This is a genomic window from Pseudomonas fluorescens (assembly GCF_902497785.1).
GTDB lineage: Bacteria > Pseudomonadota > Gammaproteobacteria > Pseudomonadales > Pseudomonadaceae > Aquipseudomonas > Aquipseudomonas fluorescens_BO.
Window position 1 is genome coordinate 115,344 of record NZ_CABVHK010000012.1, and the last position, 57,671, is coordinate 173,014.

General features: G+C 59.3%; 56 protein-coding genes (2 of these 56 cut by a window edge). 18 read left to right on the plus strand and 38 right to left on the minus strand.

The genetic code is table 11. The features are described 5' to 3' along the window. The 5 genes from F8N62_RS18890 to sdhC form a co-directional block, all read right to left on the minus strand. A protein-coding gene (locus F8N62_RS18890; protein WP_150712096.1) for a 2-oxoglutarate dehydrogenase E1 component crosses the window boundary here: on the minus strand, positions 1-1,922 show its 5' portion. It extends 910 nt beyond the left edge of the window; 1,922 of the gene's 2,832 nt are visible here — the first part of the coding sequence; its start codon is at positions 1,920-1,922; its stop codon lies off the left edge, out of view. 259 nt (positions 1,923-2,181) lie between these two features. Then, on the minus strand, positions 2,182-2,886 hold the full coding sequence (locus tag F8N62_RS18895) for a succinate dehydrogenase iron-sulfur subunit (RefSeq protein WP_150712097.1): 705 nt from the start codon (positions 2,884-2,886) through the stop codon (positions 2,182-2,184). An 11-nt stretch (positions 2,887-2,897) separates the two neighbouring features. After that, positions 2,898-4,673 (minus strand): succinate dehydrogenase flavoprotein subunit, encoded by a 1,776-nt coding sequence (gene sdhA / locus F8N62_RS18900; protein WP_008032662.1) that lies wholly within the window; start codon positions 4,671-4,673, stop codon positions 2,898-2,900. Between the two features lie 3 nt (positions 4,674-4,676). Continuing rightward, positions 4,677-5,045, minus strand: coding sequence for a succinate dehydrogenase, hydrophobic membrane anchor protein (gene sdhD / locus F8N62_RS18905; protein WP_150712098.1), 369 nt, complete (start codon positions 5,043-5,045; stop codon positions 4,677-4,679). Beyond that, positions 5,039-5,413, minus strand: a complete 375-nt coding sequence (gene sdhC / locus F8N62_RS18910) for a succinate dehydrogenase, cytochrome b556 subunit (protein ID WP_150712099.1) — start codon at positions 5,411-5,413, stop codon at positions 5,039-5,041. The genes sdhD and sdhC overlap by 7 nt, the downstream gene beginning before the upstream one ends. 363 nt (positions 5,414-5,776) lie before the next feature. Here sdhC and gltA point away from each other — a divergent pair, with 363 nt between their 5' ends. Beyond that, positions 5,777-7,066 (plus strand): citrate synthase, encoded by a 1,290-nt coding sequence (gene gltA, locus F8N62_RS18915; protein WP_150712100.1) that lies wholly within the window; start codon positions 5,777-5,779, stop codon positions 7,064-7,066. 372 nt (positions 7,067-7,438) lie between these two features. On the opposite strand, the gene F8N62_RS18925 is transcribed toward gltA, so the two are convergent. The 3 genes from F8N62_RS18925 to F8N62_RS18935 form a co-directional block, all read right to left on the minus strand. After that, entirely contained in the window at positions 7,439-9,097 is a 1,659-nt protein-coding gene (locus F8N62_RS18925; protein WP_150712102.1) for a cation acetate symporter, read from the minus strand. Further along, positions 9,094-9,405 (minus strand): DUF485 domain-containing protein, encoded by a 312-nt coding sequence (locus F8N62_RS18930; protein WP_150712103.1) that lies wholly within the window; start codon positions 9,403-9,405, stop codon positions 9,094-9,096. Before F8N62_RS18930 ends, F8N62_RS18925 begins: the two co-directional genes overlap by 4 nt. A 283-nt stretch (positions 9,406-9,688) precedes the next feature. Next, the gene (locus F8N62_RS18935) at positions 9,689-10,540 is read right to left on the minus strand and encodes a glycine betaine ABC transporter substrate-binding protein (RefSeq protein WP_150712104.1); all 852 of its coding nucleotides are present in this window, start codon (positions 10,538-10,540) and stop codon (positions 9,689-9,691) included. Between the two features lie 300 nt (positions 10,541-10,840). Between F8N62_RS18935 and F8N62_RS18945 the strand changes: the two genes are divergently transcribed. Beyond that, on the plus strand, positions 10,841-12,436 hold the full coding sequence (locus F8N62_RS18945) for a beta (1-6) glucans synthase (protein ID WP_150712106.1): 1,596 nt from the start codon (positions 10,841-10,843) through the stop codon (positions 12,434-12,436). A 95-nt stretch (positions 12,437-12,531) separates the two neighbouring features. Here the strand turns inward: F8N62_RS18945 and F8N62_RS18950 are convergent, their stop codons facing one another. Beyond that, positions 12,532-12,900 carry a hypothetical protein gene (locus F8N62_RS18950; RefSeq protein ID WP_150712107.1) on the minus strand — a complete coding sequence of 123 codons (369 nt, stop codon included), beginning with the start codon at positions 12,898-12,900 and terminating at the stop codon, positions 12,532-12,534. Between the two features lie 224 nt (positions 12,901-13,124). Between F8N62_RS18950 and F8N62_RS18955 the strand changes: the two genes are divergently transcribed. Together F8N62_RS18955 and F8N62_RS18960 are read left to right on the plus strand one after the other, a co-directional pair. Continuing rightward, positions 13,125-14,423: a serine/threonine protein kinase gene (locus F8N62_RS18955; protein ID WP_150712108.1), complete on the plus strand. Its 1,299-nt coding sequence runs from the start codon at positions 13,125-13,127 to the stop codon at positions 14,421-14,423. Continuing rightward, complete coding sequence (locus F8N62_RS18960) at positions 14,416-15,204, plus strand: VacJ family lipoprotein (RefSeq protein WP_150712109.1); 789 nt, start codon at positions 14,416-14,418, stop codon at positions 15,202-15,204. The genes F8N62_RS18955 and F8N62_RS18960 overlap by 8 nt, the downstream gene beginning before the upstream one ends. Positions 15,205-15,324: 120 nt before the next feature. On the opposite strand, the gene F8N62_RS18965 is transcribed toward F8N62_RS18960, so the two are convergent. Continuing rightward, complete coding sequence (locus F8N62_RS18965) at positions 15,325-16,239, minus strand: DUF808 domain-containing protein (protein ID WP_150712110.1); 915 nt, start codon at positions 16,237-16,239, stop codon at positions 15,325-15,327. Positions 16,240-16,373: 134 nt separating this feature from the next. On the opposite strand from F8N62_RS18965, the gene F8N62_RS18970 reads away from it, so the two are divergent. Beyond that, positions 16,374-16,982 (plus strand): TetR/AcrR family transcriptional regulator, encoded by a 609-nt coding sequence (locus tag F8N62_RS18970; protein ID WP_150712111.1) that lies wholly within the window; start codon positions 16,374-16,376, stop codon positions 16,980-16,982. 125 nt (positions 16,983-17,107) lie between these two features. On the opposite strand, the gene F8N62_RS18975 is transcribed toward F8N62_RS18970, so the two are convergent. Together F8N62_RS18975 and F8N62_RS18980 are read right to left on the minus strand one after the other, a co-directional pair. Beyond that, positions 17,108-17,566 (minus strand): REP-associated tyrosine transposase, encoded by a 459-nt coding sequence (locus tag F8N62_RS18975; protein ID WP_150712112.1) that lies wholly within the window; start codon positions 17,564-17,566, stop codon positions 17,108-17,110. A 210-nt stretch (positions 17,567-17,776) separates the two neighbouring features. Next, positions 17,777-18,217, minus strand: a complete 441-nt coding sequence (locus tag F8N62_RS18980; RefSeq protein ID WP_150712113.1) for a GlcG/HbpS family heme-binding protein — start codon at positions 18,215-18,217, stop codon at positions 17,777-17,779. Positions 18,218-18,484: 267 nt separating this feature from the next. On the opposite strand from F8N62_RS18980, the gene gcl reads away from it, so the two are divergent. From gcl to F8N62_RS19025, 9 genes are all read left to right on the plus strand, one after another. Further along, the gene (gene gcl, locus F8N62_RS18985) at positions 18,485-20,260 is read left to right on the plus strand and encodes a glyoxylate carboligase (RefSeq protein WP_150712114.1); all 1,776 of its coding nucleotides are present in this window, start codon (positions 18,485-18,487) and stop codon (positions 20,258-20,260) included. Between the two features lie 146 nt (positions 20,261-20,406). After that, complete coding sequence (gene hyi / locus F8N62_RS18990) at positions 20,407-21,189, plus strand: hydroxypyruvate isomerase (protein WP_150712115.1); 783 nt, start codon at positions 20,407-20,409, stop codon at positions 21,187-21,189. A 137-nt stretch (positions 21,190-21,326) separates the two neighbouring features. Next, positions 21,327-22,217: a 2-hydroxy-3-oxopropionate reductase gene (locus tag F8N62_RS18995; RefSeq protein WP_150712116.1), complete on the plus strand. Its 891-nt coding sequence runs from the start codon at positions 21,327-21,329 to the stop codon at positions 22,215-22,217. A 191-nt stretch (positions 22,218-22,408) separates the two neighbouring features. Then, positions 22,409-23,689, plus strand: a complete 1,281-nt coding sequence (locus F8N62_RS19000; protein WP_150712117.1) for a glycerate kinase — start codon at positions 22,409-22,411, stop codon at positions 23,687-23,689. Then, entirely contained in the window at positions 23,679-25,094 is a 1,416-nt protein-coding gene (gene pyk, locus F8N62_RS19005; protein ID WP_150712118.1) for a pyruvate kinase, read from the plus strand. Before F8N62_RS19000 ends, pyk begins: the two co-directional genes overlap by 11 nt. Positions 25,095-25,283: 189 nt before the next feature. Beyond that, positions 25,284-26,198: an urea transporter gene (locus F8N62_RS19010; protein WP_150712119.1), complete on the plus strand. Its 915-nt coding sequence runs from the start codon at positions 25,284-25,286 to the stop codon at positions 26,196-26,198. Between the two features lie 21 nt (positions 26,199-26,219). Continuing rightward, complete coding sequence (locus F8N62_RS19015) at positions 26,220-27,044, plus strand: ion transporter (RefSeq protein ID WP_150712120.1); 825 nt, start codon at positions 26,220-26,222, stop codon at positions 27,042-27,044. Positions 27,045-27,248: 204 nt separating this feature from the next. Further along, positions 27,249-28,247 (plus strand): sulfate ABC transporter substrate-binding protein, encoded by a 999-nt coding sequence (locus tag F8N62_RS19020; protein ID WP_150712121.1) that lies wholly within the window; start codon positions 27,249-27,251, stop codon positions 28,245-28,247. Positions 28,248-28,605: 358 nt separating this feature from the next. Beyond that, entirely contained in the window at positions 28,606-29,811 is a 1,206-nt protein-coding gene (locus tag F8N62_RS19025) for an MFS transporter (protein WP_150712122.1), read from the plus strand. 58 nt (positions 29,812-29,869) lie between these two features. On the opposite strand, the gene F8N62_RS19030 is transcribed toward F8N62_RS19025, so the two are convergent. From F8N62_RS19030 to ccmA, 12 genes are all read right to left on the minus strand, one after another. Further along, positions 29,870-30,274, minus strand: a complete 405-nt coding sequence (locus tag F8N62_RS19030) for a type II toxin-antitoxin system HicB family antitoxin (RefSeq protein ID WP_150712123.1) — start codon at positions 30,272-30,274, stop codon at positions 29,870-29,872. Continuing rightward, the gene (locus F8N62_RS19035) at positions 30,274-30,486 is read right to left on the minus strand and encodes a type II toxin-antitoxin system HicA family toxin (RefSeq protein WP_150712210.1); all 213 of its coding nucleotides are present in this window, start codon (positions 30,484-30,486) and stop codon (positions 30,274-30,276) included. Before F8N62_RS19035 ends, F8N62_RS19030 begins: the two co-directional genes overlap by 1 nt. Positions 30,487-30,670: 184 nt before the next feature. Next, positions 30,671-31,075 (minus strand): hypothetical protein, encoded by a 405-nt coding sequence (locus F8N62_RS19040; RefSeq protein WP_150712124.1) that lies wholly within the window; start codon positions 31,073-31,075, stop codon positions 30,671-30,673. A gap of 14 nt (positions 31,076-31,089) precedes the next feature. After that, a complete protein-coding gene (gene ccmI / locus F8N62_RS19045) occupies positions 31,090-32,292 on the minus strand; it encodes a c-type cytochrome biogenesis protein CcmI (protein WP_150712125.1) in 1,203 nt (400 codons plus the stop codon). After that, positions 32,285-32,758: a cytochrome c-type biogenesis protein gene (locus F8N62_RS19050; RefSeq protein WP_150712126.1), complete on the minus strand. Its 474-nt coding sequence runs from the start codon at positions 32,756-32,758 to the stop codon at positions 32,285-32,287. Before F8N62_RS19050 ends, ccmI begins: the two co-directional genes overlap by 8 nt. Beyond that, a complete protein-coding gene (locus F8N62_RS19055) occupies positions 32,755-33,291 on the minus strand; it encodes a DsbE family thiol:disulfide interchange protein (protein WP_150712127.1) in 537 nt (178 codons plus the stop codon). Before F8N62_RS19055 ends, F8N62_RS19050 begins: the two co-directional genes overlap by 4 nt. After that, positions 33,288-35,291 (minus strand): heme lyase CcmF/NrfE family subunit, encoded by a 2,004-nt coding sequence (locus F8N62_RS19060; protein WP_150712128.1) that lies wholly within the window; start codon positions 35,289-35,291, stop codon positions 33,288-33,290. The genes F8N62_RS19055 and F8N62_RS19060 overlap by 4 nt, the downstream gene beginning before the upstream one ends. Positions 35,292-35,294: 3 nt before the next feature. After that, positions 35,295-35,750, minus strand: a complete 456-nt coding sequence (gene ccmE / locus F8N62_RS19065; protein WP_150712129.1) for a cytochrome c maturation protein CcmE — start codon at positions 35,748-35,750, stop codon at positions 35,295-35,297. Then, entirely contained in the window at positions 35,747-35,923 is a 177-nt protein-coding gene (gene ccmD / locus F8N62_RS19070; RefSeq protein ID WP_008055370.1) for a heme exporter protein CcmD, read from the minus strand. Before ccmD ends, ccmE begins: the two co-directional genes overlap by 4 nt. Next, positions 35,920-36,675: a heme ABC transporter permease gene (locus tag F8N62_RS19075; protein ID WP_150712130.1), complete on the minus strand. Its 756-nt coding sequence runs from the start codon at positions 36,673-36,675 to the stop codon at positions 35,920-35,922. The genes ccmD and F8N62_RS19075 overlap by 4 nt, the downstream gene beginning before the upstream one ends. Positions 36,676-36,772: 97 nt before the next feature. Further along, a complete protein-coding gene (gene ccmB, locus F8N62_RS19080) occupies positions 36,773-37,441 on the minus strand; it encodes a heme exporter protein CcmB (protein WP_150712131.1) in 669 nt (222 codons plus the stop codon). Next, complete coding sequence (gene ccmA / locus F8N62_RS19085) at positions 37,438-38,073, minus strand: cytochrome c biogenesis heme-transporting ATPase CcmA (RefSeq protein ID WP_150712132.1); 636 nt, start codon at positions 38,071-38,073, stop codon at positions 37,438-37,440. The genes ccmB and ccmA overlap by 4 nt, the downstream gene beginning before the upstream one ends. A 196-nt stretch (positions 38,074-38,269) precedes the next feature. Here ccmA and F8N62_RS19090 point away from each other — a divergent pair, with 196 nt between their 5' ends. From F8N62_RS19090 to F8N62_RS19100, 3 genes are all read left to right on the plus strand, one after another. Beyond that, positions 38,270-39,844 (plus strand): flagellar hook-length control protein FliK, encoded by a 1,575-nt coding sequence (locus F8N62_RS19090; protein WP_150712133.1) that lies wholly within the window; start codon positions 38,270-38,272, stop codon positions 39,842-39,844. Continuing rightward, positions 39,841-40,170 carry an EscU/YscU/HrcU family type III secretion system export apparatus switch protein gene (locus F8N62_RS19095; RefSeq protein WP_150712134.1) on the plus strand — a complete coding sequence of 110 codons (330 nt, stop codon included), beginning with the start codon at positions 39,841-39,843 and terminating at the stop codon, positions 40,168-40,170. The genes F8N62_RS19090 and F8N62_RS19095 overlap by 4 nt, the downstream gene beginning before the upstream one ends. A 240-nt stretch (positions 40,171-40,410) precedes the next feature. Next, entirely contained in the window at positions 40,411-41,823 is a 1,413-nt protein-coding gene (locus F8N62_RS19100) for an RCC1 domain-containing protein (RefSeq protein ID WP_150712135.1), read from the plus strand. Between the two features lie 87 nt (positions 41,824-41,910). Here the strand turns inward: F8N62_RS19100 and F8N62_RS19105 are convergent, their stop codons facing one another. The 14 genes from F8N62_RS19105 to flhA all read right to left on the minus strand — a co-directional run bounded on the left by F8N62_RS19105 (position 41,911) and on the right by flhA (position 56,302). After that, positions 41,911-42,303 carry a DUF2802 domain-containing protein gene (locus tag F8N62_RS19105; protein WP_150712136.1) on the minus strand — a complete coding sequence of 131 codons (393 nt, stop codon included), beginning with the start codon at positions 42,301-42,303 and terminating at the stop codon, positions 41,911-41,913. Then, positions 42,304-42,789 (minus strand): chemotaxis protein CheW, encoded by a 486-nt coding sequence (locus tag F8N62_RS19110; protein ID WP_131061597.1) that lies wholly within the window; start codon positions 42,787-42,789, stop codon positions 42,304-42,306. Between the two features lie 75 nt (positions 42,790-42,864). Further along, on the minus strand, positions 42,865-43,731 hold the full coding sequence (locus F8N62_RS19115; protein ID WP_150712137.1) for a CheW domain-containing protein: 867 nt from the start codon (positions 43,729-43,731) through the stop codon (positions 42,865-42,867). Positions 43,732-43,848: 117 nt separating this feature from the next. Further along, a complete protein-coding gene (locus tag F8N62_RS19120; protein WP_150712138.1) occupies positions 43,849-44,637 on the minus strand; it encodes a ParA family protein in 789 nt (262 codons plus the stop codon). A 43-nt stretch (positions 44,638-44,680) separates the two neighbouring features. Next, positions 44,681-45,571 carry a flagellar motor protein MotD gene (gene motD / locus F8N62_RS19125; RefSeq protein WP_150712139.1) on the minus strand — a complete coding sequence of 297 codons (891 nt, stop codon included), beginning with the start codon at positions 45,569-45,571 and terminating at the stop codon, positions 44,681-44,683. Positions 45,572-45,586: 15 nt separating this feature from the next. Further along, positions 45,587-46,327, minus strand: a complete 741-nt coding sequence (locus tag F8N62_RS19130; protein WP_150712140.1) for a flagellar motor protein — start codon at positions 46,325-46,327, stop codon at positions 45,587-45,589. Next, on the minus strand, positions 46,327-47,454 hold the full coding sequence (locus tag F8N62_RS19135; protein ID WP_150712141.1) for a protein-glutamate methylesterase/protein-glutamine glutaminase: 1,128 nt from the start codon (positions 47,452-47,454) through the stop codon (positions 46,327-46,329). Before F8N62_RS19135 ends, F8N62_RS19130 begins: the two co-directional genes overlap by 1 nt. A 49-nt stretch (positions 47,455-47,503) precedes the next feature. Beyond that, positions 47,504-49,750: a chemotaxis protein CheA gene (locus F8N62_RS19140; RefSeq protein WP_150712142.1), complete on the minus strand. Its 2,247-nt coding sequence runs from the start codon at positions 49,748-49,750 to the stop codon at positions 47,504-47,506. A 47-nt stretch (positions 49,751-49,797) separates the two neighbouring features. After that, positions 49,798-50,586, minus strand: coding sequence for a protein phosphatase CheZ (locus F8N62_RS19145; RefSeq protein ID WP_150712143.1), 789 nt, complete (start codon positions 50,584-50,586; stop codon positions 49,798-49,800). Positions 50,587-50,608: 22 nt separating this feature from the next. Further along, the gene (locus F8N62_RS19150) at positions 50,609-50,980 is read right to left on the minus strand and encodes a chemotaxis response regulator CheY (protein ID WP_178113559.1); all 372 of its coding nucleotides are present in this window, start codon (positions 50,978-50,980) and stop codon (positions 50,609-50,611) included. A gap of 168 nt (positions 50,981-51,148) precedes the next feature. Beyond that, positions 51,149-51,889, minus strand: coding sequence for an RNA polymerase sigma factor FliA (fliA, locus tag F8N62_RS19155; protein WP_007894214.1), 741 nt, complete (start codon positions 51,887-51,889; stop codon positions 51,149-51,151). After that, entirely contained in the window at positions 51,886-52,716 is an 831-nt protein-coding gene (gene fleN / locus F8N62_RS19160) for a flagellar synthesis regulator FleN (protein WP_008001746.1), read from the minus strand. Before fleN ends, fliA begins: the two co-directional genes overlap by 4 nt. A gap of 116 nt (positions 52,717-52,832) precedes the next feature. After that, complete coding sequence (gene flhF / locus F8N62_RS19165; protein ID WP_150712144.1) at positions 52,833-54,161, minus strand: flagellar biosynthesis protein FlhF; 1,329 nt, start codon at positions 54,159-54,161, stop codon at positions 52,833-52,835. A gap of 11 nt (positions 54,162-54,172) precedes the next feature. Beyond that, positions 54,173-56,302 carry a flagellar biosynthesis protein FlhA gene (flhA, locus tag F8N62_RS19170; protein WP_150712145.1) on the minus strand — a complete coding sequence of 710 codons (2,130 nt, stop codon included), beginning with the start codon at positions 56,300-56,302 and terminating at the stop codon, positions 54,173-54,175. Between the two features lie 413 nt (positions 56,303-56,715). Here flhA and F8N62_RS19175 point away from each other — a divergent pair, with 413 nt between their 5' ends. Then, positions 56,716-57,671, plus strand: partial view of an RHS repeat-associated core domain-containing protein gene (locus F8N62_RS19175; protein WP_150712146.1) — the 5' portion only. It continues 115 nt past the right edge of the window; the window shows 956 of its 1,071 coding nt (coding positions 1-956); the start codon lies at positions 56,716-56,718; its stop codon lies off the right edge, out of view.

Genomic DNA, 57,671 nt, shown 5'->3' on the forward strand with positions numbered 1-57,671 from the left:
TGGTTGTGCAAGACAGCGTGACGGTGCGAGAACGTACCGCGGCCGATGTCCTGACCCGTCATGCGAATCGGGTGACCTTCGAACGCCAGGGTCGCGTACGCCATGGTTTCGGCGTAACCCCAGTTGATCGGCAGGCCGCCGGCTTGCATCTTCTGACGGTCTTCGTAGATTTTCGAAACCTGGCGCTGAACCACAAAGCCTTCCGGAATTTCCAGCAGCTTGGCGGACAGTTCCTGCAAGGTTTTCAGGTCGAAACGCGTGTCGTGACGCGCAGTCCAGGCGTGGCCCAGATACGGACGCCAGTCCACGAACAACTCTTTGTTCGGCTCTTTGACCAGGCTCTTTACAACATGCAGGCCGTTGTCGAGTGCGTTGCGGTATTCGTCGACTTTCGCCTGAACACGCTCTGCATCCAGCACACCGCCCTGGGTCAGACGATCGGCATACAGCTCACGGGTTGTGCGCTGCTTGGTGATCTGCTGATACATGATCGGCTGGGTGCCGCTTGGCTCGTCGGCTTCGTTGTGGCCGCGACGACGGTAGCAGACCAGGTCGATCACCACGTCACGCTTGAACTGCATGCGGTAATCGATGGCCAGCTGGGTCACGAACAATACGGCTTCCGGATCATCACCATTCACATGGAGGATTGGCGCCTGGATCATCTTCGCAACGTCGGTCGCGTACTCGGTGGAGCGCGAGTCCAGCGGGTTGCTGATGGTGAAACCAACCTGGTTGTTGATCACGATGTGCACGGTGCCGCCGGTTTTGAAACCGCGGGTCTGCGACATCTGGAAGGTTTCCATCACCACGCCCTGACCGGCAAATGCCGCGTCACCGTGGATGGAGATCGGCAGAACCTTCTCGCCGGTAGGGTCGTTACGACGATCCTGGCGGGCGCGAACCGAACCCTCGACCACTGGAGAAACGATTTCCAGGTGGGACGGGTTGAACGCCATCGCGAGGTGAACTTCACCGCCGGTAGTCATGACGTTGGACGAGAAGCCCTGGTGATATTTAACGTCACCGGAACCCAGCTCGACCTTCTTCTTGCCTTCGAACTCGTCGAACAGCTCGCGCGGGTTCTTGCCGAAGGTGTTGACCAGCACGTTGAGACGGCCACGGTGGGCCATGCCGATAACGATTTCCTTGGTGCCGTAGGAACCGGAACGCTGGATCAGCTCGTCGAGCATCGGAATCAAGCTCTCGCCGCCTTCCAGACCGAAACGCTTGGTACCCGGGTATTTGGTGCCCAGGTATTTTTCCAGGCCTTCGCCCGCAGTCACGCGCTCAAGCAGGTGGCTCTTGATGTCCGCAGAGTACGTCGGACGACCACGCACGCTTTCCAGACGCTGCTGGAACCACTGGCGCTGCTCGGAATCGGTGATATGCGTAAATTCAGCGCCGATGGTGCGGCAATATGTCTGCTGCAACGCTTCGTGAATTTCGCGTAGGCTCGCCTCCTCTTTGCCGATAAACAGGTCGCCGGCACGGAAGGTCGTATCAAGATCGGCATTGGTCAAGCCGTAATGATTGATCGACAGGTCTGCAGGTGCAGGACGCTGCCACAGCCCCAGCGGATCAAGCTGGGCTGCCTGGTGGCCACGCATACGGTAGGCCTGGATCAATCGCAGCACTTCAACTTGCTTCTTCTCGTGCTCACTGCTCACGCTGCCGGCGGAAACCGGTTGTGCGCGGCGCTGGTTCTTTGCCAGCAAGACGAAATGATCGCGAATTGTGGAGTGCGAAACATCGGTGGCAGTGTTGCCGTCAGCAGGCAACTTCTGAAAGTAGGTGCGCCACTCTTCTGGCACAGCGTTAGGGTCGTGCAGGTAGAGCTCGTAGAGCTCTTCCACATAGGCAGCGTTACTACCGGACAGGTAGGCGCTGTTCCACATGCGCTGCATCACGCTTTCTTGCATGCTTGGTCACCCTCGGTTAGGGGAACACCACCGGCGTCGACACCGAGCACACTTGCAGAAGTCCGAATGCAGCGACTAAAACAAGCCACTTAGGATCACGCTGATAGTCCGGGTACCAGCCCGGATGCCCCTGCTTGTCTCATTTCTTCAAAATAAGAGCGGCTGCTTTGTAAGCTGCTGCTCAGGTTAAAACTACGGCGCCGGTTGAAGCCTGCGCCGTAGCATCTACGGGTACAGCGGTCCTGCAGTTACAGCTGAATCACACGCCGCTTTGCAGCAGCATGTTACGTACGTGACCGATGGCCTTAGTCGGGTTCAGGCCTTTCGGGCAGACGTTGACGCAGTTCATGATCCCGCGGCAGCGGAATACGCTGAACGGGTCATCCAGCGAAGCCAGACGCTCGGAAGTCTTGGTGTCGCGGCTGTCTGCCAGGAAGCGGTACGCTTGCAGCAGGGCAGCTGGACCCAGGAATTTGTCCGGGTTCCACCAGAAGGACGGGCAAGAGGTCGAGCAGCAAGCGCACAGGATGCACTCGTACAGACCGTCGAGTTTTTCACGCTCTTCCGGAGTCTGCAGACGCTCGATGGCCGGAGCCGGCGTGTCGTTCTGCAGGAATGGCTTAACCTTCTCGTATTGCTTGTAGAAGATGCTCATATCGACGACCAGGTCACGGATAACCGGCAAGCCTGGCAGCGGACGAACGATCAACTTGTTACCTTTTACGACAGCGGACAGCGGCGTCACGCACGCCAGACCGTTTTTGCCGTTGATGTTCATGCCGTCGGAACCGCACACACCTTCACGGCAAGAGCGACGATAGGAGAAACCTTCGTCCTGCTCTTTGATCAGGGCCAGCACGTCCAGCACCATCAGGTCTTTACCACCGGTATCAACCTGGAATTCCTGCATGAACGGCGCAGCGTCCTGATCAGGGTTGTAGCGATAAACACTGACTTGCAACATGGCGGCCACCCTTAATAAGTCCGAATCTTAGGTTCAAAAGTCGGAACAGTCTTCGGCGAGAAGTTCACGGCACGCTTGGTCACGCGCTTGTCACCCGGGAAGTACAGGGTGTGGCACAGCCAGTTTTCATCGTCGCGATCTTCGTAGTCTTCACGGGCGTGCGCGCCGCGGGACTCTTTGCGGATCTCTGCAGCGATGGCGGTGGCTTCGGCCACTTCCAGCAGGTTTTGCAGTTCCAGGGCTTCGATTCGAGCGGTGTTGAACGCCTGGCTCTTGTCGTTGATCTTGACGTTGGCGATACGGCCACGCAGATCAGCCAGTTGAGCAATACCCTTCTGCATGTATTCGCCAGTACGGAATACACCGAAGTAGTTCTGCATGCAGCTTTGCAGCTCTTTACGCAGCGTGGCGACGTCTTCGCCTTCGGTACGCGAGTTCAAGCCATCGAGGCGCGCCAGGGCAGCGTCGATGTCGGACTGGCGAGGACGAGCGTAATCAACGCCTTCTTTCAGGGTCTGCTCGAGGAACAGACCGGCAGCACGACCGAATACCACCAGGTCGAGCAGCGAGTTGCCGCCCAGACGGTTGGCACCGTGAACCGATACGCAAGCCACTTCGCCTACAGCGAACAGGCCCGGGATGATCTGGTCAACGCCGTCAGCGTCCTGAGTGATTGCCTGGCCATGAATGTTGGTGGCTACGCCACCCATCATGTAGTGGCAGGTTGGAACGACCGGAATCGGCGCCACGGCTGGATCGACGTGAGCGAAGGTCTTGGACAGTTCCATGATGCCTGGCAGACGACTGTGCAGAACTTCTTCACCGAGGTGATCGAGTTTCAGCATTACGTGGTCGCCATCCGGACCGCAACCGTTGCCGGCGATGATTTCCTTAACCATCGAACGGGCAACTACGTCGCGACCAGCCAGGTCTTTGGCGTTCGGAGCATAACGCTCCATGAAACGCTCGCCGTGCTTGTTGATCAGGTAACCGCCTTCACCGCGGCAGCCTTCAGTAACCAGTACACCGGCGCCGGCGATGCCGGTCGGGTGGAACTGCCACATTTCAATGTCTTGTACCGGCACGCCAGCACGCAGAGCCATGCCGACGCCGTCACCGGTGTTGATCAGGGCGTTGGTGGTGGACGAGTAGATACGGCCTGCACCGCCAGTCGCCAGTACGGTGGCGTTAGCGCGGACGTAGGAGGTTTCGCCGGTTTCGATGCAGATGACGATCATGCCGACAAAGGCACCGTCTTCGTTCTTCACCAGGTCGACGCCGTAGTATTCGTTGAGGAATACGGTGCCGGCCTTGAGGTTGGCCTGGTACAGGGTGTGCAGCAGCGCGTGACCGGTACGGTCGGCAGCGGCGCACGTACGGGCAGCCTGGCCACCTTTACCGAAGTCTTTCGACTGGCCGCCGAACGGACGCTGATAAATGCGGCCTTGCTCGGTACGGGAGAACGGCAGACCCATGTGCTCGAGTTCGAAGACCGCTTCCGGGCCTACGGAACACATGTATTCGATAGCGTCCTGGTCACCGATGTAGTCGGAACCCTTGACGGTATCGTACATGTGCCAGCGCCAGTCATCGTTCGGATCGGCCGAAGCGATGGCGCAGGTGATACCACCCTGGGCGGATACAGTGTGCGAACGAGTCGGGAAAACCTTGGTGACAACGGCAGTCTTGTGACCGCCCTGCGCCAGTTGCAGCGCAGCGCGCATGCCGGCACCGCCGCCGCCAATAATGATGGCGTCGAACGAAAGCGTATTAACTGTAGTAGACATGAATCAGATACCCCAAAGAATCTGCACACCCCAGACGAAGTAGGCGAACATCGCGACGCCGCATACTGCCTGGAAGAGGAAACGTATCGCAGTCGCGGACTTGCCGAACGCCATTGGCGTCAGGTAGTCGGTCGCGATGGTCCACATGCCGACCCAGGCGTGAGCGCCGAGGGCAACGAGAGCCAGGAGACTGAAAATACGCATCCAGTTGTTTGCGAACAGTTCATGCCATTGGGCGTAGCCGATGCCAGGGTTGGCGACGACGTATCCGATCAGGAAAATGAAGTAAGCCGCGAGAACGACCGCAGACACACGTTGTGCCATCCAGTCATAGAGGCCCGAACGCGACAGGTTCGTGACGTTAGTTACCATATCCAGACTCCTGCCAGAACGATTACCACCACGGAAACGGCGATAACGATTTTCGAGCCCAGTTTGCCGCCTTCAAGCGACTCGCCGATGCCCATGTCCATCATCAAATGGCGCACACCGGCAACCAGGTGATAAAGCAAGGCGGACAGGATGCCCCATGTCACTAGCTTGGCTAGCGGACTGGTCAGACACGCTTTCACCTGGTCGAAACCTTCCTGCGAGTCGAGCGACTTGTCCAATGCGTAAAGCATGATGGCCAGGCTGACAAAGAGGATGATTCCGGAGATTCGGTGAAGAATGGACGTGTAAGCAGTGACTGGGAGTTTGATGGTCCTTAGGTCTAGGTTTACAGGTCGTTGGCTATTCACGGCTTTTTTTCACACTGAAGAGCCCCTAACAATCAGGGCAAAGTTGTTGGGGAGTGCACTGGTCAGGTACCCACCACCCAGGGAGTGCGACCCCCAGTAAAGCAGGCCCAAAAGCCCCTGGCGGTCGGAGGCCGAGTATAGACAGTTAGGCTACTAATGACAACGCGTTCACCTTCCCCTAATAGCGCATTGCACAAGTTGGATAAAAGGCGTAAATGGCAGTCAATTTCGAGGAAAAAGTCCGGTTAAAGCCTTGCGGAGCAAGACTTTAGGCAAATTGACATTCGAATTTATCTCACTATAGTGGTGCGGGCCCTGCGTGGGGGGTCTGTCTGATGATTTCAAGCATAAATAGGAGGCCACATGGCTGACAAAAAAGCGCAGTTGATCATCGAGGGCGCAGCCCCCGTCGAGCTGCCCATTTTAACCGGCACCGTTGGTCCCGATGTAATCGATGTTCGGGGCCTGACGGCCACGGGCCGTTTCACCTTTGACCCTGGTTTCATGTCGACAGCTTCCTGCGAGTCGAAGATCACCTATATCGACGGCGACAACGGCATTCTGCTGCACCGCGGCTACCCGATCGAACAGCTGGCTGAAAAGTCGGACTACCTGGAAACCTGCTATCTGCTGCTCAACGGCGAATTGCCGACTGCAGAACAGAAGGCCCAGTTCGTCAGCACCGTGAAGAACCACACCATGGTTCACGAGCAGCTGAAGACGTTCTTCAACGGCTTCCGTCGCGACGCCCACCCGATGGCCGTCATGTGCGGCGTAGTCGGCGCTCTCTCGGCCTTCTACCACGACTCCCTCGACATCAATAACCCGCAGCATCGCGAAATTTCCGCGATCCGCCTGGTTGCCAAGATGCCGACCCTGGCAGCGATGGTTTACAAGTACTCCATGGGTCAACCCATGATGTACCCGCGCAACGACCTGACGTACGCGGAAAACTTCCTGCACATGATGTTCAACACCCCGTGCGAGATCAAACCGATCAGCCCGGTGCTCGCCAAGGCCATGGACCGGATCTTCATCCTCCATGCCGACCACGAGCAGAACGCATCGACCTCCACTGTACGCCTGGCCGGCTCCTCGGGTGCCAACCCGTTCGCCTGCATCGCCGCCGGCATCGCTGCACTGTGGGGCCCTGCCCACGGCGGCGCGAACGAGGCTGTCCTGACCATGCTCGATGAAATTGGCGATGTGTCGAACATCGACAAGTACATCGCCAAGGCCAAGGACAAGAACGATCCGTTCAAACTGATGGGCTTCGGTCACCGGGTTTACAAAAACCGCGACCCACGCGCCACCGTGATGAAAAAGACGTGCGACGAAGTGCTCAAGGAACTGGGGATCAATAACGATCCGCAACTCGAACTGGCCATGCGCCTGGAAGAGATCGCCCTGACCGACCCGTACTTCATCGAGCGCTCGCTGTACCCGAACGTCGACTTCTACTCGGGGATCATCCTCAAGGCGATCGGCATTCCGACCAGCATGTTCACCGTGATCTTCGCCCTGGCGCGGACTGTCGGCTGGATCTCCCACTGGAAAGAAATGCTCTCCAGCCCGTACAAGATTGGCCGTCCACGCCAGCTGTACACCGGCTACGAGTCGCGTGACATCACCAAGCTGGAAGACCGCAAGTAAGACCTGTCTTGCGATAACGTCTTAGCGCTGTATCGAAAACGGCCTCTATTTATATAGAGGCCGTTTTTGTTTGTGCGCTTTGGGTGTGCGCTTTTCCGTTTCTTCGGTAATGGCTGATATTCGTTTCGCCCTTACGGCGAGCCACGCCCAACAAATTTCCCCCTGTGGGAGCGAGCCTGCTCGCGAAGAGGGAGTGCCAGTCACCATAAATGCTGGCTGACACGACGCTTTCGCGAGCAGGCTCGCTTCCACAGGGGTCATTACAAATCCAGAAGATGTAAAGAGTGCGATAACCGCCCCATAAAAAATGCCCCGATCTTTCGACCGGGGCATTTCTATTTCAACGCAACTTACACAAACAATCTGAAAGCCTTAGTGAGATACCGCCCCACTCGCACCCAAACCAGTCTGCGAACGAACAAACTGCGGGAAGAACAGCGCCCGCTCATTGTCAGCTGCCTTCGACTTGTCAGTGATCGAGAAGAACCAGATCCCCACAAACGCAATGATCATCGAGAACAGCGCCGGGTATTCATACGGGAAGATCGCCTTCTCGTGATGCAGGATCTGCACCCAGATGGTTGGCCCGAGGATCATCAAGCCAACGGCACTGATCAGACCCAACCAGCCCCCAATCATCGCACCGCGTGTAGTGAGCTTCTTCCAGTACATGGAAAGCAGCAGCACCGGGAAGTTACAGCTCGCCGCGATGGAGAACGCCAGGCCGACCATGAACGCGATGTTCTGGCTTTCGAACAGAATACCCAGACCGATCGCCAGCACCGCCAGAGCGATGGTGGTGATTTTCGAGACGCGAATCTCGTCTTTCTCGTTGGCCTTGCCCTTCTTGATCACACTGGCGTACAGGTCATGAGACACCGCCGAAGCACCGGCCAGGGTCAGACCGGCAACCACTGCCAGAATGGTCGCGAACGCTACCGCCGAGATGAAGCCCAGGAAGATACTGCCGCCGACCGCGTTGGCCAGGTGCACTGCCGCCATGTTGTTACCGCCCAACAACGCGCCAGCCGCGTCTTTGAAGGCCGGGTTGGTGCTGACCAGCAGGATCGCGCCGAAGCCGATGATGAAGGTCAGGATGTAGAAGTAACCAATGAAGCCAGTTGCATACAGCACGCTCTTGCGAGCTTCTTTTGCGTCACTCACGGTGAAGAAGCGCATCAGGATGTGCGGCAGGCCAGCGGTACCGAACATCAGCGCCAGGCCAAGGGAGAACGCCGAGATCGGATCTTTCACCAGACCGCCCGGGCTCATGATCGCCTCACCTTTAGGGTGAACCTTGATCGCCTCGGAGAACAGCGCGTTGAAGTCGAAGTTGACGTGCTTCATCACCATCAGGGCCATGAACGAGGCACCGGACAGCAGCAGCACCGCCTTGATGATCTGAACCCAGGTGGTCGCCAGCATGCCGCCGAACAGTACGTACATGCACATCAGGATACCGACCAGGATCACCGCAACGTGGTAATCGAGACCGAACAGCAGCTGGATCAGCTTGCCGGCACCGACCATTTGCGCGATCAGGTAAAACGCCACTACCACCAGTGAACCGCAAGCGGACAGCGAGCGGATCTGGGTTTGCCCGAGGCGGTAGGACGCCACGTCGGCAAAAGTGTATTTACCCAGGTTACGCAGGCGCTCGGCGATCAGGAACAGAATGATCGGCCAGCCCACCAGGAAGCCGATCGAGTAGATCAGGCCGTCGTAGCCGGAAGTGAACACCAGGGCGGAAATACCCAGGAAGGACGCCGCGGACATGTAGTCGCCGGCAATCGCCAGACCGTTCTGGAAGCCGGTGATCTTGCCACCCGCCGCGTAGTAGTCGGCGGCCGAGTTGTTTTTCTTCGACGCCCAGTAAGTGATGTACAAAGTTGCGCCGACGAACGCCACGAACATCAGGATCGCAGCAACGTTCAGCGGTTGTTTTTGCACGGCGCCAGTCAGGGCGTCAGCCGCCCAGACGGCCGGTGCGAAGGCTGCGATGCTCAATAGAGCGATTAGACGCCGGATCATTGCTGAGCCTCCTTGAGAATCGCATTGTTCAGGTCGTCGAATTCGCCATTGGCGCGTCGTACGTAGATGCCGGTCAGGATGAAGGCCGAAAGAATCAGCCCGACACCGATCGGTATGCCCCAGGTTATCGAAGACTCAGGGCTGAGTTTCGCGCCCAGAATATGCGGCCCGTAAGCGATCAGAAGGATGAATCCGGAGTAAAGCCCAAGCATGATCGCCGACAAAATCCAGGCGAACTTTTCTCGCTTACTAACCAGCTCCTTGAAGCGCGGGCTGTTTTGAATCGAGAGGTAAATGCTGTCGTTCATTGTTTTTATCCTCGCAGCACAGATTATTGTTGGAACGGTATCCACTCTATTCGGCTGCGGGCCAGGTTCCAGACGACCTTAGTATTAGAACGACATGACAGAATCGCCATTTTGTAGGAGCGAGCTTGCTCGCGATGGACGTAAACGATAACGCGTGATGTCTGACAGAATGCGGCGACTGCACGCTCATCGCGAGCAAGCTCGCTCCTACAGATAAGCAAAAGCCGCTTGGCATTAAATGCCGAGCGGCCTGGAAAAAGCTGAATACACGTCTCAGCTCAAATTACTTAACCCACTCGGCAACGCGCTCCGGGTGCTTGGCGACCCAATCCTTCGCGGCGGCGTCAGGTTTGGCACCGTCCTGGATTGCCAGCATGACTTCGCCGATTTCGTCTTTCGACGCCCACTGGAAGTTCTTCAGGAACTTCGCCACTTCCGGTGCCTTGGTAGCAAGCTCTTTGCTGCCGATGCTGTTCACGGTTTCAGCCGCGCCATAAACGCCTTTCGGGTCGTCGAGGAAGCGCAGTTTCCACTTGGCGAACATCCAGTGCGGCACCCAACCGGTGACGGCAATGGACTCGTTTTTCTTCTCGGCACGGGTCAGTTCGGCGATCATGCCGGCGCCGGAACTGGCCTTGAGTTGATAGCCGGTCAGGTCGTAATCCTTGATCGCCTGCTCGGACTTGAGCATCACACCCGAACCGGCGTCGATGCCGACAATGCGTTTTTTGAACGTGTCGTCGGTTTTCAGATCGTCGATGGTTTTAGCCTTGACGTATTCCGGCACGATCAAGCCGATTTTCGCGTCCTTGAAGTTCGGGCCGTAGTCGACGACCTGATCCTTGTTCTTGGTCCAGTATTCGCCGTGAGTCACGGGTAGCCATGCCGACAGCATGGCGTCCAGTTTGCCAGTGGCCACCCCCTGCCACATGATTCCGGTGGCGACGGCTTGCAACTTCACGTCATAACCCAGCTTCTGCTTGATCACTTCGGCGGCCACGTGGGTGGTCGCGACGCTGTCGGACCAGCCGTCAACGTAACCGATGCTCAGGGTTTTGCTCTCGGCGCTGGCCATCGTGGAGCCAATCGCAAGCACCAGAGCGGCACCTGCGCCTAAAAGTCGTCGCATCTTCATCGTTACTTCCCCGAAAGTGCTGCGCTCGACGGGTGCCGAGTCGCGTCAACGTTTTGTTATGGTGCCCGGCGCCCCCATCACGCCTCACGGCAAACCTGTTCGATCATCAGCGCGATTTATCAACGGGGTACTGACGCCTCGATAATCAACCTGACGCCAACCGGAACCTGTGCTGTCAGCGACCTCAAGGCATCGAGAAACGACATCAGAACGCCATTAATTACGACCGCCTGAAATGTGCCCGCCAATCCGCCCGAACTTTGCATGTCAAAATCATGCAGGCCACCAAGCGCGGGACAAATGCAGGTAACATGCGCGGCTTTGCTCCCAGACGGCCTGACCATGCCCGCGACATCACGCTTTCCTTTTTTTGCTTATTTATTCGCCTGCCTGCTGGGGCTTTTTGCCCTCGGCGGTTTTTGGTACGGGCTTGGCAAACCGGTCATTCTGCCGGACGTGGCCAGCGCCACGCACAAGCTGCAATGCGCGTCCTACACGCCCTTTGACAAGGATCAATCGCCGTTCGACGTGCCTTTCAAGTTGCGCCCCGAGCGCATGGACGCCGACCTCGCCTTGCTGGCCACCCGCTTTGAATGCATCCGCACCTATTCCATGACCGGCCTCGAGGCCCTGCCCGAGCTGGCGCGCAAACATGGTCTGAAGTTGATGATCGGCGCCTGGGTCAATAGCAACCCGGTGGACACCGAGAAAGAAGTCGACTTGCTGATTGCCTCGGCCAACGCCAACCCGGACGTGGTCACCTCGGTGATCGTCGGCAACGAAACCCTGCTGCGCAAGGAAATCACCGGGGCGCAGTTGGCAAGGCTGATCAACAAGGTCCAGAGCCAGGTCAAACAGCCGGTCACTTATGCCGACGTCTGGGAGTTCTGGCTCAAACACCCGGAAATTGCCCCGGCGGTAGATTTCCTCACCATCCACTTGCTGCCGTACTGGGAAGACGATCCGTCGAACATTGACGCCGCGCTGCAGCACGTGAGCGAAGTGCGTCAGGTGTTCGGCAACAAATTCGCGCCCAAGGACGTGATGATTGGCGAAACCGGCTGGCCGAGCGAAGGCCGCCAGCGCGAAACCGCCCTGCCGAGCCGGGTCAACGAAGCCAAGTTCATTCGCGCCTTTGTCATCATGGCCGAGCAGCAAGGCTGGCATTACAACCTGATCGAAGCCTTCGACCAACCGTGGAAGCGCGCCAGTGAAGGTGCGGTCGGCGGTTACTGGGGCCTGTTTGACGCTGATCGCCAGGACAAGGGCGTATTGGCAGGTCCGGTGTCGAACGTGCCGTACTGGTCGCAATGGCTGGCAGTGGGCGGCTTGATCTTCCTTGGCACGCTGATCCTTGGCGGGCGTGTGCGCACGACCCGTGCTGCGCTGGTGCTGCCGCTGCTCGGAGCTTTGGCGGCCTGTTCGATTGGCGCCTGGGGTGATCTGGTGCGCGTCACCACCCGGTTTGCCAGCGAATGGCTGTGGGTCGCGTTGCTGACGGGTTTGAATCTGTTGGTGCTGGCCCATGCAGCGTTGACGCTGAGCAGCCGTACCGGTTGGCGTGAGCGAGCATTCAATGTGCTGGAACGACGGGCCGGCTGGTTGCTGGCAACGGCCGGGTTTGCCGCCGCGGTGATGATGCTGGAGCTGGTATTCGATCCGCGCTATCGCAGCTTCCCGAGTGTCGCCTTCATCCTGCCGGCACTGGTTTACCTGTGCCGCCCAGTGAATGTGCCGCGTCGCGAAATCGCGCTGCTGACCTTCATCATCGGCGCCGGCATTGCGCCGCAACTGTATCGCGAAGGTTTGCAGAACCAGCAGGCCTGGGGTTGGGCGTTGGTGAGTGTGCTGATGGTCGCGGCGTTGTGGCGGTGTTTGCGGGTTCCCAAGGGCTGATTCGCAAAACAAGAGCAAAAGATCGCAGCCTGCGGCAGCTCCTACACGGGATTCACGTTTCCCTGTAGGAGCTGCCGCAGGCTGCGATCTTTTAATCAGGCGCTACGGGAAGCCCGGACCAGGCGCAAGGCAGCTATCACCACCGCAAATACCGCCATGGTCGTGTTGTACAACGCCAATGCTGGAAATCCGAACACCAGCGCCAAAACCGCCAACCACCACCCTGCCCGGCCCGGCACGACAAAGCCGATCACTGCGGCTGCCAACGCTGCCCATCCCAACACCTGGAAATGAATCATCAGCCCCAGGTTCGACCGCACCTGGCATTCCCAGCGATTCGCTTCATCCACACAGATGCCGACCCACTGCGCGTCCTCCATAAAGCCATAACGCGCGCCATAACTGGCGGCCAGCCATAAGGGCAGCAAAACAAGCAGCAGAATTACGGACAGACGGCGGGACATGAAGCACTCCAATAGACGAAAACGGCGGCCAGCTTAATCCCATGGGCGCGGTAAGCAAACGCGAGTCGCAGATAAATGGTCACGAATTCGCTGCAAAGTGTATCGTCCAGCTACTATTACCCGAAATTAGGCCTGATTGGTGCCGATCCATGGCACTTTGGCGCAACCCCCGTGGTCATAGCCTGCGAACTTTAATTCGACACTTTCCTCTTAGGGATCTAGTCATGCTCCTGTCCTTGCGCTTCGCCGCCCTGTTTGGCGGCCTTATTTTGAGTGCGTCCGCACTGGCGGTCGATATCGATGCCGCCAGTTATGGCTACCCCTTGACCAATCCGTTCGAGGCGACCATTGCGACGACACCACCGGACTTGCGTCCGGAGTTGCCGCTGGACGATGACATCGATCAGGAAACCCGCAGCGTCACGTTGCGCCCGGAGCGTGAGTTCGAATTGCCGGACAACTTCTGGCCGGTGAAGAAACTCACCTACCGGATCGCCACTCAGGATAAAGCTGCACCGTTGATCTTTCTGATCGCCGGCACCGGTGCGCGCTATGACAGCAGCCTTAACGAATACCTGAAAAAGCTCTACTACAAGGCCGGTTACCACGTCGTGCAACTGTCGTCGCCCACCAGCTTCGACTTCATGAGCGCCGCCTCGCGCTTTGCCACGCCCGGTATCACCAAGGAAGACGCCGAAGACATGTATCGGGTGATGCAAGCCGTGCGGGCGCAAAACCCCAACGTCGCCGTCACCGAGTACTACCTGACGGGTTACAGCCTGGGTGCACTGGATGCCGCATTTGTCGCGCATCTGGATGAAACCCGCCGCAGCTTCAACTTCAAGAAAGTCTTGCTGCTCAATCCGCCGGTCAATCTTTACACCTCGATCACCAACCTCGACAAACTGGTCCAGACGGAAGTCAAAGGCATCAACAACAGCACCACCTTCTATGAACTGGTGCTCAACAAGCTGACCCGCTACTTCCAGCAGAAAGGCTACATCGACCTCAACGATGCCTTGCTCTACGACTTCCAGCAGTCCAAACAGCACCTGACCAACGAACAAATGGCCATGCTGATCGGCACGTCGTTTCGCTTCTCGGCCGCCGACATTGCCTTTACCTCGGACCTGATCAACCGTCGCGGCCTGATCACCCCACCGAAAACCCCGATCACCGAAGGCACCACCCTCACGCCGTACCTCAAGCGTGCGCTGCAGTGCGACTTCGACTGCTACATCACCGAACAAGTGATCCCGATGTGGCGCGCCCGTACCGACGGCGGCAGCCTGCTGCAACTGATCGACCAGGTCAGCTTGTATGCCTTGAAGGATTACCTGCAAGCGAGCAAGAAAATCGCGGTCATGCACAACGCCGACGACGTGATCCTCGGCCCCGGTGACCTCGGCTTCCTGCGCAAGACTTTCGGCGATCGCCTGACTGTTTATCCACTGGGCGGCCATTGCGGCAACCTTAATTACCGCGTCAACAGCGACGCCATGCTGGAGTTCTTCCGTGGCTAAATATCTCCTGCTTATCGCAGCGTTACTCTGTGCAGGCGTCGCCAATGCCGACAACAGTAAAGCCAACGCGCCGGTGATCATCGACAACGATGGTTTCAAAGAGCCGTTGAGCAAACTCAAATTCAACCCGGGCCTGGACCAGCGCGAATTTGAACGCTCCACGCTCAATGCGCTGAATGTGTACGACCCGCTGGAAGAGTGGAACCGCCGGGTCTATCACTTCAACTACCGCTTCGACCAATGGGTGTTTCTGCCGGTGGTCGACGGTTATCGCTACATCACGCCGAGTTTTCTGCGCACCGGCGTCAGCAACTTTTTCAACAACCTCGGCGACGTGCCGAACCTGATGAACAGCCTGCTGCAATTCAAAGGCAAGCGTTCGATGGAAACCACAGCGCGGCTGCTGCTCAACACCACTGTCGGCATCGCCGGCCTGTGGGACCCGGCCACCGCCATGGGTCTGCCGCGCCAAAGCGAAGACTTCGGTCAGACGCTGGGTTTCTACGGCGTCCCCGGCGGCGCCTACTTTGTGCTGCCGATCCTCGGCCCGTCGAACATCCGCGACACCGGCGGCCTGGCCGTGGACTTCACTGCCGAGTCGGCGATCAACTTCCTGAACGTCGCCGAAGTCAGCGCCAACCATCCCGAACTCTGGCTGTTGCGCAGCATCGACAAGCGCAACCAGACCAGCTTCCGTTATGGCCAGCTGAACTCGCCGTTCGAGTACGAGAAAGTCCGCTACGTCTACACCGAGTCGCGCAAGTTGCAGATCGCCGAGTAATTCTGTCGGCAACAAAAAAGGCCATTCGATGCGAATCGAATGGCCTTTTTCATGCGTTTTTTTCAAACACCAAAGAACAATTGTGGGAGCGAGCCGGCTCCCACATTGAAGTGCCAGGTTTCAGCCTTTAATCGCCTTGAAGATCTTGCTGACCACCATCACCACCGCCAACACCACCGCCCCCGCAACAATCCCCGCCACCGCATTCAGCAACGTCGGTACGATAAAACCGGCACCGCCCGCCGCCGCGCTGACGCCTTCGATCCAGTGGTGAACCACCGGCACGCCATGGGTGAGAATCCCGCCACCGACCAGAAACATCGCCGCGGTACCGATCACCGACAGGCTTTTCATCATGTAGGGCGCCGCGCGCAGAATCCCGCCGCCGATGCTTTTGGCCATCTGACCCGGTTTCTGCGTCAGCCACAGGCCCAGGTCATCGAGTTTGACGATCCCGGCCACCAGGCCATAGACGCCGATGGTCATGACGATGGCAATGCCCGATAGCACAATGATTTGCTGGGTCAGCGGGGCGTCCGCCACGGTGCCGAGGGTAATGGCGATGATTTCCGCCGACAGAATGAAGTCAGTGCGCACCGCGCCCTTGATTTTGTCCTTCTCGAACGCCACCAGATCAACCGCCGGGTCGGCCACCGCCTCGACCCGTTGTGCATGCTCAGCCTGATCTTCAGCCTTGCTGTGGAGGAACTTGTGCGCGAGTTTCTCGAACCCCTCGAAGCACAGGTAAGCGCCACCGACCATCAGCAACGGCGTGACCAGCCACGGGATGAACACACTGATCGCCAGCGCTGACGGCACCAGGATCAGTTTGTTGAGGAACGAGCCCTTGGCGACGGCCCACACGACCGGGATTTCCCGTTCGGCACGCACGCCACTGACCTGCTGGGCATTCAGAGCAAGATCGTCGCCGAGTACGCCAGCGGTCTTCTTGGCGGCCATTTTGGTCATCAACGCCACATCGTCTAGCACGGCCGCGATGTCGTCGATCAGCAACAGTAAACTGCTTCCTGCCATGAATCACGTTTCCTTCTGGAATGAATGCTGCGCAGCATAGCGCGGCCGAGTACCCCACGGGGCATTCTTGAGCGGCGCGCGAGGCCGGTGCTACCATGCGCAACCGCCAGAACAGGCAAGGAACCCCCTGGTTTATGAGCACTATCCGCGAGCGCAACAAACAACTGATCCTGCGTGCCGCCAGTGAAGAATTTGCCGACAAGGGCTTCGCTGCGACCAAAACCAGTGACATCGCAGCCAAGGCGGGATTGCCCAAGCCCAACGTCTACTACTACTTCAAATCCAAGGAAAACCTCTACCGCGAGGTCCTGGAAAGTATCATCGAGCCGATTCTGCAGGCCTCGACACCGTTCAATGCCGACGGCGTACCCAGTGAAGTGCTCAGTGGCTATATCCGCTCGAAAATCCGCATCTCCCGCGACTTGCCCTTCGCCTCCAAGGTGTTCGCCAGCGAAATCATGCACGGCGCGCCGCACCTGAGTGCCGACCTGGTCGAACAGTTGAACGGCCAGGCCAGGCACAACATCGACTGCATCCAGACCTGGATCGACCGCGGCCAGATCGCCGCCATCGACCCCAACCACCTGATGTTCAGCATCTGGGCCGCTACCCAGACCTACGCCGACTTCGACTGGCAGATCACTGCCATCACCGGCAAGGCCAAGCTGGATGAAGAAGATTACGAAGCGGCGGCGCAGACGATTATCCGGTTGGTGTTGAAGGGGTGTGAGCCCGATCGGTAGACCGCGCGGCCCTCTTCGCTGGCAAGCCAGCTCCCACAGGGATTTGTGTCGTCCACAGAATTTGAATTCAACACAGAAAACTGTGGGAGCTGGCTTGCCAGCGATGAAGGCGACTCGGTGCCGGCTCAAACCCAGATGGCATCCCACAGCGGGTAGTCCCCAAGCTTTTCAACCAGCCCGGCCCGCAGTGGGTTTGCCACGACATACCGGGCCAATTTCACCAAATCCTCCTCCCGCCTCAATGCCCGGTCGTGATAACCCTGCTGCCAAAGCGGCCCCTCTCGACTGCTCGACAGATTCACCTCCCTCGTAATCAGCGATTTAGTCTGGCGCATCAGCTTTCTGAGCGAACAGTTTTCCAATTCGACCAGCCAATGAAAATGGTCGGGCATGACGACCCAAGCCAGTGATCTGGCCAATCCGAGATCTTGTGCCCGGCGAAACTGTTGAACCACCACTCGGCCCAAAGCGAGATCGGTAAAGACCGGCTTGCGATCAAGTGTGTTGGTGGTGAGCAGGTAAACTCGATTGGATTCGCCATAGCGTCCAAGGCGCAGGCGATGTGAGGCAGGCAAGTCAGGCATTCCTTTGCGTTCTCATGATGAATTCATCAGAAGACTAGACCTGTGGTTGCTAGAGACTGAGGCAGTTTTTTAGCTTGATGTGTCTGGCAGTCAGTCATCGCGGGCAAGCCCGCTCCCACAGGGATCGAGGGTGTTCACACATTTTGTGTCACCCCGTAGATCCTGTGGGAGCGGGCTTGCCCGCGATAGCATTAGATCAGGCGCCGCAAATCAAGCAGTAACCCCAGCATCCGCCCTCAACCCCAATGCCTCGATCGCATTGATCGCGCACTGTTCATCAACATCCGACAGATCGCCGCTGATGCCTGCCGCCCCGACTACATTCCCGTCCTGATCCCGAATCAGCACACCGCCCGGTGCCGGCACCACACTGCCCTGCCCCAGGCTGTTCAACGCCGCGATAAACGCCGGCCGTTGCTGGGCGTCCAGCGCCAGCAGGCGGGAGCCTTTGCCCAAGGCGATGGCGCCCCAGGCTTTGCCGATGGCGATTTGCGGCCGAAGCAGGCTGGCGCCGTCTTCGCGTTGCAGGGAGACCAGATGCCCGCCGGCGTCCAGCACGGCGATGGTCAAGGGGGCCGCGTTGATTGCACGCGCGGCGGAGATGGCCTGGCTGGTCAGGTTGACTGCCACTTTCAAGGTTAAAGCGCTCATGGTGCCGTCCTCATTTTGTTTTAGGGAAAGCGGAGGGACTGCGCGCCTGCGTCGCAGTCCGATGCAACAAATAGAACACAATGATGTATTTTTTTGTATACAATAATTTTCGAAAAGCGCCACATGCGACGAAAAGCCACAGCAATGCAGGCTTCCGACGAATGAAACGACCGCTTGAGAAAATGGATTGACCTGCGCCGTCCGCCGTGAATACACTCTGCGCAAAGCCACTTGTATACAATTACAAAACGTAAGAGGCACAAAACCATGAGCAAAATGAGAGCAATCGAAGCCGCCGTTCTGGTGATGCGCCGTGAAGGGGTTGATACCGCTTTTGGCATCCCCGGCGCCGCGATCAACCCGCTGTACTCCGCCCTGCAAAAGGTCGGTGGCATCGATCACGTCCTCGCTCGCCACGTTGAAGGCGCCTCGCACATGGCCGAGGGTTACACCCGCACCAAGGCTGGCAACATCGGCGTGTGCATCGGCACCTCCGGCCCGGCGGGTACCGATATGGTCACCGGCCTCTACAGCGCCTCGGCCGACTCGATCCCGATTCTGTGCATTACCGGGCAAGCTCCCCGCGCCCGCATGCATAAAGAAGATTTCCAGGCCGTCGACATCACCACCATTGTCAAACCTGTGACCAAGTGGGCGACCACCGTCATGGAACCGGGCCAGGTGCCGTACGCGTTCCAGAAAGCGTTCTACGAAATGCGCTCCGGCCGCCCTGGCCCGGTGCTGATCGACCTGCCGTTTGACGTGCAGATGGCCGAAATCGAATTCGACATCGATGCCTACGAGCCACTGCCGCTGGCCAAGCCCACCGCGAACCGCGTGCAAATCGAGAAGGCCCTGGCCATGCTCGATCAGGCTGAGCGTCCACTGCTGGTTGCCGGTGGCGGCATCATTAATGCCGACGCCAGCGAATTGCTGGTGGAGTTTGCCGAGCTGACCGGTATTCCGGTGATCCCGACCCTGATGGGCTGGGGCACGATTCCGGACGATCACCCATTGATGGTCGGCATGGTCGGCTTGCAGACGTCGCACCGCTACGGCAACGCCACCCTGCTCAAGTCCGACGTGGTGCTGGGCGTCGGGAACCGTTGGGCCAACCGTCACACCGGTTCGATCGACGTGTACACCGAAGGCCGCAAGTTCATTCACGTCGACATCGAGCCAACCCAGATCGGCCGCGTGTTCAACCCGGACCTGGGGATCGTTTCCGATGCCGCCGCCGCGCTGACCGTGTTCATCGAAGTCGCTCGCGAGTGGCAAGCCGCCGGCAAACTGAAAAACCGCAGCGCCTGGCTGCAAGATTGCCAGCAGCGTAAAGCCAGCCTGCAGCGCAAGACTCACTTCGACAACGTGCCGGTCAAGCCGCAGCGCGTGTACGAAGAGATGAACCAGGTGTTCGGCAAAGACACCTGCTACGTCAGCACTATCGGTCTGTCGCAAATTGCCGGCGCGCAGTTCCTGCACGTCTACAAGCCGCGTCACTGGATCAACTGCGGCCAGGCCGGCCCGTTGGGCTGGACTATTCCGGCAGCACTGGGCGTGGTCAAGGCTGATCCGACCCGCAAGGTCGTGGCACTGTCAGGCGACTATGATTTCCAGTTCATGATCGAAGAACTGGCGGTGGGCGCGCAGTTCAAGCTGCCGTACATCCACGTTGTGGTAAACAATTCGTACCTGGGGCTGATTCGTCAGGCCCAGCGCGGTTTCGACATGGACTACTGCGTGCAGCTGTCCTTCGATAACCTGAACGCTCCGGAACTCAACGGTTACGGTGTCGATCACGTCGCGGTCGCCGAAGGCCTCGGTTGCAAGGCGCTGCGAGTGTTCGAACCGGGTCAGATCCAGCCTGCCCTGCGCAAGGCCCAGGAACTGATCGAAGAGTTCAAGGTGCCGGTGATCGTCGAGATTATTCTGGAGCGCGTGACCAATATTTCCATGGGCACCGAGATCAACGCCGTCAACGAATTCGAAGACCTGGCGCTGGTCGGCAACGATGCGCCGACGGCGATTTCGTTGCTGGATTGATTCGCTATCGTTGATGGCGCCGGTGTCATCCCGGTAGGAGCTGCCGCAGGCTGCGATCTTTTGACTTTAAAAGTTGCAGATCAAAAGATCGCAGCCTGCGGCAGCTCCTACCCGGTCATCATTTTTATCTCTATCAGGAGACCACCATGCCGCGTTTCGCAGCCAACCTGTCCATGCTGTTCACCGAACAGGATTTTCTCGCCCGTTTCGAAGCGGCCGCCAAGGCCGGCTTCAGTGGTGTCGAATACCTGTTCCCTTACGACTTCAGCTCCGCCGAGATCAAGGCCACGCTCGATGCCAATGGCCTGACTCAGGTGCTGTTCAACCTGCCGGCCGGTGACTGGGCCAAGGGCGAGCGCGGGATCGCCTGCCTGCCGGACCGGGTTGAGGAATTTCGCGCCGGGGTCGATCTGGCGATTGCCTACGCACAGGTGTTGGGCAACACCCAGGTCAACTGCCTGGCCGGTATTCGTCCACAAGGCGTTGACGATGCCACCGTGGAAAAAACCTTCGTCGCCAACCTCAAATACGCCGCCGACAAGCTGCAGGCGGCGGGCATCAAGCTGGTGATGGAAGCGATCAATACCCGCGACATCCCCGGTTTCTACCTGAACAACACGGCGCAAGCCCTGTCGATTCGCGAACAGGTCGGCAGCGCCAACCTGTTCCTGCAATACGACATCTACCACATGCAAATCATGGAGGGCGACCTGGCCCGCACGCTGCAGTCGCACCTGAGTGAAATCAATCACGTGCAATTGGCGGACAACCCCGGGCGCAACGAACCGGGCACCGGTGAAATCAACTACCGCTTCCTGTTCGAACACCTGGACCGCATTGGTTATCAGGGGTGGGTGGGCTGTGAATACAAACCGCTGACCACCACCGAAGCGGGCCTGGGCTGGCTGAAAACCCATAACGCGATCTGACGCAGATCCCGTGTAGGAGCTGCCGGAGGCTGCGATCTTTTGATCTTGACCTTCAAAAGCAAAATCAAAATCAAAATCAAAAGATCGCAGCCTTCGGCAGCTCCTACGGCTGTTCATAAAAACAAGAGGAATTTCTCATGGCTAAAATCGGATTTATCGGCACCGGCATCATGGGCCACCCAATGGCGTTGAACCTGCAGAAAGCCGGCCACAGCCTGTTCCTGTCGGCGCACCACGACGCCGCACCGGCTGACCTGATCGCCGCGGGCGCAATCGCGCTGGCGAACCCGAAAGAAGTCGCGCAGGAAGCTGAAGTCATCATCGTCATGGTCCCGGATACCCCGCAGGTCGAGGACGTGCTGTTCCGCGCTGACGGCATCGCGGCCGGTGTTGGCAAAGGCAAGATCGTCATCGACATGAGCTCGATCTCGCCGACTGCCACCAAAGCCTTCGCGGCCAAAATCAACGAAAAAGGTGCGCAGTACCTCGACGCGCCGGTGTCCGGCGGTGAAGTCGGTGCCAAGGCGGCGACCTTGAGCATTATGGTCGGCGGCGATGCCGATGCCTTCGAACGCGCTCTGCCGCTGTTCCAGGCGATGGGCAAGAACATCACGCTGGTCGGCGGCAACGGCGACGGGCAAACCGCGAAAGTGGCTAACCAGATCATCGTGGCGCTGAACATCCAGGCCGTGGCCGAAGCCCTGCTGTTCGCGTCGAAAAACGGTGCCGATCCGGCCAAGGTGCGTGAAGCGCTGATGGGCGGTTTCGCTTCGTCGAAAATCCTCGAAGTGCACGGCGAGCGCATGATCAAAGGCACCTTCGATCCGGGCTTCCGCATCAGCCTGCACCAGAAGGACCTCAACCTGGCGCTGCAAGGTGCAAAAGAGCTGAACATCAACCTGCCCAACACCGCCAACACCCAGCAAGTGTTCAGCACCTGCGCGGCCATCGGTGGCAGCAACTGGGATCACTCGGCGTTGATCAAAGGCCTGGAACACATGGCGAATTTCTCGATTCGCGATAATTAACACCCGCACAAAAACCTGTGGGAGCGGGCTTGTGTGGCGAGGGAGCTTGCTCCCGCTCGGCTGCGAAGCAGTCGTAAAGCTTTTGGGGCCGCTTCGCGACCCAGCGGGAGCAAGCTCCCTCGCCACATGCAGGCTCGCTCCCACAGGGAACCGAGTTGCCCTTCAAATAACAAGAATTCCGGGAGCCCGCCATGTCGGTCGATCCGCAACAATTCCTGCGCGAGCTGTTCGCCACAGCCATCGACGCCGCCCATCCGCAGCACGTCCTCGAAGCCCATTTGCCTGCCGACCGCAGCGGTCGCGTGATCGTCATCGGCGCCGGCAAGGCGGCCGCCGCCATGGCCCAGGTGGTCGAGCGCTGCTGGCTGGGTGAAGTGTCCGGCCTGGTGGTCACCCGCTACGGTCACGGCACTCCGTGTGAAAAAATAGAAGTGGTCGAAGCGGCACATCCGGTGCCGGATGCCGCCGGCCTGGCCGTTGCGAAACGCGTGCTGGAACTGGTCAGCAACCTGACTGAAGACGACCGCGTCATCTTCCTGCTGTCGGGCGGCGGCTCGGCATTGCTCGCGCTGCCGGCCGAAGGCATCACCCTCGCCGACAAGCAATCGATCAACAAAGCCCTGCTCAAATCCGGCGCGACCATCGGCGAGATGAACTGCGTGCGCAAGCACCTCTCGGCGATCAAGGGCGGCCGTCTCGGCAAAGCCTGTTGGCCGGCCACTGTGTACACCTACGCCATTTCCGATGTGCCGGGCGACCTCGCCACGGTCATTGCCTCCGGCCCGACCGTGGCCGACCCCAGCACCAGCGCCGAAGCCTTGGCGATCCTCAAGCGCTACGGCATTGAAATCCCGGTGTCGGTGCGCAACTGGTTGCAGAGCCCGGAATCGGAGACGGTCAAACCCGGCGACCCGAGCCTGGAACGCAGTCATTTCCAATTGATCGCCCGTCCGCAACAGTCGCTGGAAGCTGCTGCGGTGAAAGCGCGTCAGGCCGGTTTCAGCCCGCTGATTCTCGGCGACCTCGAAGGCGAGTCCCGCGAAGTCGCCAAAGTCCACGCCGGCATCGCGCGCCAAGTGGTCCTGCATGGCCAGCCATTGCCGGTGCCGTGCGTGATTCTGTCTGGCGGCGAAACCACGGTCACCGTGCGCGGCAATGGCCGTGGCGGGCGCAACGCCGAATTCCTCCTCAGCCTGACCGACAGCCTCAAGGGCCTGCCGGGCGTGTATGCGCTGGCCGGTGACACCGATGGCATCGACGGCTCCGAAGACAATGCCGGCGCGATCATGACCCCGGACAGCTACGCCCGCGCCGCCACCCTCGGCCTGAGCGCCAGCGATGAACTCGACAACAACAATGGCTACGGCTATTTCGAGGCGCTGGACGCACTGATCGTTACCGAGCCGACCCGCACCAACGTCAACGACTTCCGCGCCATTCTGATTCTCGAGAGCCCTAAACATGACGCCTGATAAAAAGGTCAAAATCCTCGCCACCCTCGGCCCGGCCACCGACGGCATCGACGACATCCGCGAGCTGGTGCAGGCCGGGGTCAACATATTCCGCCTGAACTTCAGCCACGGCGATCACGCCGACCACGCCCAGCGCTATCAGTGGATTCGCGAAGTCGAGCGCCAGCTGAATTACCCGCTGGGCATTCTCATGGACCTGCAAGGCCCGAAACTGCGGGTCGGCAAGTTCGCCGAGGGCAAGGTGCAGCTGCATCGCGGCCAGGCCTTGCGCCTGGACCTCGACCCGACGCCGGGCGACCAGCGCCGGGTCAACCTGCCCCACCCGGAAATCATCGCCGCGCTGCAACCGGGCATGGACCTGTTGCTGGACGACGGCAAACTGCGCCTGCGTGTGGTCACTAAATATGCCGATGCCATCGACACCACCGTGCTCAATGGCGGTGAGTTGTCGGACCGCAAAGGGGTCAACGTGCCGCAAGCGGTGCTGGAACTGAGCCCGCTGACCGCCAAGGATCGCCGTGACTTGAGTTTCGGTCTGGAGCTGGGTGTGGACTGGGTCGCGCTGTCGTTTGTGCAGCGCCCGGAAGACATTCGCGAGGCCCGTGAGCTGATCGGCGACAAAGCATTTTTGATGGCCAAGATCGAGAAACCATCGGCGGTGACTCAACTGCGTGAAATCGCCGAATTGAGCGACGCGATCATGGTGGCCCGGGGTGATCTCGGGGTCGAAGTACCGGCCGAAAGCGTGCCGCAGATTCAGAAAAACATCATCGGGATTTGCCGCGAACTCGGCAAACCGGTGGTGGTGGCGACGCAGATGCTGGAGTCGATGCGCTTCTCCCCGGCACCGACCCGCGCCGAAGTTACCGATGTCGCCAATGCGGTGGCCGAAGGCGCCGATGCGGTAATGCTGTCGGCGGAAACCGCGTCCGGTGAGTACCCGCTGGAAGCCGTGCAGATGATGAGCAAGATCATTCGTCAGGTGGAAAACGGTCCGGATTATCAGACTCAACTGGATGTCAGCCGGCCCAAGGCTGAGGCGACTGTTTCCGATGCAATCAGCTGTGCGATCCGTCGTATCAGCAACGTGTTGCCGGTGGCGGTGCTGGTCAACTACAGCGAGTCGGGCACGTCGAGTCTGCGGGCGGCGCGGGAACGGCCGACGGTGCCGATTCTGAACCTGACGCCGAACTTGCAGACGGCTCGCCGGTTGACGGTGGCGTGGGGGGTGCACTCGGTGGTGAATGACCGGCTGCGCCAAGTGGATGAAGTGTGCTCGACGGCGCTGGAAATTGCCCAGGCCCAAGGCATGGCGCAGCGCGGCGATACATTGTTGATCACTGCGGGGGTGCCGTTTGGGCAGCCTGGGTCGACTAACTCGTTGCGTATCGAAACATTGATCTGACAAATCACCCCTGTGGCGAGGGAGCTCGCTCCCGCTCGGCTGCGCAGCAGTCGTCGCTTTGGCATGACGGTTCCAACAGAAAGACCGCATTTGCCGAATTGGGGCTGCTCCGCAGCCCAGCGGGAGCAAGCTCCCTCGCCACAGAGTTGTGCAACACCTTTTGATTTTCCTCTGCCCACAGACTTCATCATGCCTGCCAACCACTTCAACACCCACTGCCCCGACTGGGCGACTGCCCTGCTCAACGGCTTCAGCCAGATCTTCCTCCAGCGCCATCCGCTGTTTGGGCTGCTGTGCCTGTTGGCAATCCTGTTTACCGCGCCGACACTGCTCGGCGGCGCATTGTTGGGCGGTGTTGCCGGCCTGCTCACTGCGCAACGTCGCAATTACGCCAAGGCCGATCGCCAGGCCGGGCTGTTCAGCTACAACGGCATTCTGCTCGGCGTATTGCTGAGCCTGTATTTCCCCTGGTCGGCGTTATTGCCGCCGCTGATTATCGCTGCGGGCGGGCTGAGTGCAATGATCACTCAACAGTGGCTCAAACGCGTCCGGGTCAGCCTCTACCTGCCGGCCTATACGGCGCCCTTCGTGGGGCTGGGCTGGGTGCTGCTGTGCTTCGCCACACCTTCGGCAACAGCGCATTTGATTGAAATCAATACGTTGAACCTGCTCGTTGCCCCCCTCCAAGGCTTCGGCCAGGTGATGTTCCTCGGTCATCCGCTGGCCGGTGCGATGATTGCGGCGGGTTTGCTGATCGCTGACCGCCGCGCATTCTGCTGGGCGTCGCTGGCGTCTGTCGCGGGCATGGGCTGGAGCCTGTTGCATCACGACTTTTACAGCGCATTGCTCGGGCTCGGCGGCTATAACGCGATACTCGCCGCCCTCGCCTTGAGCGCCCTGCGCCAGCAGCCGTGGTTGCCGCTGGTCGGCATCGCATCAGCGCTGTTGCTGACGCCATTATTTGCCGCCATCGGCCTGCCGACGCTGACGGCACCGTTCATCCTCGCCTGCTGGCTGATTCGCACGGCTGTTCTGATACTCGGCAAGGCCGCTGTCACCCATACGCCTTGCACTCTGGAGGACAATCAACCTAGGCTTCGCTGATCATTGGTTCAGGCGTTATCCATGGACAGCAGCAAAAACTGGCGTGAAGAGCTTTACGTCATGGTTTTCCAGAGTGACACCAAGGCGGGACGACGCTTCGACGGCATCCTGCTGTTGATCATCCTCGCCAGCATTGTCACCGTGATGCTCGACAGCATCGACACGGTCCACCAGAACTACGCCAACGTGCTGGCGTACATCGAGTGGGGCTTCACCGTCATTTTCGCCATCGAATATGGCCTGCGTCTGTATTGTTCGCCCAAGCCGTTGCGCTACGCGTTCAGCTTCTACGGGCTGGTGGATCTGCTGGCCATCGTGCCCGGCATCCTTGCGCTGTATTACGCCGACGCTCAGTACCTGCTGATTATCCGGATCATCCGGATGCTGCGGATTTTCCGCGTGCTCAAGCTCAGTCCGTACCTTAAGCAAGCCAATTACCTGATGTCGGCGCTGCGTGGCAGCAAGCAGAAAATCGTGGTGTTTCTGGTCAGCGTCTGCACGCTGGTCACCGTGTTCGGCACCTTGATGTATGTGATCGAAGGTCCGGAGCACGGCTTCACCAGCATTCCCAAAGGCATTTACTGGGCCATCGTGACGCTGACCACCGTGGGCTTTGGCGACATCGTGCCGAAAACGCCGCTGGGACAGGTGATTTCATCGTTGGTAATGATCACCGGTTACTCGATCATCGCCGTGCCGACCGGGATTTTCACCGCCGAACTGGCCAACGCCATGCGCGGTGAACAGTTGCAACACGACTGCCCGGTGTGCAGGAAAAACAGCCACGAGCATGGCGCAGCATTCTGTTCGCGGTGTGGCAATGCGCTGTTTAAGAAACTGGAATAAGCAAAGTGCTTTTTAATCTTTAAAGGACTATGCGAGCGCAGTTATAGTCGCTGGCAAAACGGTGGCAACACCTTTAACAACCGACAACAATCGTAGGAGCTGCCGCAGGCTGCGATCTTTTGATGTTTCTCTTAAAGATCAAAAGATCGTCCGAACGCGGCCCGAGCCTTCGGCAGCTCCTACAAATCGAACAAGGAATGCGCAGTGAAAAAACTTTTTGGCGCCTCACTACTGGCCGCTGGCTTGGCACTCACCAGCGTGGCTCAGGCCGCACCGACCCTGCTCAACGTTTCCTACGACGTGATGCGCGATTTCTACAAGGACTACAACACGGCTTTCCAGAAACACTGGCAAGCCGAGCACAATGAAAACATCACCTTGCAAATGTCCTTCGGCGGCTCCAGCAAACAGGCGCGCTCGGTGATCGATGGCCTGCCCGCTGATGTCATTACCATGAACATGGCCACTGACATCAACGCACTGGCCGACAACGGCAAACTGGTCCCGGACAACTGGGTTACCCGCCTGCCGAACAACAGCGCGCCATTCACCTCGGCCACCGTGTTTATCGTGCGCAAAGGTAACCCGAAAGCCCTGAAAGACTGGCCCGACCTGCTCAAGGACGGCGTGCAGGTGATCGTGCCAAACCCGAAAACCTCGGGCAACGGGCGCTACACCTATCTATCGGCCTGGGGTTATGTGCTGAAAAACGGCGGTGACGAGACCAAGGCCAAAGACTTCGTCGGCAAATTGTTCAAGCAGGCACCGGTGCTGGACACTGGCGGCCGTGCAGCCACCACCACCTTCATGACCAACCAGATCGGCGACGTGCTGGTGACCTTCGAAAACGAAGCGGAAATGATTGCCCGCGAGTTTGGTCGCGATCAGTTCGAAGTCGTCTACCCAAGCGTCTCCGCCGAAGCCGAGCCGCCGGTATCGGTGGTCGATAAAGTTGTCGAAAAGAAAGGCACTCGCGCTGCGGCCGAGGAATACCTGAAGTACCTGTGGTCGCCGGAAGGTCAGGAAATTGCCGCCGCCAACTACCTGCGTCCGCGTGACCCGGCGGTGCTGGCCAAGTACACCGACCGCTTCCCGAAAGTGGATTTCCTGTCGGTCGAGAAAACCTTTGGTGACTGGCGCACCGTGCAGAAAACTCACTTCAACGATGGCGGGGTTTTTGATCAGATTTACAGCGGTCAATAATTCCTGAGAGCAATGAAAAGGCGACCCCAGAGGTCGCCTTTTTTATGCGGATTTTTTGCCGCGCCACCGAACTACTGTGGGAGCGAGCCTGCTCGCGAATGCGATGTATCAGCCCCATTAACGTGAACGACTTGCAGCATTCGCGAGCAGGCTCGCTCCCACGGAGTCCGAGTAAGGAATCCAAGCTCGCTGTCGACCACGATGTAAGTGAATGTATCATCACGCCTGACGCTTCTGGCGCGGGTTTTCAGTGTCCCCCATTCCGCAAAGGAATAATTACTATCACTCCAAACTCACTTCCGCCCTCCCGGCCGGGCGCTTAGCCTGCGCGCATTCCATTTTGCTCAACGAGACCGTTATGAAACCAGCGACCCAGGTGCCCCACGGTGCCGCGACGATGACCAAAGGCATGGTGCTGCTGTTTGCCTTCTGCTGCGGCGCCATCGTTGCCAACATCTACTACGCCCAACCAATCATTGGCTTGATTGCGCCCGACATCGGCCTGACCAGCACCATGGCCAGCCTGATCGTTTCGCTCACCCAGATTGGCTATGCCCTGGGCCTGTTTTTCCTGGTGCCGCTGGGTGATCTGCTGGAAAACCGTCGGTTGATGATCATCACCACCGTGGTGGCAATTGCCAGTCTGCTGGGCGCCGCGTTTACCGATCAGCCCAACGTGTTTCTGTTGATCTCGTTGTTGGTGGGTTTCAGTTCGGTGTCAGTCCAGATCCTGATTCCACTGGCTGCGCACCTGGCGCCGGAGGAGTCTCGCGGACGCGTGGTCGGCGCAATCATGGGCGGTTTGCTGTTGGGGATTCTGTTGGCACGACCGGTGTCCAGCGTCGTGGCGGATCACTTCGGTTGGCGCGCGATGTTTGTGATTGCGGCGCTGTTGATGGCGGCGATCAGCATGGTGCTGGCATTGACGATACCCAAGCGCCAGCCTGATCACACGGCGTCCTACGGCCAGTTGCTGGGTTCGTTGTGGACGCTGTTGCGTCAGCAGCCGGTCTTGCGACAACGGGCGTTTTATCAGGGCTGCATGTTCGCCACGTTCAGCCTGTTCTGGACTGCCGTGCCGCTGGAACTGGCGCGCAATCACGGGTTGTCGCAAACCCAGATCGCGATCTTCGCCCTGGTCGGTGCAATCGGTGCGATTGCCGCGCCCATCGCCGGTCGCCTGGCAGATGCCGGACACACCCGCATCGCTTCGTTACTGGCATTGGTGTTCGCCAGCCTGAGTTTCCTGCCGGCGTTCATTCACCCTGTTTACAGCGTGATCGGTCTCGCGGTGACTGGCGTAGTACTCGACTTCTGCGTGCAGATGAACATGGTGCTCGGCCAGCGCGCGGTTTACGCCCTCGACGCCAAAAGCCGTAGCCGCTTGAATGCACTGTACATGACCAGCATTTTCATCGGTGGCGCGTTTGGCTCCTCAGTGGCAAGTGCCGTGTATGAACAGGGTGGATGGTTGTGGATCGTGATAGTGGGTAGTGCGTTTCCGCTGTTGGCCTTGTTGCGGTTTTTGAGGGTTTCGCAGAAAGCTTCGTTGGCGACCGCTTAAGCGTCAAACCTTCGCGGGCGATACAACTTGCCCGCGAAGGTGATGGCCTTGACAGCACTCAGAGCCGAACCAACTTCTCCATCGCCGCATCCGCGAGAAAGGAAGAGCGGCTTTTCACATTATGCTCACGCACATACCGGTCAATGCGCTGAATGACATAACCGGGCAACGTCACGTTGACCTTCTCGGTCTTACCCATGTACGGCGCAATGTCCAGCTCCAGCATTCCCCAGCCCATGTCGGCAAAGTCAGGGTTGCCACGATGGACAGCGGCCGATGTCGGCATCGGTATCGACTCCCCGTCAGCCGCTATTTCCTGAAGCATGATGTGGGCAATCTCGATGGCTGCGTTGTAAGCGTCTTCAAACGTGTCCCCGGCCGTGACGGCACCCGGAATATCGGGGATCTGAATACCGATGGCGGTGTTCTCGTCGCCCCACTCGATACAGATTGGATATTGCATTATGGATCTCCTGCGTAACTGGCTGGCGGGCAGTAAAGCCCGGCTCGCCTCCTGATGCTCTTAACCGTCCCGATGGGTAAATCCTTCTTCGGATGGGGAACGGGAATCGTGTAAGGGTTGTAACGGTGAGTGAAGAGGTGATGGCTCCCGGCAATCCGGTCCAGCGCCCAACCCGCCTCCTGCAGCTCCTTGATCAATAACCTGCTCTGCACCATTCGCCTCCTGGCTCCGGCCTAAACAAACGTAACTCTAGAGTTATATTTATTCAAGCACAAAATTGCCGTGCATGACGTTCGGTAGTTTTGCAGGGTGTGTTTTCCACTCTCCAGACCCGGCTCGCTATTTTGTCGCGGCAACAAAAAGGCGACCCGAAGGTCGCCTGGCGCTACTGCTGATTTACTCCCCGAATTGCCGTCCCAAACCGCCCGGCACGCCATGAATATCGGTGTCCTCCCAAGGCCCGTTGGGGCTGATCGACCGGCTCCAGCCGTTGTTCCAGCGGTAGTAGGTACGCTGGCGGTAGAAGGTGTTGGTCTGGTCATCCAGCACATACACGCCCATTTTCGCGTCCCAATGGCTGTTACCGCCCGGTGGCGGGGCGAAGCTGGCGGAGGTGCGTGGCAGTGGTTTGGCGGGCTTGGCCGGAATGCTCGGTTTGCTCGGCGCAGGTGTCGTTGACGGTGTCGGGCGGGGCTGCGAGGGCGGGATCGGCGGCAGCGGTGTCGGCTCCGGCCGCTGGACCGCACACGCGCTTAACCCCATAACCAGACTGAGCAGGGTGATACGAGCGATAGCGGTCATGGCGGTGCTTCCTGTTATTTGTCTGGGCTGTCGATGGTCAGTTTTTGCGCCGCGGTGGTGCTGCTCGCCAGTGGCTGGCTGCGACCGACCCACTCACCGGCGGTCGGTTGGCCGGCGCGGGAGATGCGCGCAACCAGTTGGACTTCAGGGAAGTTCGACAGTTTCAACTGCGGCATCATTGCATCGGCATCGCCCAGTTCAACGGTCGCCGGCAAGTCGGCGACGGTCAGGCGTTTCGCCGCGAGCGGTGCTGGCGGGCCATTGGTGGCGCGGGCGAAGATGAACACGCTGTCGCCTGGCTGAACCTTGGCTTTGAGTTCTGGCGCCAGATCGACGCTGACCTTGAGCAATGCCGCGACCTTGGCGACCGGTGCCTCAGCGACTTTGCCGCCGCTGGCGAGGAGCTTCTCGGTGGCTCGTTCAATTCCGCCTTGCAGCGCGGTGCGGGAGTTGTCTTCCGGTGGCAGTTGCGTCAGCAGGCGATTCCAGTAGTCGATGGCGTCCTGGTACCGCGCGCTTTCGAACGCGGCAATGCCCAGCAGGCCGAGGCTGGTGACTTCTTTAGGGTCGGCTTTCAACGCTTCGTCGGTCAGGGCCTGAACCTTGTCCGACCACTTCTTGCCGTCGGCAAAGTACTGGGCCTGCGCCCATTGCCCCAACAGTTCCGGCTGACGACCGGCGAGGTTCACCGTGCGTTCGAAGATCTTCGCCGCATCCGCAGGGCGATCCTGTGCCATGTACGTGCGACCGAGGAAGTACAGGCCTTCTGCCGAATCCGGCTGAGCCGCGACGGCGCGTTCCAGGCGAAGGGTCATTTCTTCCATCGATTGCGGCGCCTGGGCGAACTCGCGGGTCAGTTCGACCTTGTCGCTCGCGCCGAAATGCAGATAGAACCCAAGCCCCAGCACCGGCACCAGAATCGCTGCGAGCAACGGCAATGGCTTGCCAAGGCGCGACACACGCGGTGCCTCGACGCCTTCAGTGTCGGCGAGCAGTTCACGGGCCGCCTCGGCGCGACCGGTGTCCATTTGCGCGGTGTCGAGAACGCCCTCTTCCTGCTGAGTCTGCAACTCAGCCACGCGCTCCTGATACAGCGCGACGTTCAAGGCCGTACGGTCTTCTTCAAGTTGCGCACGACGACCGCGCAGAACGGGGATCAGCAGAAAACTCAGGGCAACCAGAAGTAGCAGACCTGCAGCGAGCCAGAAATCAATCATTCTTGGTTTTATCCAACAGGTGGTCGAGACGCTCACGCTCATCTAAGGAAAGCGTGCCCGGTATGTCTGCGCGTTGAACGCGACGACGGCGGACGATCACGGCGATCAGCACCACACCACCCAGCAACAGGCCGGCCGGGCCGAACCAGAGCAAGGCGGTCTTGGCGTTGAGCGCGGGTTTGTAGCGGACGAAATCACCATAGCGATCGACCATGAAATCGATGATCTGCTGGTTGTCCTTGCCCTCGCCGAGCATGCGGAAAATCTCTTTGCGCAGGTCGGCGGCAATCGGTGCATTGGAATCGGCGATGTCCTGATTCTGGCACTTGGGGCAACGCAGCTCTTTGGTCAGCTCGCGAAAACGCTCACGATCGCCTTCTTTGGCGAACTCGTACGTGTCGATGGCCGCGTGCGCCACGCCGGCCAGGCTCAAGCCTAAAACAGCAGCCGCTATCCAGCGCTTCATGGCTTGGCCTCATCCACCAGCGCCTGATACTTGGCCGCCAGTTTTTCACGCCAGACCTGTTCGTCGATCACCCCGACGAACTTGTCGCGAATGATGCCCTTGGCGTCGATGAAGAAGGTTTCCGGAGCGCCGTAGACGCCGAGGTTCAGGCCTAAAGTGCCTTCGTCGTCACGAATGTCGATCTGGTACGGGTTGTGGAATTCCGCCAGCCACTTCAAGGCATCGGCGTTGACGTCCTTGTAGTTGATGCCGTAAATCACCACGCCTTTTTCCGCCAGTTTGTTCAGCACCGGGTGCTCGACCCGGCAGGAAACGCACCAGGTACCCCAGACGTTGACCAGCGCCGGCTTGCCCAGAATGTCAGCCTTGGTCAGGGTCTTGTCGCCCTGCACCGCCGGCAGGGAAAACGCCGGGAATGGCTTGCCGATCATGGCCGAAGGCAACTCGGCCGGGTCCAGATAGAGCCCGCGATAAAGGAAAACCGCCACCACCAGAAAAATCGCCAGAGGCAACAGCATCAGCCAACGTCTCATGCAGTCGCTCCTGTCATGCCCAGTGCTTCACGCACGCGGCTCTTCACCTTGACCCGATAACGTCGGTCCAGCGCCGCCAGCAACCCGCCGAAACCGGTCAGCAAGCCGCCGAACCAGATCCAGCGCACGAACGGTTTGACGTGCACGCGCACCGCCCAGGCGCCATCGCCCAAGGGTTCGCCAAGTGCCACGTAAAGGTCACGGGTGAAACCGGCATCGATCCCGGCTTCGGTCATGACCGAATTCTGCACGGTGTACAGGCGTTTTTCCGGGTGCAGTACGCTGATTTCCTTGCCGTCGCGAATCACCCGCACGGTGCCTTTGTCCGAGGTGAAGTTAGGGCCTTCGAAGTGCTTGGCGCCTTCGAACACGAACTGGTAACCGCCCAGGTCCATGGACTCGCCCGGTGCCAGACGCAAGTCACGCTCGGCGCTGTTCTGGCTCGACAGCACGACACCGAGCGCGCACACGGCGATGCCCAAATGCGCGATCTGCATGCCCCAATAGCTGCGGGTCAACGTCGGCAGGCCTTTGATCAGGCCTTTGTGGCGGGTCTTGTCGAAAATGTCGCGCACACCGGCCAGCAACACCCACGCCGCGAGCATGAAGGTGGCGATCACCGCCCAGTTGAAATCGCCGTAAGCCACGCCGGCCACAACAGCCAGCGCGGCACTGCCGAGCAACACCGGGGTCAGCATGCTCACCAGCCATTTGACCGGCGTGTCTTTCCAGCGCACCAGCATGCCGACCGCCATCACCATCATCAGCAATGCCATCAACGGAATGAACAACGCGTTGAAGTACGGCGGGCCGACCGACAGCTTGGCACCGGTCATCGCATCCAGAATCAGCGGGTACAAGGTGCCAAGCAGGATCATCGACGCTGCAACGACCAGCACCAGGTTATTGCCCAGCAGCAGGGTTTCCCGGGACCAGAGGTTGAAGCCGACCTGGCTCTTGACCACTGGCGCGCGCAGGGCGAACAACGTCAGCGAACCACCGACCACGAACAGCAGGAAAATCAGGATGAACACGCCGCGCTCAGGGTCTGAGGCAAACGCGTGAACCGACGTCAGTACGCCGGAACGCACGAGGAAAGTCCCGAGCAAGCTCAACGAGAACGCGGCGATGGCCAGCAACACCGTCCAGCTCTTGAACACACCGCGTTTTTCGGTGACCGCCAGCGAGTGAATCAACGCTGTACCGACCAGCCAAGGCATGAACGATGCGTTTTCCACCGGGTCCCAGAACCACCAGCCGCCCCAGCCCAGTTCGTAATACGCCCACCACGAACCGAGGGTGATGCCGATGCCGAGGAAGGCCCAGGCGACGATGGTCCACGGACGCGACCAGCGCGCCCACGCGGCATCAAGGCGACCGCCCAACAGCGCGGCGATGGCGAACGCGAAGGCCACGGAGAAACCGACATAACCCATGTACAGCATCGGTGGGTGAACGATCAGGCCAATGTCTTGCAGCAGCGGATTGAGGTCTCGACCGTCCGCCGGAATTTGCGGCAGGATCCGGGCGAACGGGTTGGAGGTGAGGATCAGGAACAGCAGGAAACCCGTGCTGATCATGCCCATCACCGCCAACACCCGGGCCAGCATCACTTGCGGCAACTGCCGGGAGAACACCGACACCGCGAAGGTCCAGCCGCCGAGGATCAACGCCCACAACAGCAACGAACCTTCATGCGCGCCCCACACGGCGCTGAATTTGTAGTACCACGGCAGCGCGCTGTTGGAGTTGCTGGCGACGTAGGCGACGGAAAAATCATCGGCCATGAACGCGTAGGTCAGGCAACCGAAGGCAAACAGCAGAAAGGCAAACTGGCCCCAGGCCGCCGGCTGAGCGAGGCTCATCCACAAGCGGTCACCGCGCCAGGCGCCGAGCAAGGGCACCACGGCTTGAACCAGCGCGAAACACAGCGCCAGAATCATCGCCAAATGGCCCAGTTCAGGGATAAACAGCCCTGAGCTATAAAGTGCGGATGTCATCGATCAACCCTCCTTCGCGGGCGTTGGAGCCGATTGACCACTGTCTTTCAGAGCCTTGGTCACTTCTGGCGGCATGTACTTCTCGTCGTGCTTGGCCAGCACTTCGTCGGCCACCACCACGCCGTCGGCGTTGATTTTGCCGAGGGCAACGATGCCCTGCCCTTCGCGGAACAGGTCCGGAAGGATGCCGCGGTAACTGATGGTCACGGACTTTTTGAAGTCGGTAACTACGAATTTGACGTCCAGCGAGTCGCCGGAACGTTGCAGCGAACCTTTCTCGACCATGCCGCCCGCACGAATGCGCGTGTCTTGCGGCGCTTCACCGTTAGCGATTTGCGTCGGCGTGTAAAACAGATTGATGTTCTGCTGCAGGGCGCTCAGGGCCAGGCCAACGGCAGCGCCGACACCGACGAGGATCGCGAGAATGATGATAAGACGCTTTTTGCGCAGCGGATTCACTTGCCGTTCTCCCGGCGCAGACGACGCGCCTCTTGTTGCAGATACCGCTTGCGGGCCAGGATCGGCGCCGCCACGTTGAGGGCCAGCACTGCCAGGCAGATGCCATAGGCTGACCAGACATACAGGCCATGATGGCCCATGGCGAGGAAGTCGCCGAATGAAGCAAAACTCATCGAGCGGCCTCCAGGGTGTTCTGCACTTCGGCTTTCACCCAACTGGCACGAGCCTCTCGCTTGAGCACTTCAAGGCGCATGCGCAGCAACAACACGGCGCCGAAGAAACAGTAGAAACCCAGCACCGTCAGCAGCAGTGGCAGCCACATTTCGACCGGCATCGCCGGTTTTTCGGTGAGGGTGAACGTCGCGCCCTGGTGCAGGGTGTTCCACCACTCCACCGAGTATTTGATGATCGGGATGTTGATCACGCCGACGATGGCCAACACCGCGCAGGCCTTGGCCGCGCTGTCACGATTACTGATGGCGTTGCCCAGCGCAATGAGACCGAAGTACAGAAATAGCAGGATCAACATGGACGTAAGTCGTGCATCCCAGACCCACCACGAACCCCAGGTCGGCTTGCCCCAGATCGCGCCGGTGACTAGCGCCACGGCGGTCATCCACGCACCGATCGGTGCCGCGCACTGCAGGGCAACGTCGGCCAGTTTCATTTTCCACACCAGCCCGACGATGCCGCACACCGCCAGCATCACATACACCGATTGCGCCAGCATCGCGGCAGGAACGTGGATATAGATGATGCGAAAGCTGTTGCCTTGCTGGTAGTCGGGCGGCGCGAAGGCCAGGCCCCAAACGACGCCAACGCCAATCAGCAGCAATGCAGCGATGCTCAGCCACGGCAGCAGTTTACCGCTGATGCCGTAAAACCATTTCGGTGAGCCGAGCTTATGAAACCAGGTCCAGTTCATTACTGTTTCCATCACGGTTGCTGTTCGCCATCACGAGCAGCCCAGGGTCTGTCTTTTTTTCAAAAGAAAGCGATCAAAAAATGATCAGACCTCATTATTATTCGCCGACGCTAATCTTCAGGCCAGCAGCTATTGCAAACGGTGTCAGGGTTATCGCCAGGGCGGTCAGGCTACCAAGCCACAGGAGATAACCGGTCGCCGGCATGCCCTGCAATGCCGCCTGCAAGGCGCCACTGCCGAGAATCAACACCGGGATGTACAGCGGCAGAATCAGCAACGCCAGCAACAGGCCACCCCGCTTCAATCCCACCGTCAGCGCTGCGCCTACTGCACCGAGCAGGCTCAGCACCGGTGTACCCAGCAACAGGGAAAGCAGCAACACCGGCAGACAGGCGGTTGGCAAACCGAGCATCAACGCCAGCAGTGGAGCGAGCAATACCAGTGCCAGGCCAGAGAAGGCCCAGTGTGCCAGTACCTTGGCCAATACCAGAAGAGGCAGGGGGTGCGACGAAAGGACCCACTGTTCGAGTGAACCGTCCTCGAAATCACTGCGGAAAAGCCCGTCCAGCGAGAGCAGGACCGATAAAAGGGCCGCGACCCAGACCAACCCCGGAGACAAGGTTTGCAACAATTGAGACTCCGGGCCGACCGCCAGCGGAAACAGTGCAACCACGATGGCGAAGAATACCAGCGGGTTGGCCAACTCCGCCGGACGACGGAACAGCAAGCGAGCCTCACGGGCGACCAGCAGGCCGAAAACACTCATACGGTCCAGTTTCCTAGATCGATGTCGCGGTAACCGGTCGGCATCCGGGTCAGTGTGTGGTGCGTGGTCAGCACCACCATGCCACCGCGCTCACAGTGTGCAGCCAGGTGGTCTTCGAGTTGCGCGACGCCTTGTTTGTCGAGGGCGGTGAACGGCTCGTCTAGGATCCACAGCGGCGGGCTGTCCAGGTACAAACGGGCGAGTGCCACGCGACGTTGCTGGCCGGCAGACAGGGTGTGACAGGGAACATCCTCAAAACCGCGCAGCCCGACCGCACCGAGGGCGTCCCGAATGGCTTCAAGGGACGCCGGGTGATGCAGGGCGCAGAGCCAGCTGAGGTTTTCTTCCGGGGTCAGCAAATCCTTGATGCCGGCGGCATGCCCGATCCACAGCAGATTGCGCGCCAGTTCACTGCGTTGCTCGTTCAACGGCTGACCGTTGAGCAGTACATGACCGGCAGTCGGTTGCATCAGACCGGACAACAGCCTTAAAAGACTGGTCTTGCCGCTGCCGTTCGGGCCACTGATTTGCAACATTTCGCCACTGGCCAGTCTCAATTCGAGATTTTCGAAGAGCAGCCGAAGGTCTCGCTCACAGGCGAGGGCAACGGTTTGCAGGACAGGACTGGTCAAGAGATCACGGGCCTTTACGGTTCAAGTCGGCAGCGGCGCGGCCGCTAAAGAGATGCAGCATAGATACATTGGCGGCCTGTTCTAGAGAGCTGCGTCAAACAAATGCTATGTTTTCGCCACTCCGGGAAAGACGGGCGGCATTATACATGCCATGCCCTACTCTAAAGAGGGCAATTTCTTCAGGTTGTGACCGCGTATGACAGGCGAAATGAACATCCTCCCGCTACCGCAAACCACACCGACGACTTCACGGCCGTCAGTGCTGAGTAGCGAATTGCTGACGCTGCTCAAACCGATGGAGGGCCTGATCACTCCCGGGCAAACTGCCAGGGCCGAAGTGTTGTCGCTCAAGCAGGCAGATCAGACCTTTCAGTTGCTGCTCAAGGTCACCCTTGAGAGCGGCCGGCAAACCACCGTTCAGGCCAGCAGCAGTCAACCGTTGCCGCAGGGCACGAACATCGCGATCACTCAGCCGTCGGCCAGCAACCTGGCGATCACCGTGCAGCAGGCCATCGCCTCCAGTGTCGCCGCCCTCACCCGCATCGACACCACGCAACTGCCGGCGGGCACGCTGCTGCAAGGCAAGGTGCTGACCTCTCAGGTGATGCCGCAAGTGCCGGGCCAGCCGACAGTGTTTCGCTCGCTGGTGAGCCTGCTCAACACGTCGCTCAGTGGCAGCACCCTGAGCCTCGACAGCCCGACGCCCTTGCGCATTGGCACCTTGCTGAGCGCGCTGGTACAAGACACCCAGACCCTCAAATTCGTCCCACTGAGCAATCGTCAGGAACAACTGGCGGTCACCCAACAACTGGTCAGTCAGCAAAGCCGACAGGGCTCGCTGGATGGCCTGCTCAAACTCCTGCAAAACCTGCCGACTTCAAATCAGACCTCAAGCGACCTGCGCGCCGCCGTGGACAAACTGCTCGCCGGGCTACCGGACGTACAGCAATTGAGCACGCCTAAAGGTCTGGCGCTGGCCCTGGCCAACAGCGGCCTGTTCCTCGAAGCCAAGCTGCTCGCCGGGCAAAATCCGACGCTGGCTCCGGACATGAAAGGCGATCTGCTCAAACTGATCGCGCAACTGACACCGGGGCTGCCGGGCAACACCAATCTCAACGCAATTATTGCTGCCAACACCCTGGCCCAAGCCATGCCGAATTTCGTACGCAGCGCTCTGGGCATGCTTGGTCAGGTCAGCGCCAAACCGCAGCCGACCAGCTTTCCTTTACCGGAGCGCTTCCTGCAAAGCATGGACGGCGAGGATGATCTTGAGCATTTGCTGCGGCTGGCCGCTGCCGCGGTGTCGCGCCTGCAAAGCCATCAACTGTCGAGCCTGGAGCAGACCGGCGTCACCGACGATGGTCGCTTGATGAGCACCTGGCAGCTGGAAATCCCGATGCGCAACCTGCAGGACATCGTGCCGTTGCAGGTGAAGTTTCAGCGCGAGGAAGCACCAGAAAAAGACGAGCCCCATGAACGCCGCGATGAACGCGAGCCGAAGCAACAATTGTGGCGCGTCGAGCTGGCTTTCGACATGGAACCGCTGGGCCCGTTGCAGATTCAGGCGCAGTTGATTCAGGGCAGCCTGTCCAGTCAGCTGTGGGCCGAACGGCCTTACACCGCCAGCCTGATCGAGAGCAATCTGGCGGCGCTGCGCGAACGCTTGCTGACGTGCGGGCTGAACGTCGGCGATCTCGATTGCCACCTCGGCACACCGCCGCAAGGTCCCAAAACCCGTCTGGAACAACGCTGGGTCGACGAAACCGCATGAGAAATCCCGAGACGCCACGCCAGGCCATCGCCCTCAAATACGACGGCACCCACGCCCCTACCCTCACCGCCAAGGGCGACGAAGCTCTGGCGGAAGAAATCCTCAAGATCGCCCGTGATTATGAAGTGCCGATTTACGAAAATGCCGAACTGGTGAGACTGCTGGCGAAGATGGAGCTGGGGGACAGCATTCCGCAGGAGTTGTATCGCACGATTGCCGAGATTATTGCGTTTGCGTGGAATTTGAAGGGCAAGTTTCCCGAGGGGCAGGATCCGGATGCGCCGATGATCGAGAAGGATATTACTGATCGCGGGGATGATTACTGATTCGACATTTCATGCAAAAAAGATCGCAGCCTTCGGCAGCTCCTACGCGAGATACCTTGTAGGAGCTGCCGAAGACCGCGATCCTTCGACTTTGACTCCTCGCTTTGCAGCGATCGCGCCACCTGCAACAATTTCATGACCACTTGTCGCTTCTGTCAAATCTGACAGTAGCCAGCGCCACTCCCAGAGACTCTGATAGCTGAATTTGCAACAGAGATTGCCTCAAGGAGACGCACTGTCATGAACCCTACATCGTCGGGCTCCGGCCAGAATCAACATGCAAAGAGCGCAGGCAAGTTCGTCGTCATGGGCGCACGGTGTTGCAATAGTGCGATTGGCGCGTTCCATCCCCGCAGTTGGAGGCTTGTATCGCTGGACGCCGACACCCTGGAGCCGACGGTCGTCAGTTGGCATTACAAACATGGCGGGCGGCCTGTCATGGGCAACGACTTTTTTGACACCCAGCCCGATCAGCACCTGATCGTAAGTTCAGGCACAGAGCGCATGACTCTTAATCCGTTGAACATCAGCGCTAATTTCCCGGCGATGTGCGCGCGGCGTGATGATCAATATTTGCATGCCTGGGGCTGGGCCGAGTTCGGTGGCGAACTCCCCGAAGAGATAAAAAAAATAAAGGACGCGGTGCAAATAGAATCATCGATGGCCGCTTTTGCCGTAAGGCGCGCCAACGGTAGCGTGCGGGCGTGGGGGAGTCCATTGAACCCAAGTTCGCTTGTACCGGCAGACATCGCCGCACTGACCAATATTGTTGGAATCTTCGGGGGCAATTATGTGTTTGTTGCTCTGCTGACGACTGGACAAGTTGTTGCGTGGGGATTGGAGGAAGCGGGTGGCAAGTTACCAGACAAGATTGCCACGCTGACCGATGTTGTAGGTGCTGTAGGCACCCAACACGCGTTTGCAGTCCTACGTCGAACCGGTCAAGTCGACGCATGGGGCGACCCGGACAATGGCGGTGAATTGCCGGAAGAAATCCGTCAATTAAGGGACGTAGTGCAAATAGCCCACTCCGGCAGGAATTTCGCCGTACGCCGCGCCAATGGACAACTGGCCGTATGGGGACGCAGGACTGCTCTTCCTCCGATACCGGAAGATATTGTCAACTTGGATGACATCGTTGATATCGCGGGTAAATCTGGCGCTATCGCGGTGCGCAGGGCCAATGGACAGATCAAGGCTTGGGGTATGACGCAACGCGACACGCCTCCCGAGGAAATTGCCGACCTCACCGACATCGTGCATGTCACTAGCACCTCCTACTCCTTCATTGCATTGCGCGCCAATGGCCGGATAGTCACGTGGGGGGACGGCATAGCATCTGTGGTGCCGGAAAATATCGCGCCATTGTCGGACATCGTGGCGATCACCACCAACCATGAAGCAGCCGTGGTTTTGCGTAGCAGTGGTGAAGCCATCGCCTTCGGCGACCCCGAGACAGGTGGTGACAGTTCAGGCGTTTCACACCTGCTAACCAATGTGCGGGCGGTCTTTGCGGGAACCAATACATTTGTAGCCTTGACGATGGACAACAGAGTGATCGCCTGGGGTGACCCGCAAAAAGGAGGCACCGGCGAGCAAAAAGCACTCTATGGCTTGATTTCCTATGCCGGGAAACTACAAATAAATCTCTGACATTGATGCAGAAAAGATCGCAGCCTTCGGCAGCTCCTACGCGAGATTCCCGGTAGGAGCCGCCGAAGGCTGCGATCTTTTGATCTTTCAGTTCTTGTGCAACTTGCGCATCAACTCCGCCTCGGCCTGGGTCAACCCGCAGGACTGAGTCAGTTCATCCGCGGTAGCGCCCATCCCGACCAATCGTGCCGCCTGGGCAAACGACAGGCTCGACGGGTCGCGCTGCTCAAGCTGAGCCAGCTTGTCCGGCAACGGGCCGACGACCGCGCGCAGCTCATGCAAGTCTTCACCCATGCGCACGTTGCCGCTCTGGTAGTTGTCGACGCGCTTGCCCAGGTCCTTAATGCGCTGATCGCGCAGCGCATCGCCTTCAGCCTGTTGCGCGGCGATCAGCCGCTGACCGCGTATGTACGCCAGAAACATCGCCAGCGTGCCTGCCCAGAAGAGGAACAGGACAATGACCGCAACCTCAAGAATCAATCAGATGTTCTCCAGGTCCGACCATTCTTCTTCGCTCATCATCTTGTCCAGCTCGACCAGAATCAGCAATTCGTTGTTCTTGTTGCACACGCCCTGAATGAACTTGGCGGACTCTTCGTTACCCACGTTCGGCGCGGTTTCGATTTCCGACTGACGCAGGTAAACCACTTCGGCAACGCTGTCGACCATGATGCCGACCACTTGCTTGTCGGCTTCGATGATGACGATCCGGGTGTTGTCGCTGATTTCGGCATTCATCAGGCCGAAGCGCTGACGGGTGTCGATTACGGTGACCACATTACCGCGCAGGTTGATGATACCCAGCACGTAGCTCGGGGCACCCGGGACCGGAGCGATTTCGGTGTAACGCAGGACTTCCTGAACGCGCATCACGTTGATGCCGTAGGTTTCATTGTCCAGTTTGAAGGTTACCCATTGCAGGATCGGATCTTCGGAACCTTTTGCAGACGACGCCTTATCATTCATACCCTGACCCCTCGAAAAACCGCCCTTGGCGGTGTGTGTTCGGTGCGACGGCAAGTCACTTTGCCCCGCGTGTTTTTATGTTGGTTTGTGGGTCGGCTTGCTGCCGCCCATGTGCTTCGCCCCACCGCTGGCGATCAGCTCGGCCAGTGCGGCAACGTCGAGCAATGCACACATGTGTTCAATCACTGTGCCCGCCAGCCATGGCCGTTGACCACGGTGGCTGCGCCATTTGATTTCATTCGGGTCCAGGCGCAACGAGCGGCTGACCTGATGCACGGCCAGCCCCCACTCATAGCCCTGCACCGAGATCACGTATTGCAGGCCCTGACGGAAGTCATCGCGGTAGCGGTCGGGCATGACCCAACGGGCGGTATCGAGCACTTTCAGGTTGCCGGCCTGGCTTGGCAGAATCCCGAGGAACCATTCCGGCTGCCCGAACAACGGCGTCAGCTCGTGCCCTGCCAATGAATAAATCGAGCCCAGGCACACCAGCGGCACCGCGAGGGTCAGGCCGGCGACATCGAACAACAGGCATTCAAACGGCTCGGCAGCCCATGCCGGACGACCATCGGTGTCTACCGGTGGCGGCGTGTTGCTCGGTGGCAAATGAACTTCGACGACCGGCGGCACCAAGGCTTGCAGCAGCGGCGCGATGGTCGAAACGGGCGTCAGAACCGGCGTCGGGGCTTCGAGCAGAACCACCGGTGCTTTAACCTCCGGCACAGCCACCGGCGCGGCGACGATGGCGGGTTTCTGCGCATCGCGCGCCTGCTCTTCAAGCACTGCCGCCTGGAACTCGTCCAACGCCGCTTCGGCTTCGATCACTTCGGGAATGGCCTGGACGGGTGGCGGCAACTCTTCCGTCGCCTCCATCAGCAAGCTTTCCAGATAGGACTGAAGCGCCAGTTGCGGACGCGAAGTGATCTTCACCGGCCGGTTCATGCGCGCCCCTTTGTAGGAGCTGCCGAAGGCTGCGATCTTTTGGCCATGTCAAAGGCGCCACAGAACCGGATCAAAAGATCGCAGCCTGCGGCAGCTCCTACGGGAATTGATTTCATGTCAGGCCACCTGCGCAACGGATTGCTGCGTCAGCATGTGCTTGAGCAACGCGCGATACGCCAGCACGCCGCGGCTCTTGCTGTCGAATTGCGAAGGTGTGACGCCGGCGCGGCTGGCGTCACGCAAACGCGTGTCGACCGGGATGTAGCCCTGCCAGATTTCTTCCGGGTACTTGTCGCGCAACACTCGCAAGGTTCCCAGGGAAGCTTGAGTGCGACGGTCGAACAAGGTCGGCACGATGCTGAAAGCCAGAGGCTGTTTGCGTGAACGGTTGATCATGGCCAGGGTGTTGACCATGCGCTCCAGGCCCTTGACCGCCAAGTGTTCGGTCTGCACCGGGATCACCAATTGCTGACTGGCCGCCAAGGCATTGACCATCAGCACGCCGAGCAACGGCGGGCTGTCGATCACTGCGTAATCGAAATCCTGCCACAGTTGCGCCAGGCTCTTGGCAATCACCAGGCCCAGGCCACTCTGGCCCGGCGACTGACGCTCAAGCGTCGCCAGCGCGGTGCTCGACGGCAGCAGGGAAATACTCGCGTGACTGGTGGGCAACAACAATTGCCCGGGCAAGCCCTGGGGCACGCTGCCCTTGTGCAGGAACAAGTCGTAGCTGCTGTGTTCCAGAGCGTCGGGGTCGTAACCAAAGTAGCTGGTCATTGAGCCGTGGGGGTCGAGATCGACCACGACCACGCGCTTGCCCGCCTCGGCCAGTAACCCGGCTAAAGCGATGGAGGAAGTGGTTTTACCGACACCACCCTTTTGATTGGCGACTGCCCAGACTCTCATTCGGATTGTTCCTCCCGGCCGCAGATGCCAACCGAGAAATAGCTCAACGTGTTAATGCGGGTGACGGAGAATTGACGGCGCTCTCTCGTCCCGGCGACTTGACCGGTGCAGGTGCAGTTTGTGTGCCAGCGCGCTTCAACGCGGCATCCGGCTGCGCATGCGCGGTTCCGGTGCCGGTGAGGCTGCGACGGACATCGAGATTTCGTGACACCACCAACACCACCCGACGGTTACGCGCCCGTCCTTCGGCAGTCGCGTTATTCGCCACCGGCTGGAATTCGCCGTAACCCACCGAGGCCAGTCGACCGGGGTTCACACCCTGCATCGCCAGCATGCGCACGATGCTCGCCGAACGGGCCGAGGACAATTCCCAGTTGGTCGGGTACTGCGCGGTACGAATCGGCTGATCGTCGGTGAAACCTTCGACGTGAATCGGGTTGTCGAACGGCTTCAGAATTACCGCCACCTTGTCGATGATGTTGAACGCGATGTCGCTGGGCATGGCATCGCCACTGCCGAACAACAGACTGGAGTTGAGTTCGATCTCGACCCACAACTCGTTGCCACGCACAGTCATCTGATTGGCGCTGATCAAATCACCAAACGCGGCACTGATGTCATCGGCGATGCTTTTCAGTGGATCGCTGGCACCGGCGATTCCGGCGTCGACCTGCTCGGCGTCTTTGACCAGCGGTTTGGCCGGGGTCACGGTTTTCGGACGCTCCTCGCCGATCGGAATGGGCTTGAGCGCACGGTCCGAATCGGTGAACACGCCAATCAACGCTTCCGAGATGACTTTGTACTTGCCTTCGTTGATCGAAGAGATCGAGTACATCACCACGAAAAAAGCGAACAGCAACGTGATGAAGTCGGCGTAGGAAACCAGCCAGCGTTCGTGGTTGACGTGTTCTTCAGGTTGCCGGCGACGAGCCATTCTCCATGCCCCCCATCAATCCATGAAGCCCTGAAGCTTCAACTCAATAGAGCGAGGGTTTTCACCTTCGGCGATCGACAGAATGCCTTCCAGCAACATTTCGCGATAACGCGACTGGCGCAAGGCAACGGCTTTGAGTTTGGCGGCGACGGGCAGCAACACCAGGTTGGCACTGGCCACGCCGTAGATGGTGGCAACGAAGGCCACGGCAATGCCGCTGCCCAGTTGCGACGGATCGGCCAGGTTGCCCATCACATGGATCAGGCCCATCACCGCACCGATGATGCCGATGGTCGGCGCATAGCCGCCCATGCTTTCAAAGACTTTGGCGGCTTCGATGTCGCGGCTTTCCTGGGTGTAGAAATCCACTTCGAGGATGCTGCGAATCGCTTCCGGCTCGGCACCGTCAACCAACAGTTGCAAGCCTTTTCGCGAGTAGCTGTCGGGCTCGGCATCGGCCACGCCTTCCAGACCGAGCAGGCCTTCCTTGCGTGCGGTCAGGCTCCAGTTGACGACGCGATCAATACCGCCGGCCAGATCCACGCGAGGCGGAAACAAAATCCAGCCAAGAATCTGCATGGCACGCTTGAACGCGCTCATCGGCGATTGCAGCAGCGCCGCGCCAACGGTCCCGCCGATCACGATCAATGCGGCCGGGCCGTTGGCCAGCGCGCCGAGGTGACCGCCTTCAAGGTAGTTGCCGCCGATGATGGCGACGAACGCCATGATGATCCCGATAAGGCTGAGTACATCCATCAGATACACGCCTCGACCAGGTGCTTGCCGATATCGTCGAGGCCGTAAATCGCATCGGCGAGTTCGGCTTTGACGATGGCCATCGGCATGCCGTAGATCACGCAGCTGGCTTCATCCTGAGCCCAGATCGAGCTGCCGCCCTGCTTGAGCAGACGCGCGCCTTCACGACCGTCGGCGCCCATGCCGGTCAACACCACCGCCAGAACTTTGTCACCGTAGGACTTGGCTGCCGAACCGAAGGTGATGTCCACGCACGGCTTGTAGTTCAGACGTTCGTCGCCCGGCAGGATCTTCACCGCGCCACGGCCGTCGATCATCATTTGCTTGCCACCCGGCGCCAGCAACGCCAGGCCCGGACGCAGGATGTCGCCATCCTCGGCTTCCTTGACGCTGATGCGGCAGAGCTTGTCCAGACGCTCGGCGAACGCCTTGGTAAACGCGGCCGGCATGTGCTGGATCAGCACGATCGGGGCCGGGAAGTTGGCCGGCAACTGAGTCAACACCCGTTGCAGGGCAACCGGACCACCGGTGGAGGTGCCGATGGCAACCAGTTTGTAGGCTTTGCGTTTCGGTGCGGGCGACGACGACGGTGCATGCGCCGGCGTACGGACCGGAGTCGGCGCCGGACGTGCGGGCGCGCTGCTGCCATAACTGCCAATGCTGGAAGGCATCGGCGCCGGGGCTGGCGCCGCGACCGGAGCCGGCGCGCTGTAAGTGCTGACGCGACGGTTACTGCGCGAGATGCTGAGAATCTTCTCGCACAGCAGTTGCTTGACCTTATCGGGATTGCGCGAGATATCTTCGAAATTCTTCGGCAGGAAATCCACCGCGCCGGCGTCCAGCGCATCCAGTGTGACCCGGGCGCCTTCGTGGGTCAGCGAGGAGAACATCAACACCGGGGTCGGGCAGCGCTGCATGATGTGCCGCACGGCCGTGATGCCGTCCATCATCGGCATTTCGTAGTCCATGGTGATCACGTCTGGCTTGAGGGCCAGCGCCTGATCGATCGCCTCTTTTCCGTTGGTCGCCGTGCCGACGACCTGGATATTCGCATCTGCTGAAAGAATTTCCGAGACGCGGCGGCGGAAAAACCCCGAATCGTCCACCACCAGGACTTTGACTACCATAAACACTCCGTTAGGCGGGGCGAGGCGCAGTCGCCCCGCTCCCCCAGAATCAAATACGCCGTGCGGCGTAACGCTTGAGCATGCTCGGCACATCGAGAATCAGCGCGATGCGGCCGTCACCGGTAATGGTGGCGCCCGACATGCCCGGGGTTCCCTGGAGCATTTTGCCCAATGGCTTGATGACCACTTCTTCCTGGCCCACCAGTTGATCGACGACGAAGCCGATCCGCTGGGTGCCCACCGAAAGGATCACCACATGGCCCTCGCGTTGCTCTTCATGAGCGGCGGAGCTGACCAGCCAGCGCTTGAGGTAAAACAGTGGCAGCGCCTTGTCCCGCACGATCACCACTTCCTGGCCGTCGACCACATTGGTGCGCGACAGGTCGAGGTGGAAAATCTCGTTGACGTTCACCAGCGGGAACGCAAACGCCTGGTTGCCGAGCATGACCATCAGCGTCGGCATGATCGCCAGGGTCAACGGCACCTTGATGACGATCTTCGAGCCTTTGCCCTTGGTCGAGTAGATATTGATGGTGCCGTTGAGCTGGGCGATCTTGGTTTTCACCACGTCCATGCCCACGCCACGACCCGACACGTCGGAGATCTCGGTCTTGGTCGAGAAACCCGGGGCGAAGATCAGGTTGAAGCAGTCGGACTCGCTGAGACGGTCCGCCGCATCCTTGTCCATCAAGCCTTTCTTCACCGCGATACCGCGCAACACGTCGGCGTCCATGCCCTTGCCGTCATCGGAGATGGACAGCAGGATGTGGTCGCCTTCCTGTTCGGCGGACAGAATCACCTTGCCGCTGCGCGGCTTGCCCATCGCTTCGCGATCAGCCGGTTCTTCGATACCGTGGTCGACCGAGTTACGCACCAAGTGGACCAGCGGGTCGGCCAAGGCCTCGACGAGGTTCTTGTCGAGGTCAGTTTCTTCACCGACCAGCTCCAGGTTGATCTCTTTCTTGAGCTGGCGAGCCAGGTCGCGAACCAGACGCGGGAAGCGCCCGAAGACTTTCTTGATCGGTTGCATCCGGGTCTTCATGACCGCGGTTTGCAGGTCGGCCGTGACCACGTCGAGGTTCGACACAGCCTTGGACATGGCCTCGTCGGCGCTGTTGGCGCCCAGGCGGACCAGGCGGTTACGCACCAGCACCAGCTCGCCGACCATGTTCATGATTTCGTCGAGACGCGCGGTGTCGACCCGAACAGTGGTCTCGGCTTCGCTGGCCGGTTTTTCCGCCGGTGGCGCGGACGGTGCACGAGCAGGTGCCGGCGCTGCGGCAGCGGCAGCGGCAGGCTTCGGTGCTTCGGCTTTCGGCGCGGGCGCTTTAGCCACAGGTGCCGCCGCTTTGGCGACAGGCGCTGCGACCGAGGACGACGCCGAACCGACTTCAGTGAACTTGCCTTTACCGTGCAATTCGTCGAGCAGCGATTCGAACTCGTGATCCGAGATCAGGTCGCCGCCGGCCACTGCTGCGGTTGGCGCAGCCGGGGTCGGTACCGAGGCAATGGCCGACTCCAGCGCATCGACGGCAAAGTTGCCCTTGCCGTGCAGCTGATCGAGCAGGGCTTCAAATTCATCGTCTGTAATGTCGGAGCTGTCGCCTGGCGCTTTCGGGGCAACCGGGGCGGCGGGTGCAGCCGGTGCTGCCACCGCATCGACGGCGAACTGGCCTTTGCCGTGCAGTTGGTCGAGCAACGACTCGAACTCGGCATCGGTGATTTCGTCACTGGCCGGCGTACCGGTCGATGCGATGGGCGCAGCCACTGGCGCCTCGGCCTGAGCCTTGACGGCGTTCAGCGAGTCCAGCAATTGTTCGAATTCGTTATCGGTAATGTCGCCCGATTCGGCTTCTGCAGCCGGTTCTTGCGCCACTTCCGCCACGGGTGCAGCTTGATCGGCGGATTGCGGCTCGGCCAGACGGGCCAGCGCCGCGAGCAATTCAGGCGTGGCCGCCGTGATCGGGCTGCGCTCGCGAACTTCGGTGAACATGCCGTTCACTGCGTCCAGCGCTTCGAGAACCACGTCCATCAGTTCCGAGTCGACGCGACGCTCACCCTTGCGCAGGATGTCGAACACGTTCTCGGCGATGTGACAGCACTCCACCAGCTCGTTGAGCTGGAGGAAGCCGGCGCCCCCTTTTACAGTGTGAAAACCGCGAAAAATTGCATTGAGCAAATCCGCATCATCCGGTCGGCTTTCAAGCTCGACCAGTTGCTCGGACAGTTGCTCTAGAATCTCGCCGGCCTCAACCAGGAAATCCTGAAGGATCTCTTCATCGGCGCCGAAGCTCATTAAGGGGGGTGCTCCTACAGGTCTAAAAACCTAAAATACCTAAAATTCTAAAACCCTAGGCTGGATAGCAAATCGTCCACATCGTCCTGACCGGACACAACGTCTTCTCTTTTATCGGCATGAATCTGCGGACCTTCACCCTGAGAGAGATGTTTTTGCGGATCTTTTTCTGCAAGCATGGCTTCACGGTCATGTTCGATGCCCGCGAAGCGGTCCACCTGACTGGCCATCAGCACAAGTTTGAGCAAGTTACTTTCCACTTCGGTGACCAACTGGGTCACACGCTTGATCACCTGACCGGTGAGGTCCTGGTAATCCTGGGCGAGCAGAATGTCATTGAGGTTGCTCGACACCACACGGTTGTCCGCGCTGCTGCGTATCAGGAAACCGTCGACACGCCGTGCCAGTTCGCGGAACTCTTCAGCCCCGACTTCGCGCCGCATGAACCGTCCCCAATCCGTGCTCAGCGCCTGGGCTTCATCGCTCAGGCTGTTGACCAGCGGCGTGGAGTTTTCCACCAGGTCCATGGTGCGGTTGGCGGCGGCCTCCGTCAGCTTGACCACATAACCCAGACGCTCGGTGGCGTCGGTAATCTGGGACACTTCCTCGGCTTGCGGCATGTGCGGGTCAATCTGGAAATTGACGATCGCGCTATGCAGCTCGCGAGTGAGCTTGCCCACTTCCTGATACAGGCCGCGGTCACGGGTCTGATTGAGCTCATGGATCAGTTGCACAGCGTCGCCGAACTTGCCTTTTTCAAGGCTTTCGACCAGTTCGACCGCGTGTTTTTTCAGGGTCGATTCAAAATCGCCCTGTGAAGATTCGTTGTGGTCCATAGCTCCCCCGTGGCGCAATTTCTCAACCGATGCGTTCGAAAATCTTCTCGATTTTGTCTTTCAACGCCTGGGCCGTGAAGGGCTTGACCACATAGCCGTTAACACCGGCCTGGGCCGCTTCGATGATCTGTTCGCGCTTGGCTTCAGCAGTCACCATCAGTACGGGCAGGCTCTTGAGCTTCTCATCGGCACGCACGTGGCGCAGCAGATCGATGCCGGTCATGCCCGGCATGTTCCAGTCCGTTACCAGAAAGTCGATGCTGCCGCTGTTGAGGACTGGAATGGCAGTGATGCCATCGTCAGCCTCGACCGTGTTGGTGAACCCAAGGTCACGCAACAGGTTTTTAATGATCCGCCGCATCGTTGAGAAGTCATCAACGATGAGGATTTTCATGTTCTTGTCCAATTCGACCTCCAAGCAGTCTTAAACGCGCCCAGCACCTGGACGCGCCATTTCATTCAATCCGGCAAAAGCACTCAATGACTGTCTGGAGCACAACAGATCGCGACCGGCGCGGTTCATCACCACACCAGCCACGTTCGCAGTGTCCCCACACTGCCTTCAGCGCGCTCGCCACTCCCCCAAACGCCCCCGCAAACGGGCCGCGCACTGGCTGTGTAACTGGCTGACCCGAGATTCGCTGACCCCCAGGACTTCACCGATTTCCTTGAGATTCAACTCTTCGTCGTAGTACAGCGCCAACACCAGTCGCTCACGCTCCGGCAAATTGGCAATCGCGTCCGCCAGTGCTGCCTGGAAGCGTTCATCTTCCAGGTCGCGTGACGGCTCGAGATGAGCACTCGCGCCATCCTCGTGCAGCCCTTCGTGTTCGCCGTCCTGCAACAGATCGTCGAAACTGAATAACCGGCTGCCCAGGGTGTCGTTCAGAATCCCGTAATAATCGTCGAGACTCAATTGGAGTTCGGCCGCAACTTCGTGATCTTTAGCGTCACGGCCGGTTTTAGCTTCAATAGAGCGAATTGCGTCGCTGACCATGCGGGTATTGCGGTGGACCGAACGTGGCGCCCAGTCACCTTTGCGCACTTCATCAAGCATGGCGCCGCGGATCCGGATGCCCGCGTACGTCTCGAAACTTGCGCCTTTGCTGGCGTCGTATTTGGTCGACACTTCGAGCAGGCCGATCATCCCGGCCTGGATCAGGTCTTCCACCTGGACACTGGCCGGCAAACGCGCCAGCAAGTGGTAGGCAATGCGCTTGACCAGTGGCGCGTAACGCTCGATCAACTCGTACTGCGCGTCACGTGCCGACTTCTTGTAAAGGTTGTAGCCGCTGGCTGTCATAGCACGGGTCCTGCCGTTTGTTGCACGAGGCGCTCGACGAAAAACTCCAGGTGCCCGCGCGGGTTGGCGGGCAGCGGCCAGGTATCGACCTTTTGTGCGATGGCCTTGAAGGCCAGGGAGCACTTGGAACGCGGGAACGCTTCATAAACCGCGCGCTGCTTCTGCACCGCCTTGCGCACGCTTTCGTCGTACGGCACTGCGCCGACGTATTGTAAGGCGACGTCGAGGAAGCGGTCCGTGACCTTGGTCAACTTGGCGAACAGGTTGCGACCTTCTTGCGGGCTCTGGGCCATGTTGGCCAGGACGCGGAAGCGGTTCATGCCGTAGTCGCGGTTAAGCAGTTTGATCAGTGCGTAGGCGTCCGTGATCGAAGTCGGCTCGTCGCAGACCACCAGCAACACTTCTTGCGCGGCGCGTACGAAACTGACTACCGAGTCACCAATACCCGCAGCGGTGTCGATGACGAGTACGTCGAGGTTGTCGCCGATGTCGCTGAAGGCCTGGATCAGGCCGGCGTGTTGAGCCGGGCTCAAGTGCACCATGCTCTGAGTGCCGGACGCGGCCGGAACGATGCGGATGCCGCCGGGGCCCTGCAACAGTACGTCGCGCAGCTCACAACGGCCTTCGATCACGTCGGCCAGGGTACGTTTGGGTGTCAGTCCCAGCAGGACGTCGACGTTCGCCAGCCCCAGATCGGCGTCCAGCAGCATGACGCGCCGGCCGAGCTCAGCTAGAGCCAGGGACAAGTTCACTGACACGTTAGTCTTCCCGACGCCACCTTTGCCGCCGGTCACCGCGATCACCTGTACGGGATGCATGCTGCCCATGTTATTTCTTTACCTTGTCTTGCATAGACGGAGGCCACATTACTGGCTGCGCGTTCATCATCTGAACAATGCATGGCAGACCATCGATGTAGGTACAAAAACTGTTCATTAATACCTCAGCCAACCTGCTTGGTCGGGCTGTGGTAAATATCAGCGAACATGTCAGCCATGGCTTCTTCGCTGGGTTCTTCCTGCATTTGCACACTGACAGCGCGGCTCACCAGTTGATGACGACGCGGCAGATGCAAATCATCCGGAATCCGCGGTCCATCGGTCAGGTAAGCCACCGGCAATTCATGACTGATCGCCAGGCTCAACACCTCGCCCAGGCTTGCCGTTTCATCCAGTTTAGTCAGGATGCAGCCAGCGAGCCCGCAGCGTTTGTAACTGTGATAGGCGGCGGTTAGAACCTGTTTCTGGCTGGTGGTTGCCAGCACCAGATAATTTTTTGATTTGATGCCACGCCCGGCCAGGCTTTCGAGCTGCATGCGCAGTGCCGGATCGCTGGCCTGAAGGCCCGCGGTATCGATCAGCACCACGCGTTTGCGCAGCAACGGTTCCAGCGCCTGCACCAGGGACTGGCCCGGATCGACGTGGGTCACCGACACGTTGAGAATCCGGCCGAGGGTCTTGAGTTGTTCCTGAGCGCCGATGCGAAAGCTGTCCATGCTCACCAGCGCGATGTTCTGCGCGCCGTACTTGAGCACGTAACGTGCCGCCAGTTTGGCCAGCGTGGTGGTCTTGCCCATGCCGGCAGGGCCGACCATGGCAATCACGCCGCCCTCTTCCAGTGGCTCGACTTCCGGTGTGGCGATCATCCGCGCCAGGTGCGCCAGCAACATGCGCCAGGCCTGACGAGGTTCTTCAATACCAGTGATCATGTCCAGCAGGTCTCGGGACAACGGACCGGACAAACCGATACGTTGCAGTCGACGCCAGAGATTGGCCTGGGCCGGACGGCTGCCTTGCAGCTGGTTCCAGGCCAGGGAGCCGAGCTGCACTTCCATCAATTCGCGCAGGCTGTTGAGTTCGAAACGCATCGAGTCGAATGCACGCGGGTCCACGCCGCCCGAGGCTGGCGCAGGGGCCGGCTCCGCACGACGGGGCTCAGTGTAGGTCGGTTCGATCAGCGGTTCGGCGGCGGTCAACGGCAGGCCGGCGAACAACTGGCGATTGGTGCTCTTGTCGCTATCGCCATCGCTGCGCAGGCTCAGTTCGGCCTGGGCGGTGACAATCCGCGACTGAGTCTTGCGCAGCTCGTCCTCGAGTTCCATGTTCGGAACACGCGGGGCCAGCGCCGACAGTTTGTAATCGAGGGCAGCCGTCAGCTCGACACCACCGGCGATCCGGCGGTTGCCAATGATGGCGGCATCAGCGCCCAGCTCATCACGAACCAGTTTCATGGCCTGACGCATATCGGCGGCGAAAAAACGCTTAACTTGCATGAACCACTACCTCAGCCGTTGGGCCCTACTGTCGCAACGATGGTCACTTGCTTGTTGTCCGGGATTTCCTGGTAAGCCAACACATGCAAACCCGGGACTGCCAGTCGGCCAAATCGCGAGAGCATCGCGCGAACCGGACCGGCCACCAGCAGAATCACCGGTTGACCTTGCATCTCTTGACGCTGCGCCGCATCGATCAACGAGCGTTGCAGCTTTTCAGCCATGCTTGGCTCCAGCAGAACGCCCTCTTCCGAGCCTTGTCCTGCCTTCTGAAGACTATTGAGCAAAATCTGTTCCAACCTTGGCTCCAGCGTGATAACTGGCAGCTCCGACTCAGTCCCTACAATGCTTTGGACGATTGCGCGGGAGACGCCGACGCGCACCGCAGCCACCAGCGCGGCAGTATCTTGACTCTTGGCGGCATTGTTCGCGATGGCTTCGGCGATGCTGCGAATGTCGCGCACCGGCACCTGCTCGGCCAGCAACGCCTGCAACACCTTGAGCAACTGCGACAGCGAGACAACGCCCGGCACCAGCTCTTCGGCCAGCTTCGGCGAGCTTTTGGCCAGCAATTGCATGAGTTGCTGCACTTCTTCGTGACCGATCAGCTCGCTGGAGTGTTTATACAGAATCTGGTTCAAATGCGTAGCCACTACCGTACTGGCATCGACCACAGTGTAGCCAAGTGATTGAGCCTGGGCCCGCTGGCTGATTTCGATCCAGACCGCCTCCAGCCCGAAAGCCGGATCTTTGGCGGTGATGCCGTTGAGCGAACCGTAAACCTGGCCGGGGTTGATCGCCAGCTCGCGGTCCGGGTAAATCTCCGCTTCGGCGAGGATCACGCCCATCAGGGTCAGTCGATAAGCACTGGGCGCCAGGTCGAGGTTGTCACGGATATGCACCGTCGGCATGAGGAAACCCAGGTCCTGTGACAGCTTCTTGCGCACGCCCTTGATCCGCGCCAGCAGCTGACCACCCTGATTGCGGTCAACCAACGGGATCAGGCGATAGCCGACTTCCAGGCCAATCATGTCGATCGGCGTCACATCGTCCCAGCCAAGTTCCTTGGTTTCCTGTGCGCGGGCCGGCGAAGGCAGCAACTCCTGCTGACGCTTGACCTCTTGCAGGGCCTGGACCTTGACCACGTTCTGTTTCTTCCAGAACAGGTAGGCGCCACCAGCCGCGAGGGCCGCCATGCTCAGAAAGGAGAAATGCGGCATGCCGGGCACTATACCCATGACCGCCATGATGGCCGCAGCCACCGCCAACGCTTTGGGCGAGGCGAACATCTGACGGTTGATTTGCTTGCCCATGTCTTCCGAACCGGAAGCACGGGTCACCATGATCGCCGCGGCTGTCGATAACAGCAGTGATGGCAATTGCGCCACCAAACCGTCACCGATGGTCAACAGCGCGTACACCCGGCCGGCATCGCCGAAGGTCATGCCGTGCTGGAAGATACCGACCGCCATGCCGCCGATCAGGTTGATGAACAGAATCAGCAGACCGGCGATGGCGTCACCGCGCACGAATTTGCTCGCGCCGTCCATGGAGCCGTAGAACTCCGCTTCCTGGGCCACTTCCATGCGACGCATCTTGGCCTGATTCTGATCGATCAGGCCGGCGTTCAAATCGGCGTCGATCGCCATTTGTTTGCCGGGCATCGCATCGAGGGTGAAACGCGCGCTGACCTCGGAAATCCGCCCGGCGCCCTTGGTTACCACGACGAAGTTGATGATCATCAAAATCGCGAAAACCACGATACCGACCACGTAGTTACCGCCGATCACCACCTCGCCGAAGGCCTGGATCACCTTGCCGGCGGCGGCATGGCCATCCTGACCGTGAAGCATCACCACCCGTGTGGAGGCCACGTTCAGGGCCAGCCGCATCAGCGTGGCCACCAGCAGAATCGTCGGGAACACCGCAAAATCCAGCGGGCGCAAGGCGTAGACGCAGACCAGCAGGACGACGATGGACAACGCGATGTTGAACGTGAAAAACACGTCCAGCAGGAACGGCGGGATCGGCAGCATCATCATGGCCAGCATGACCAGCAGCAACAGCGGCACACCCAGATTGCCCCGACTCAAGTCGGCGGCGTTTGTACGGGCACTGTTGATAAACTGAGAGCGATCCACCGGTTTTCCCCGTTCCTTTAAAGCAAACTTTTGACGCCCGAAGCAGGCGCAGAGCGGGTACTGCAAGAAGCCTTCCAACTTTTGCGGGGGGTTGAAATGGAGGGGGCTGATCAGCAGAGGTAGTGTTGGCTATACGGACGCTATCGCGAGCAGGCTCGCTCCCACAATGGCCGAGGCCGCCCGTGAAATCATTGTCCAACACCCATTCACTGTGGGAGCGAGCCTGCTCGCGATAGGACCGAAACCGCCCGTGCACTTGCGAGAAACCACTCCGCAAGTCGACCGCCTCCAGCCCGGCGCGAAGTCCATCGAACGCGCCCGCTTCAGCAAACCTATCAGTTCTGTTAGTACCCCTCCCCTGCAATACCGACAATACTGAGCGTCAGCACTACGGACCTTCGGAGCACTCGCCCATGCAACCGCCGCGCGCAACCCTGCTTTGCAAATATCGCTACGACCCGCTCGACCGACTGGTCGCCAACGCGCTGCCGGACGAGCCAGAGCGCCAGCGGTTTTACTGCAAAAGCCGCCTTGCCACCGAAATTCAGGGCGCGACCTGCTATTCCATCGTTCAGAGCGGTGACCAATTGCTGGCGCAGCAGCAGATCAAGGGCGGCGTCCCCGAAACTACACTGTTGGTGACTGATCCACAGCGTTCGGTATTGCAGACGCTCCATGAAAACGATCCACCCCAGTCCGTCGCGTATACGCCGTATGGGGGCGTGTTTTTGAATGCATTGTTCAGCCTGCTCGGCTTCAATGGCGAGCGGCGGGACCCGGTGACTGGACATTATTTGCTGGGGAATGGATATCGGGCTTTTAACCCGGTGCTGACGCGGTTTAATAGCCCTGACACCTTTAGCCCATTTGGGACAGGCGGGCTCAATACGTATGCATATTGTTTGGGAGACCCAGTTAACTGGGACGATCGAACAGGGCGTAGCTTATTACTCTCATCACTCGTTAAATACATAGAAAGCCAAATACTTGGAAATATAGGGAATAAAATCATACTTCTAGCTCCGGGAGCCAGCCGAAAAGAAGCCCTAGCACTTATAAATAACCAAAAAATAGTAAAACAAATACCAAAAGCGAAACAGCAACTTCAGTCTGCGTTTAAAAACGATTACAATGCCATCATGAACCCTATCACCTCTGACCCATCAAGCTTAAAGTCGCTATCAATTCAAACCATAACCAATAGCAACCTATCATCACATGAGCTTCCCACTGCATTACGCGCTGAAATTCATCCACAACAATACAAAAAACTAATGAACACTCTTGTCGACCATAGATTCCCTGACACCCCGACTATAAGTGAAGGACGCCTTCAAACATTAACGATCGACATCGAACGCTCTAGAGA

Coding starts and splice junctions, on each gene's coding strand:
- F8N62_RS18895 (WP_150712097.1), bottom strand. CDS start 2,886: ATGTTGCAAGTCAGTGTTTATCGCTACAACCCTGATCAGGACGCTGCG.
- sdhA (WP_008032662.1), bottom strand. CDS start 4,673: ATGTCTACTACAGTTAATACGCTTTCGTTCGACGCCATCATTATTGGC.
- sdhD (WP_150712098.1), bottom strand. CDS start 5,045: ATGGTAACTAACGTCACGAACCTGTCGCGTTCGGGCCTCTATGACTGG.
- gltA (WP_150712100.1), top strand. CDS start 5,777: ATGGCTGACAAAAAAGCGCAGTTGATCATCGAGGGCGCAGCCCCCGTC.
- F8N62_RS18925 (WP_150712102.1), bottom strand. CDS start 9,097: ATGATCCGGCGTCTAATCGCTCTATTGAGCATCGCAGCCTTCGCACCG.
- F8N62_RS18930 (WP_150712103.1), bottom strand. CDS start 9,405: ATGAACGACAGCATTTACCTCTCGATTCAAAACAGCCCGCGCTTCAAG.
- F8N62_RS18935 (WP_150712104.1), bottom strand. CDS start 10,540: ATGAAGATGCGACGACTTTTAGGCGCAGGTGCCGCTCTGGTGCTTGCG.
- F8N62_RS18945 (WP_150712106.1), top strand. CDS start 10,841: ATGCAGGTAACATGCGCGGCTTTGCTCCCAGACGGCCTGACCATGCCC.
- F8N62_RS18950 (WP_150712107.1), bottom strand. CDS start 12,900: ATGTCCCGCCGTCTGTCCGTAATTCTGCTGCTTGTTTTGCTGCCCTTA.
- F8N62_RS18955 (WP_150712108.1), top strand. CDS start 13,125: ATGCTCCTGTCCTTGCGCTTCGCCGCCCTGTTTGGCGGCCTTATTTTG.
- F8N62_RS18965 (WP_150712110.1), bottom strand. CDS start 16,239: ATGGCAGGAAGCAGTTTACTGTTGCTGATCGACGACATCGCGGCCGTG.
- F8N62_RS18970 (WP_150712111.1), top strand. CDS start 16,374: ATGAGCACTATCCGCGAGCGCAACAAACAACTGATCCTGCGTGCCGCC.
- F8N62_RS18975 (WP_150712112.1), bottom strand. CDS start 17,566: ATGCCTGACTTGCCTGCCTCACATCGCCTGCGCCTTGGACGCTATGGC.
- F8N62_RS18980 (WP_150712113.1), bottom strand. CDS start 18,217: ATGAGCGCTTTAACCTTGAAAGTGGCAGTCAACCTGACCAGCCAGGCC.
- gcl (WP_150712114.1), top strand. CDS start 18,485: ATGAGCAAAATGAGAGCAATCGAAGCCGCCGTTCTGGTGATGCGCCGT.
- hyi (WP_150712115.1), top strand. CDS start 20,407: ATGCCGCGTTTCGCAGCCAACCTGTCCATGCTGTTCACCGAACAGGAT.
- F8N62_RS18995 (WP_150712116.1), top strand. CDS start 21,327: ATGGCTAAAATCGGATTTATCGGCACCGGCATCATGGGCCACCCAATG.
- F8N62_RS19000 (WP_150712117.1), top strand. CDS start 22,409: ATGTCGGTCGATCCGCAACAATTCCTGCGCGAGCTGTTCGCCACAGCC.
- pyk (WP_150712118.1), top strand. CDS start 23,679: ATGACGCCTGATAAAAAGGTCAAAATCCTCGCCACCCTCGGCCCGGCC.
- F8N62_RS19010 (WP_150712119.1), top strand. CDS start 25,284: ATGCCTGCCAACCACTTCAACACCCACTGCCCCGACTGGGCGACTGCC.
- F8N62_RS19015 (WP_150712120.1), top strand. CDS start 26,220: ATGGACAGCAGCAAAAACTGGCGTGAAGAGCTTTACGTCATGGTTTTC.
- F8N62_RS19025 (WP_150712122.1), top strand. CDS start 28,606: ATGAAACCAGCGACCCAGGTGCCCCACGGTGCCGCGACGATGACCAAA.
- F8N62_RS19030 (WP_150712123.1), bottom strand. CDS start 30,274: ATGCAATATCCAATCTGTATCGAGTGGGGCGACGAGAACACCGCCATC.
- F8N62_RS19040 (WP_150712124.1), bottom strand. CDS start 31,075: ATGACCGCTATCGCTCGTATCACCCTGCTCAGTCTGGTTATGGGGTTA.
- ccmI (WP_150712125.1), bottom strand. CDS start 32,292: ATGATTGATTTCTGGCTCGCTGCAGGTCTGCTACTTCTGGTTGCCCTG.
- F8N62_RS19050 (WP_150712126.1), bottom strand. CDS start 32,758: ATGAAGCGCTGGATAGCGGCTGCTGTTTTAGGCTTGAGCCTGGCCGGC.
- F8N62_RS19055 (WP_150712127.1), bottom strand. CDS start 33,291: ATGAGACGTTGGCTGATGCTGTTGCCTCTGGCGATTTTTCTGGTGGTG.
- F8N62_RS19060 (WP_150712128.1), bottom strand. CDS start 35,291: ATGACATCCGCACTTTATAGCTCAGGGCTGTTTATCCCTGAACTGGGC.
- ccmD (WP_008055370.1), bottom strand. CDS start 35,923: ATGAGTTTTGCTTCATTCGGCGACTTCCTCGCCATGGGCCATCATGGC.
- F8N62_RS19075 (WP_150712130.1), bottom strand. CDS start 36,675: ATGAACTGGACCTGGTTTCATAAGCTCGGCTCACCGAAATGGTTTTAC.
- ccmB (WP_150712131.1), bottom strand. CDS start 37,441: ATGAGTGTTTTCGGCCTGCTGGTCGCCCGTGAGGCTCGCTTGCTGTTC.
- F8N62_RS19090 (WP_150712133.1), top strand. CDS start 38,270: ATGACAGGCGAAATGAACATCCTCCCGCTACCGCAAACCACACCGACG.
- F8N62_RS19095 (WP_150712134.1), top strand. CDS start 39,841: ATGAGAAATCCCGAGACGCCACGCCAGGCCATCGCCCTCAAATACGAC.
- F8N62_RS19100 (WP_150712135.1), top strand. CDS start 40,411: ATGAACCCTACATCGTCGGGCTCCGGCCAGAATCAACATGCAAAGAGC.
- F8N62_RS19110 (WP_131061597.1), bottom strand. CDS start 42,789: ATGAATGATAAGGCGTCGTCTGCAAAAGGTTCCGAAGATCCGATCCTG.
- F8N62_RS19115 (WP_150712137.1), bottom strand. CDS start 43,731: ATGAACCGGCCGGTGAAGATCACTTCGCGTCCGCAACTGGCGCTTCAG.
- F8N62_RS19120 (WP_150712138.1), bottom strand. CDS start 44,637: ATGAGAGTCTGGGCAGTCGCCAATCAAAAGGGTGGTGTCGGTAAAACC.
- motD (WP_150712139.1), bottom strand. CDS start 45,571: ATGGCTCGTCGCCGGCAACCTGAAGAACACGTCAACCACGAACGCTGG.
- F8N62_RS19130 (WP_150712140.1), bottom strand. CDS start 46,327: ATGGATGTACTCAGCCTTATCGGGATCATCATGGCGTTCGTCGCCATC.
- F8N62_RS19135 (WP_150712141.1), bottom strand. CDS start 47,454: ATGGTAGTCAAAGTCCTGGTGGTGGACGATTCGGGGTTTTTCCGCCGC.
- F8N62_RS19140 (WP_150712142.1), bottom strand. CDS start 49,750: ATGAGCTTCGGCGCCGATGAAGAGATCCTTCAGGATTTCCTGGTTGAG.
- F8N62_RS19145 (WP_150712143.1), bottom strand. CDS start 50,586: ATGGACCACAACGAATCTTCACAGGGCGATTTTGAATCGACCCTGAAA.
- F8N62_RS19150 (WP_178113559.1), bottom strand. CDS start 50,980: ATGAAAATCCTCATCGTTGATGACTTCTCAACGATGCGGCGGATCATT.
- fliA (WP_007894214.1), bottom strand. CDS start 51,889: ATGACAGCCAGCGGCTACAACCTTTACAAGAAGTCGGCACGTGACGCG.
- fleN (WP_008001746.1), bottom strand. CDS start 52,716: ATGGGCAGCATGCATCCCGTACAGGTGATCGCGGTGACCGGCGGCAAA.
- flhF (WP_150712144.1), bottom strand. CDS start 54,161: ATGCAAGTTAAGCGTTTTTTCGCCGCCGATATGCGTCAGGCCATGAAA.